The organism is uncultured Subdoligranulum sp., from assembly GCF_937890665.1.
Window position 1 is genome coordinate 1 of record NZ_CALADU010000281.1, and the last position, 44,095, is coordinate 44,095.

Below are 44,095 nucleotides of genomic sequence, written 5' to 3' on the forward strand. Positions count from 1 at the left end.
TTGAAGATCTTGATGCCGTTAAATTCCATGGGGTTGTGGGAGGCCGAGATCATAATACCCGCATCGGCGTGGTATTTGCGCACCAGATAGGCCACACCGGGGGTGGGAATGACGCCCAGCAGGTCCACGTCGGCACCCACACTGCACAGGCCTGCGGCCAGCGTGGATTCCAGCATATCGCCGGACACACGGGTGTCCTTGCCAATGAGGATCTTGGGACGGTGGCCATCCAAACGGGTCAGTACCGCCGCGGTGCCGCGGCCGATCTGCAGTGCCAGTTCGCAGGTCAAGTCCTTGCCCGCCACGCCGCGGACACCGTCGGTTCCAAACAGTTTACCCATAATCATCAGGTCCTTTCGTACTCAGGTTGTTTTTCTATTGTATGCCGCCGGCTTGTCCGGCGGTGCGAAAAAAGGCTTGTTTAAAACATGCTCTGCTGGCCGTCCACCTCGTCAAAACGACGGGGCACCGCCATGTGCAGATGCTCGTAGGCCAGTCGGGTCACACAGCGGCCCCGGGGGGTACGGGTCAGCATGCCCATCTGCATCAGATAGGGCTCACAGAGGTCCTCCAAGGTGACGCTCTCCTCGCCCAAGGCTGCCGCCAAGGTCTCCAGACCGACCGGACCGCCGCCGTACATCTCGATGATGGCCCGCAGCAAACTGCGGTCCAGCTCGTCCAGTCCCATCTCGTCAATGTCCATCCACTTGCGGGCTTGTACCGCCGTTTCTTCGTCGATGGTACCGTCCCCCTGCACGGTGGCAAAATCCCGCACCCGCTTGAGCAGCCGGTTGGCGATACGGGGCGTACCGCGGCTGCACCGGGCCAATTCCAAAGCGCCTTCTTCGGTGATGGGAATGCCCAAAATCCCCGCGCTGCGGGTAATGATCTGTCCCAGTTCCTTGGGACTGTAAGGCTCCAGCTTGAGCAGGATGCCAAAGCGGTCCCGCAAAGGTCCGGTGAGTTGACCCGCCCGGGTAGTCGCTCCGATCAGGGTGAACCGGGGCAGGTTGATGCGGATGCTCTGGGCGCTGGGGCCCTTGCCGATCATAATATCCAGCGCATAATCTTCCAGCGCCGGGTAAAGCACTTCCTCCACCTGCCGGGAAAGGCGGTGGATCTCATCGATAAAGAGGACATCCCCTTCCTGCAGGTTGGTCAGAAGCGCGGCCAAATCGCCGGGCTTTTCGATGGCAGGACCCGAGGTGATGCGGATCTGCACCCCCATCTCCTGCGCCACAATACCGGCCAGTGTAGTCTTGCCCAAACCCGGGGGACCATACAGCAGGATGTGGTCCATGGGTTCCCCCCGCTGCTGGGCTGCCCGCAGGTAAACCCGCAGGTTGCCCTTGGCCTTTTCCTGTCCTACATAGTCGTCCAGCGTTTTGGGGCGCAGGCTGATTTCTTCGGCATCGGCGGGCATCGCGTCGGGGCTGACCAGCCGGCTGGGATCTACGGTGTATTCCTGATTCATGGTGGTCTATCCCCTCCTTACCGGGCACGCGACAAGCTGCGCAGCGCCACTTTAATAATGTCCTGCACGGGCAGCGTTTCATCCACCCGGGCCACGGCAGCCGCCGCGTCAGAGGGTGTATACCCCAGACTGACCAGTGCCGCCACCGCCTGTGCCGGAGCCGAACTGGGCGCCGGGGCGGAAAGATCTTTCCCGCCGAAGCCGGTGCCTTCCGCCAAACCTTTGCCCACCTTGTCTTTCAGTTCCAGCGTGATGCGCTGGGCCAATTTGGGCCCTACGCCCGACGCCTTGGTGAACGCCTTGTGGTCCCCGGAAGAGGCCGCCAATGCGATTTTTTCGGGGCTCATCACCGAAAGGATGGCCAGCCCCGCCTTGGGGCCCACACCGGAGACCGAAGTCAGCATTTTAAAACAGTCCCGCTGTTCCTCGGTGGCAAAGCCATAGAGAGAAACATCGTTTTCGCTGACGTTCAGAACGGTATAGACGGTGCCTTCCTGTCCCGGGGCGGGCAGCGCTTCGCCGGTGGTGGCCGGGATCTGCACGGCATACCCCACCCCGCCGCAGCTGATAACGGCAGAGTCCAACGTTTTTTTCAAAATTTTGCCGGTCAGGCAATAGATCATAGTACGGTTCCTCGCAATCTAAACGGCACTCAGCGGGGCTGGGTGCCCATCAGGCGGCTGCGGCTGCAATGGCAGTGGGCAATGGCCATGCCCAAAGCATCCGCCGTATCATCCGGTTTGGGAATGGTTTCAAGATGCAGCATCATGCGGGTCATCTCCTGGATCTGCTTTTTCACGGCCTTGCCGTACCCGGTAATGGCCTGCTTGACCTGCATGGGCGTATATTCATAAATGGGGACCCCGCACTGGGCCGCGGCCAGCAGGATCACCCCGCGGGCTTCCGCCACCCCGATAACGGTGGTCTGGTTGTGTTGGTAGTACAGCTTTTCGATGGAGAGGGCTTCGGGCTGGTAACGGCGGCAGACATCCACCACGGCATCGTAGATTTCCGCCAAACGATGCTCGAAAGGCGTGTCTTTTTCGGTAAGGATTGCCCCATACCCGACGGGTGCAAACCGGTTGCCGATATATTCCACCACACCCCAGCCTACAATGGCATAGCCGGGGTCAATGCCCAATACCCGCAACTTTCTACACCTCCCCACTTTAACCGATATAGTATACCACAAAATTGCGGTGCCGTCCACCGTGGCCCTCTGCTTTTTATAACGTCAAAAACCGCGCAGCGGCGTGTTTTTCAAAAAAAGTTGATTTTTTTTGAAAAAAGGGCTTGATTTTTTCTGCGGGGTTTGGTATGATTATTGGCGTCGCAAGAAACGCGGCCGCAACACAATATGGACGGTTAGCTCAGCTGGTAGAGCATCTGCTTGACGTGCAGGAGGTCACAGGTTCGAGTCCTGTACCGTCCACCAAGAAGACCGGAAAAGAAGACAACTTCTTTTCCGGTCTTTCTTTTTTCTTCTTGACGAAAAGGAACTTTTGCGCGTATAGGAACTTTTGCGCGTATAGTAAAAAGTAGAATTTTGTTTCTTTGTATCACTAGGAGGAGGAACATATGAAGCGCATTTTGTCTTTAGTCTTAGCCGCTACGATGGCCTGCTCATTGGTCGCCTGCGGTGCCAAACTGACCGGCATTGCCTTGCCGGACACCCCGTTGGAACTGGCCACCGGGGAAACCGCACAGTTGGAACCCAGCTACACGTACGACGGTGCCACACCGGAAAACGCGAAAGTGGACGTTACCTACGCCAGCGCTGACGAATCCATTGCCACGGTCAGCGCCGACGGTACCGTGACCGCTTTGGCAGAAGGCGAAACGGTCGTCACTGCCACCGCCGGGGATTGGACCGCCTTCCAGAACGTGGCGGTTATCATCCCGGTGGAAAGCATCTCCCTGCAGCCCATCTCCCTGCATCTGGACGATGATCCTGCTGCCCCCGATTACACGGTGGTGCCCGAGCAGTTCAGCGGCACGCTGACCTTTACCGTGGCCGACGAGTCGATTGCCCGCTGGCAGGATGACAAGGTCGTGCCGGTTGCGGAAGGTTCCACCACCTTGACCGTCACCGCCCCCAACGGAAAAACCGCCACCGCCCCGGTGGAAGTGTGGTCCGGGCCTCGGTCGCTGACCTTGACCGCCGCCAAGACCGAAGTCACGAAGGGCAGCGGAACTTCCCTTACCGTAACCGACGAAAACGGTGAGAAAGTGGACGCAGCCACCCTGACTTGGACTTCCAGCGACGAGAAAATCGCAGTAGTCGATGAAGGTTGGGTCGATATGGTCGGTACCGGTGAAGTAACCATTACCGCCGCCACAGCCCACGGGGTGACCGCCAACGTTACGCTCACTGCCGCGGCTCCCGCCGCGACCACTCCGGCCGCCGGCAACACCAATGCCGCAGGCAGCGACAATACCGCCGCCCCCAGCACTGACAGCAGTGCCGACAGCAGCACCGGCAGCGATTCCGGCGCTACCGCCCCCACCACCGACGGCGGACACGGATATTTCTACGTCACCACCGACAGCGGTGCCTTCGATTTGCAGAATCAGGTACGCGCTGCCGCCGGCGCCTCGGCACTGGCTTGGGATGACAGCCTTGCCTCGTTGGCATGCTCCCGCTGCGAGCAGATCGCGGTGGATTTCAGCCACAACGGCGCGCAGACCGGTGAAAACATTGCCGTCGGCTATTGGGATGCTTCCTCGGTCATGGCGGCTTGGCAGGCCAGTCCCGGTCACTATGCCAATATGATTTCCACCAGCTACACCCGCGGCGCCATCGCCCATATGTATGACGGCGACGGCTGCCATTACTGGGTAGCTGTGTTCCAGTAAAGAAAAACTGTTTTTTACTCAACCCGGGTGCGACGAATCGTCGCACCCGGGTTTTGCGTAAAAAGCAGTCCACATCCATTTTATTGACAGATCGTTTGAATGTGGTATAATGAGGACGCATTCGTATGCAAATTGAATCTCAAAAATATGGTGTTCTGACTATATTTTAAAGCACTGATAGGATGAGCCCATTTGATCAGCCGGATAGGATTTTCGATCGCACAGATCATCCCTTCTTCGTTGAGTATCATCTGCATCCTTTTAAGAACCCGTAACAATTTGCGTTACGGGTTCTTTGTATAGTAATTGCTTTTTTCGCCCCCACAGAAGGAGGAAAAACTCAAAATGCGTAAAAACAGCCTTTTGGCATTTCGTTGGATTCTGCCGGTCCTTCTTGTTGTCCAAGTGCTTTTCTTATGTATTACCATGTTTGCGGCTGGTGACACGATTTTAGATGGAGATGTTGCTCGTCAGTATACCCATATGATTGCCATGTGGGAATCCGGCACACCGTTTGTACCGGACTGGGTTTACACCACCACGATGGAAGTAGATACCGCTGTCCTGCTGGCCTTGCCCTTCTATGGGCTCTTGGGCGATGCAACGCTCGCTTTTTGTTGCGCCAATATCGTAAATATTGCCATGTGGATTGGATTCATCTTCCTATTTTGCCGCAGAGTGAATCAGCAGTCCCTTTTACGCATCAATCCGTGGTTGGCTTGCATTCTGATACTAATTCCCTATTCGGCCGGCAATCTATATTACTGGAACATGATGTTCCTAAACTGCTCCCCCTACACATTCAAGGTCCTGCTTCCTCTGCTTTTGATCTATCTGCTCCTGACTCCCAGCCCCAAAACACCACAGAAGCACGACTGGATTCTGCTCACCATTTACCTCTTTGTTCTTGGCTTAACCTCTCTTTCCAGCGGCATTTACGTTGCCGCCATGGGAATCGCACCTGTACTCCTTGCCTTTGCAGTATTGTGGCTCTATGAAAAAGTTCCTTTAACATTGTATTACTGGATCTGCACCCTAGGCAGCGTCGCCATCACCTTATTGGGCCGGCTCGTCGGACTTTTGATGGGGGTTGATATTTCCGGCGGGTATATGAACCTCAATTCCATGGACACTTTAGCCGCCAACATCGGGAACAATTTGGTAGGTTTCTTCCGTCTTTTTGGCGCCGTTACTCGCGACAAGACTGCAGTAACTCGCCTTTCTGGTATGGCCCAACTTCTGTGCTGGGGGATTGCGTTGGTCATGCTTTACCGCTGCATGTTGGTTCTGCTGCGTGGCGTGCGCGGTAAGCTTTGTGTGAAAGAATACCCCGCTGTCTACCTTGCAGCTCCTGCCATTTGGAACTTTTTGTTGTTGACCATTTTGGATACCCACTATGGCGACCCTTATTTTGAAGTACGTTACCACTTGATTGGCGGAATCCCGTTGCTTTTGTTGGTAGCTGCGCACTTTCCCAAGGCACATTGGCCCAGTTCTCAACGCTTCCGATATGCCATGCGCACGGTCGGCACATTAGCTCTCTGCGCATTAGTTTTCCTTTGTGATCGCCGTGCGTATCTAGTTTATTGGAAAACAGATGGAACGGTTGGCATCAACGCCAAAGAGCACAAGTTGTGCGAAGAGATCGAAAAAATGGACGTCACCGACGTCTTTGTGTTCCAGTCAAATACAACAACCGAAATTTGTGGTCTTTTGGACCGCAACCATCGTTACAAACTGCTATGGCCGCAAGAAGACGCTTGTTATTTATACACTTTCGACGCTCCCATGTCAGATATTGATGCACACCCCGACATTGGAGAGGCCGCCTTGGTGTTAGCGTCTGGTTCTTCTCTCTCCGAGCTTCCCCCTTACCTTCAAAACGTCACCTATTACAGCCAAACGGAGAATTACACTATTTATCTCTTAGAAAATGGTTCTCTACCGGACGGTCTTGTAGGCCTTCCCTATAATGGAGTTGGTCTAGATTATCCCAACTCCACCGGTTACACGTATCAGGGCAGCATAGATCAAAACCGGTCACTTGACACCGAAGGAAACTTCGGGGTTGTATTGCAGTCACCTTCCCTTTCGCTCTGTACCACCGCAGATATTTCCCTTGCTTATTCCTCTTCAACACTGGGAATGGAAGTTTTGGGACACGTTACGATTCGGCAGGGCGACACCGTCGTTCAGACACAAGATCTCCTTGCCGCAGATTCTGCGCTCTCCTTCTGTGGCATTCCTGCTGGCGACAACTATCAAATCGAGGTAGAATTGCTTTCTGGGGCACGAATCACGCTAGACTCCATCACCTTTACCCCGCAACAATAAGCAACCCGTACTCCCCAAACAAAAACGACCCTCAGGGAAACATCCAATTTCCCTGAGGGTCTCTTTTTATAGGTTATCGATTTTCCTGACCGCGACGGTTGTCACGCTCTTTTTCCCGTTCCCGGTGCTCACGGCGGTCCCGTTCCCCTTTGCGGGGCGTTTCCTCCGGCGGGCGGCGGGTCAAGCGCACTTCCTGTACGCGGCGATGGCTTACCCGGGTCACGGTACCGTCACAGTCGCCCCAAACAAAGTGGTCCCCCACTTTGGGCAGGCGGCCCAGCTTTTCCTGTACCAGACCACTGATGGCAATGGCATCGATTTCTTCCTCGTCCTTGATGGAAAGCTCTTCGGCTACATCGTCGATACCGGCGGCACCGGACACCAGCCAGCTACCATCGCTTTGCTGATGAATCTCTTCCACCACATCGTCGTGCTCGTCCCAGATCTCGCCTACCAGCTCCTCGAGGATGTCCTCCAACGTGATGATACCGGCGGTACCACCGTATTCATCCACTACGACAGCCATATGGTGCTTGCTCTCCCGCAGGGTGAGCAACAGGCTGGAAATCTGGGTGGCGGTCGTGGTGTACAGCGTGGGACTGACCAAACTTTCCAATTTAACTTCCTTGACGTTGCCTTTGCGCAACGCAGCAAAACAGTCCTTCTCGTGTACCACACCGATGATGTTATCGATCGTTTCATGGTAGACCGGCAAGCGGGAATACCCACTCTCGGCGAACATATCCACCACTTCTTCCATGGGGGTATCGTCCTCCACAGCTACCACGTCTACGCGGGGGGTTAGGACATCCTGTACCTCTACGTCGTCAAACTCAATAGCGCTGCGGATCAGTTCGCTTTCCCGGTCGGTGAGCTCGCCGTCCTTCTCAGCCTCGCTGACCATCGTGACCAGCTCACCTTCGGTGATGGTATCTCGCTCGCCTTTATAAAAGCGCTTCGCAAGGAAGTTCTTCCATTGGCCAAAGATCCAGTTCAACGGGGTAAATACCGTGACCAAGACACTCAACGTAGGCGCAAAACTCAACGCCAGCGATTCCGGCATCTCCTTGGCCATGCTCTTGGGCGTGATCTCACCGAAGGTAAGCACCACCAGCGTCAACACGATGGTAGAAACGGTAGGACCGTACGCCCCACCCAATACCTTGGTGAACAGCACCGTGCCGATAGAAGAAGCGCCGATGTTGACAATGTTGTTGCCGATCAGGATGGTACTGAGCAAACTGTCGTACCGTTCCGCCAAGGAAAGAACCTTCGCGGCCTGCCGGTCACCGGCATCTGCACGGCTGCGCAACCGGATCAGGTTCAGGGAAGAATACGCGGTTTCGGCCGAAGAAAAGAAAGCCGACATGCACACCAGAATAACCAGTGCAACGATCATAAATATACTGCCATCGTCCATTGGGGAAACTACCAACTCTACTTTCTGTTTTAAAATTTTATGCGCCAGCCATAAAGTACAGTGAACGCATATTGTAATGTATGATACCATATTCTTTCCCAAAACGCAAGACGAAGGAGCGTTTCTCTGCAATAACAGGCAATTCCGCCAAAAGCAGTTCTTCCGGGTTGTGCAAAGACCGTCGGATTGCGCAACCCCTTGCCACATGGTATAATAAGAAAAATTTTCCTTTTAAATAGATGCAATCAAAACCATAAATGAGGTAGGGATCCCCCATGCACACCTGTATCACTTTTTTGCGCAAAAACCGAATCTTTGCATTTTTGCTGTTGGCCGAACTGGTGGTTCTGTTGGTCCAACTGGCAGGACTATTTGGTGAACCTTACCGGCTGGCCTTAACCCCGGACACCTTTACCAATGAATTTTCTTCCTTTGCCACGCTGACCGAGGATGGCAGTGCCTTACAAATTTATAATAACGAAGGATTTGTCACGGACAAAGGAATCACCTTTTCCTCCACCCCGGCGGCACTGCCTTCCGGCGCTTATGAGGTGACAGTGAAATACTTTTCCTGTCAAACGCCGGATTCCCCCACTTTTAGTGTCCTGCAAAGCGCCGGTTCCCTGACCTTTTCCTCCAAGAAAACGCCTTCTGCCGTACATGCCGACACTCTGACGCTGGATGATGGTCACCGTTCCGTCACCACCCGTCTATGGATCAGTTCCGGCGCTCGCCTTAGTGATTTTTGCGCCACGTTGCAATACGATGAAGGGCAGTTATACCTGTATTCTATTACTTTTACAGAGCAGCCCATTTATCGGGTAACCCGACTGTTCTGTTTTGCAATCTTCTTTGCAGCGATTGATTTCTTATTCTGGCTGCTGTTCGCCACAATAGGTTCCAAGGAGGTCGCACTCCGCAAGTCTTTACGCATCCCATTGCTGTTGGTTGGAATCACGGTGATTGCCTGCCTGCCTTCTTTCAGCAATCAGTTGTACTATGGGCACGATCTGGGGTACCACTTGCAGCGAATTTCCGCCATGGCCGAGGAGATTTCCTACGGACAATTCCCGGTGCGCCTGACTACCACCACCCTCAACGGATACGGCTACGCCAACCCGCTGTGTTACTGCGAATTGTTCCTATTGCTTCCCGCGCTGCTGTATAACCTGTGGCTACCGTTGCGTACCTGCTACCAAGTGTACATCTTTGCCATCACACTGGCAGCCTGTGTCTTCAGCTATCTGTGCTTTGCCAAAATGACAGGAAGCCGCCGGGGCGGTGTATTGGGTGCAGCACTGTATACGCTCTCTCTTTACCGGTTGGTCTGTGTCTATTTCCGGGCCGCGCTGGGCGAATATACCGCCATGAGTTTCCTGCCTCTGGTTTTGCTGGGCGTCTATGAAATGTACCGTTGTGAAAAGCCTCGCTTCTCTCAATGGGCCCCTTTGGCTTTTGGTATGGCAGCTTTGGTACAAAGCCATTTGATTTCTACTGAGCTGACGGCCTTGCTACTACTACTTTTCTGCCTGCTCACCCTAAAGCGGACGCTCCAACCCGCCCGCTTAGCCGCTTGGTGTAAGGCCGCAGTGCTTGCCTTTGGCCTTAGTGCATGGTTTTTGCTTCCTTTTATATCCACCGCACTATCCACCAATTTGCAGGTAAACAACCCTTCTGTGGGCAAACCCCAGCAAGACGGTCTCTACCTGATGCAGTTGGTAAACCCCTTAGGGGTAGGCTTCGGCGGTAGTATGGCCGGTACTTCCAACGATATGAGTCTGACTTTGGGCTTATCCTTGGTGGCTGGTCTTGTTCTTGTGGCTTGGTGCTTGTGGAATCGGGAACGCCAACCGTTGTCCTTTCCTCTGCGCGTCACAACGGGGTTCGGGTTGCTGGCCGCCGTGCTGACTTTACAGATTTTCCCCTGGGATTTTGTGGAAAGCTGGCTGGGTCATACCGTAGGAAAGCTAGCCGGCACATTCCAATATCCATGGCGTTTTCTCTCTCTGGCTACGCTGTTGCTTTGTGCTGCCACACTGCTGGCATTGCGTCACTTACAAGTCTCCCATCGCCCCGAAGCTCGCCGAGCTGCGGTAGTTCTTGTGCTTTGCTTAGCCATCACAACTGGTTACTTCCAAATGCAGATGTTGGACGTCACGGATCTGACCGCCAACACCGTCAGCCGCAACGCCACCCGCGAGGTGGGTGTCGGCGAGTACATGATCGATGGTTGTAGTATCTATGAGACAATTTGGGCACAGCCCAAACCCGGCAGCGATGATTTAACCTTGACCAACTATGAGAAAATAGAAGGCACCGCCTATGTAAGTGTGGAAAACACCGGAGCAGAGACTAACATTTCCGTGCCGATCTTCAACTACGGTCACTATATCGCCACCGATGTTGAAACCGGAGCAGATTTTCCCATTCAAAGCGGAGAGAATGCCCGTATTGTCTTGACAATCCCCGCTGACTACACCGGTACCATTGCCATCTACTGGCAGTCGCCGCTGTGGTGGCGCGGCAGCGAGGTACTCTCGCTCGTTTGCCTGCTTGGCTGTATTATCTACGTTGGTTGTGGCCGTAAACGTCGTTCCAGATGTCTTAGTTCGTAATTCCTTCTATTTTATATGAAAAATTTACAAAAGATGCAATGGTTATCCATTCTACGTCGTTATAGTAAATAGAAGCCATCGATTTTCCATAGCATCGCCAAAGCGTACAAATTCCGCCGTTTCTGACGGATGTTTCTTGTCGTCTTTTCTGCTTGCTTTTCCGATGGTTCCCGGCGTATAATGGTACATCGCCATAATACGTTGATTATTCTGCTTACAAAAGGAGTTTCGTATGCGTAACTGGTGTATGCGTCACCCCATCGGTTTCATGGCGCTGTATCTTTTGTTCTACCTTCTCTGCTTTACGCTGCTGGAAAAATACGTTACCGTCCCCGACCTATGGGTGCATTGCCGTCTGGATGACTTGATCCCATTCTGCAAATATGCCATCATCCCCTACTCGATGTGGTTCCCGTGGATTCCCTTCACCCTGTTCTACATACTCTGGCGCGGTCCCCGCAACGAGTTTTGGCGGCTTTGCTTGCCTCTCTTTACCGGCATGACGCTGTCGCTATTGTTTTATCTTATCGTTCCCAACGGATTGACTCTGCGCCCACACACCATTGCCGGCACAGACTTTTTTGCCAATGCGGTGCGCGCCTTGTACCGCACCGATACCCCCACCAATGTCTGTCCTTCCATCCATGTGTTCAATTCGGTTACCTTGATGTTTGCCTATTATCGGAGTAGCTGCTTCGATAAACCGGGTCGCCGTTGGATGCGTCCGGCTGCCGTGATTCTTTGCACTGCCATCACCTGTTCCACAATGCTGCTCAAACAGCACAGCGTCATCGATGTAGTTTTCGGGATCCTTTTGGCGCTGGCTTTGGATTACGCCGCCACCCTTTTGGAGTACGAAACTTCTCCGTTGCGTCGTCAGCAGAGGCTAAAGCGCAAACAGCGTCTGCCGGAATGGTGGTAAACGAAAAAATAACCCCCCTGCAACCTTTTGGTTGCAGGGGGTTTTTATTGCTTACAAAGCATAGACGACAATACCAATAAGAATCAAGGCTAGCGCCGCAATCTTTTTGGGATTCATTTTTTCGTGAAAGATCGTCACGCCAAAAATCGTGACATACAGATATCCGGTCGCTTCCAGCACCGGCCCCACATTCAGCGGTACGCCCTTGTAAGCCAGCATCGTGAGCAATGTACAGCCCACGAACAGCCCATACCCCAGAATTACCCGCCAGTCCGTATATTCTGCCAGTAATGAACTATGCTCGCGCAAAGCCGCTTTTTTCAGCAACACTTGGGAAACAGATGCCAAAAACGTACTGCACAGGTACAGAAGTACATAGGGAAGTTGTGCTTCGCTCATGCGTCATCCTCCCCTTCATGATCGGCTCGCACAAACAGCACGATGCCCGCAATGATAATAATGGCTCCTACAATCTGCCGCGGGGTAACGCCTTCATCAAAAAGAAGGAAGCCCAGCAAAATTCCCCACACCACGGTGACCGCCTTGTTGGCATATGCGGTGGTCAGCGGTAGGTGTTTGATGACTTGTTGCCACCCAAATGCATAAATGACCAAGGCCAACAACATAGCACCATACAGCAAAATGAAAGCTCCGCTCATAAACGGTTGCCGAGCCGCCAGCTTGCTGCATACACTACTGCTGGCATAGATTCCCAAAATCAAATGCAACAGCAAAAACCACTTTGCTTGTTTCACTGGGCATCCTCCTCATGGTGCAGATACTCCCGGGCCACATACTGCGGCGCCGCATTGCTGCACATATAAATGCGGCCCACATACTCTCCAATCAGACCCAGCACAATAAGGATTGCGCCTCCCAGCAACAAAAGCAGCGCCGTGGTGGAAGCCCACCCCAAAGGAGCCGTGTGCTTGGTAAAATGGTTAATCAGAATATAAATCAAATACAGAAAACCGGCCCCTGCAGAAATTGTGCCGAAATAAGTGGCGATGCGCAGCGGCTTGACCGAAAAAGAGGTAAAGCCATTCATCCATAGCCCCAACAATTTGCCCAACGTATAGCCGGAGCGGCCTTCCTCCCGAGCACGATGATGCACCGACACATTACAAATATTTTTGGTCGTGCGCAGCACCAAACCGATCACGTACGGATAGCAATGCTCGTAGCGCAGCATTTCCTCCACCACAAAACGACGCGCCGCGAAATAACTGTTCACCACCAGTTCCGGCGGTTTTCCCAGCATAACTTCGGTCATTTTGCTGTTGACCCAACTGCCCAAATTACGCCATCCTGCCTGTCGTTTGTTGTCGTAGCGGGCATAGACTACGTCGTAGCCTTCCTCCAACTTATTCAGCAAAAGCCCCACTTCATTCGCCGGAGTCTGTCCATCATCATCCAAACAAACGATGATGTCACCGCTGCACTGGTGAAAGCCAGCCATCAACGCAGCATGCTGCCCAAAGTTGCGGGCCAAATCCACCCCTTGCACATGAGAATCTGCCGCCACCAAACGGCGGATCGTGCCAAGGGTGTCATCCGGAGAACAATCGTTGACCAGCACAATCTCGTATTCGTACTGCGGCAAGGTTTTCATCGTATCGGTAATTTCCTGCACCACATCGGTCAGAGTATGCTCGGAGCGATAACAGGGAATTACATAGGATATTTTTTTCATGGTTGTTGCGTTCTTCTCCTTTTTATTGCACGTCATCTGGACGTTCGTACACGACCAGATCCTCTGTGGAGACCAGCTCCTGCCAACCTTCGGTTAAAAGGCGGTCTTCGGTTTCCGTATCATGGCCTACCATTACATATTTTGAGTAAATTGGATTTTCCGATTTTCTTAAATAACTTCGTTTATCAAACTGAATGCCCATACCTGCCGGCACCGCATACAAATAACCATGGAAAACGTCCTCCCCAAAAGCATAGGCGAGGGTATACTCCCAAGGATCATCGCTATCGTTTGACTCCATCGCTTTCTCCAATGCTGTAGAAACAGTTTGTATCTGTGCATCCATTTGCGCATCATAAGTAGGCAACGGATTCAACTCCAAGCTTTTAGGGAGCAACCCCAAAAAGACAACAGAAAGCAACGCAATCCACCAAACACCACGATATTCATATACACAGGCTGCCAACAGAACAATCCCCAGCATAGTACAATGTCTAGACATGGGGGACACAGAATAAAACGCAAACATTGCCAACAAGCCTGTACACGCACAGAGCAGTGCGTACACTCTTATTTGAACATTCCGTTTACGCCTAATATCGATCACAACACTCAACAGCGTTGTCGCAATCAGGAAAAGCAGCCCCAAAAAGGCAATCGCTTGCTCCGTAGCCCAGCCATTGAGCATAGGGTTAAGATAATCGCCCCACATAGACTTCATTTGCTGTAAAATTCGCTTGATCTCATATACCACAGCTCGTATGCCATGGCCTTCAAACAGCAACTGAAAAGCCGTGTAGTCTACATCGATGCCTTCATAATAAGGTGCATTACACCATGCCGTTACCACAAAGTAGCCTATGATGGAAAAGACCGCTAATGCCGCACTGGCAATCGCCCATTTAGATCGTCTTTTCCATAACACCAAAATAGGAAAAATCCAAAACAAAACGGTGTAAGCCCGTACCACCGTAATCAGGAAACAAGCCACCGCCAAAAGAACATACCATTTTATGCTCCAGTTGCGTTGCAAGGAAACAGAGGCTCCCACGATAACAAGAATCAAAAAGTAGAGCACCGGTTCGGCAGTTCCCGTAAATACTTGTTGAACCGCAGTCCACAGGCAACCTGCTAAAATAGCAAAAAAAACTTGTTGTTTTCCAGTCAGTTTTGCTCCATAAGCAAAAAAGACCCATCCTGCAATGGCAAAGAGGACATTGCACCAAAACATCGCATTAACGCCAGTTCCCACCAAGAGCCCCGGTATTGCATACAAATAAATAAGGACCGGTCCCCATGCACCAAAATGCCCCACCGAAGCATGCGTTTCATTATAGCCAAAATATCCTCGTGGTTGTCCATCAGACAAGATTCCGGCCATCTGCCGGCTGTAAATCACATCATCATTGAGCTGGCGGGTCGGAAGCCAAAAGTTCCATAAATCTTGATCGTGATAAACAGCAGCATAGATTACAAATAGAAAAATCACTGCGCATACCGTCAGCCAAAGAACCTGCCGCCAACTAGATTTTTCTTTCCATCTTTTTATTGACATCCAATTCATTGAGGAAAATCCTCCTGTCGCTCATACACGACCAGATCTTCGGTCGATACCAGCTCCTGCCAGCCGTCGGTCAAAAGGCGTTCTTCGGTTTCCGTATCATGGCCTACCATTGCGTAACGGGCACGAATCGGGTTGGCATCATCTGCCAGATACTCACTTTGATCAAACTGGATTCCCATGCCCGCCGGAACAGAATATAAGTAACCGTGAAAGACACCGTCTCCCCACGCATACGCAAGTGTAAAATCCCACGGATCTTTGCTGGAACGTTCTTCCACACATTGCTGCAAAGCCTCTTCCACTTGTACCATCTGCTGGTCCATTTCAGCAGAATAGGTAGGAAGATTGGCAACTGTTAAATTCATTGGCAAAAACAATACACACAAAGGAATTACCGCCACAAAAGCAACCGCGTCCTCGCCGATCAGGACACACAGCATCCATACACAAAGCATCACAAGATGTCGCTGAATTACACCCGCAGAATACACAAGGAAGATAGCACCTAAGATAAGCACAATGCAGAAAAGTGTTATTCCTTTGAACAAGACGGGTCTTTTGTGCGTCCAATCATACACAAGGCACCCCAGCATCACCAGAAAAAGAATACCAAAGATAAGGATAGCTCGTCCCTGCTCCTGAGGTTGTCCTGACAAGGTCAACACCGTACTTTGATACAGGAAAGAAATTCCCTCTTTCACACGATCGATTTCGTACCAAATCGCCTGTCCGATTTTTCCCTCTAAGAGAAATTGTACTCCTTGTGTATCCGTCCCCATGCCTTCGTAATAGGGTGCATTGCAATACGCCTCACTGAAACCAAAAAGTAACAAAGATATCCCAGCAATTACAATTCCCAAAAGTCTATATTTGTGTCCTTTTTTCCATGTTAATGCCAAGGGAAACAGCCACAAAAGCACTGTATATGCCCGCGTCACTGTAGTCAAAAAGCAAGCAAGTGCAGCAACCCCGAAAAACAAAGGTCGAACGCGCTCCCGCATAGAAAAGCAGGCACCAAACAAAATTAAAATCAACGTATATTGAATGGGTTCGGAAGAGCCCGAGAAAACCTGCTCCAGAGGAAGCCACGCACAAACAAAAGCAAGCCCCAAAACAATTTGTTGCTTACACGATATTTTTGCACAGCAGACAAAAACTCCCCATCCTACCAGAAAGAGAATCACATTGCTCCAAAATACGGTGTTGACACCCGTTCCAATGAAAAGGCTTGGCAGCGCTTGCAAATAAACCAGCAACGGCCCCCATCCTCCGAAGTGCCCAATCTGCGCAGCACTTTCATTATATCCAAAAACACCTTTAGGATGACCATAAGCCAGAACTCCCACAACTTGACGATTGTAAAATACCTCGTCATTGTTCATTCCGGTAGCCAACCAAATATGCTTCCAATCTTTATCATGATAGGCAAGAATGAAAGCCACACCAAGCACCAAAACAGCACAGAATAGGCAAAACGCTTTTTGCTTCCACCTAAATTCACTTTGCTTTATCTCTAGCGTTTTCATGCAAAGACTAGTTCTCCTCTATCTTATTCTGTACGGCTGATTAGCCCTAGGTTCCCTGTTTTCCGCTGTCTCTCCGATTCCAAACATCTTCGACCTAAAACCGATGTTTCTCAGTTATAAATTCCTAAGTAGACTCGCAAGTCTGCCGTTCATAACAGCATGCTGCTTTTCCACACATCAGTTGCAGCACCTCTTACATCCGTTCATACACGACCAAATCTTCGGTTGAAACCAACTCTTGCCAGCCGTCGTTCAACAAGCGTTTTTCGGCATCGGTGCCGTGATTCACCATAGCATACCGCGAGTAAATCGTGTTGTTGGGATCTGCCAGATAGGTGTTCCAGTCAAACTCAATGCCCATACCCGCCGGCACTGCATACAGATACCCATGGAACACATCGTCATCATAGGCATAGGCCAAGGTATAGTCCCACGGGTCATCGCTCTGCCGCGCCTCTACACTGTCGGTCAGCGCTGTTTCCACCGCAGCGATTTGCGTTTCCATCTCGGGAAAGCGGGTCGACAGGCTGCTCCGCTCAGCATTGATAGGCAGCAGCAAAATCGCCAGTACTGGCAAATAGAACTTGAACTGCGATGCATTTTCTACTGTCAGAGCGCCCAACATCAACATGCAAAGCAGCATTAAATGCCGCGGCGCGATGCTATACATAAATACCAACACCAACAAAACCAGTCCCGCGCAAGCCAGTGCAGCGGCTTTAAAGCGATAGGGACGGCCCCGACGTATATCCGTCAGGAAACAAACCAGCGTTACCAGTACCAGAACAAGAAAAATCACACAACCTACGCCAAGATAGCGCGGATCTCCTTGCACCGTAGGTACAATATCGACCCAAACTGTGCGCAACGCTTTTGCCGCATGTTCCAGTTCATACTGTATTGCCCCCACCAAATCACCGCGCAGGAGCATGCGCAAGCCTTCAAAATCCATGCCTCCACCGCTGAAATATGGTGCCGCAAGTTTTGTCATGGAGAAAAGTGCCAGTCCAAAGCTGACCAAGGCCGTTCCCCCGCAAAGAATACGCCACCGCTTTTCACGGTTCCACAACGCCACCAGCGGAAACAGCCAAAACAACAGCGCATAGGGGCGGAAAATCGTTTCCAACGCGCAGGCAACGATCGCCACGATAAGCCATCCATAGGAAAAATTCCGATATACTGCCACGGAGGCCCCCACAATGGTCAATGCCAATGCGTAGTGTAAAGCTTCCGATGCCCCACTGAACACCGAGTTCAAGGGCATCCACAGGCAAACCAGTGTGGCTGCGCAAACCATCTGCTGCCAAACTTTCAGCTTTGTCGCCCACGCAAACAAAGCCATCCCGGCAATGGCAAAGACAATATTGCACCAGAACACCGTGTTAACCCCCGCGCCGAAGAAAAAGGCCGGGATCGCATAGGCCCAAATCAAAAACGGTCCCCAGGTACTGTAACGCCCAATGTCGGCGTGGGTTTCCTGATACCCAAAATAGCCCTGCGGCCCGCCGTGGGTGATAACACTGACGACCTGCCGGTTGTAGATCACTTCATCATTATCGATATTCGGAGCCATCCACACGTCGGTGAGCGGCGTACGGTAAGCCAGCGTATAAAACACCAGCAAAAACACGAGTGCCCCCAAAACGCAGAGCAGCGCGTTGGGGGTCTTTTGTAAAATGTTTCGGATGGTCTTCACGGGCTTATTCCCCCACTCTGTCGCTGTCTGCCGGGTTTGGGGACAATTTAGCCATAAACACAACGTCGCGGTAACGTCCTTCCAGCAATACCATATCGTGGAACGTTCCTTCCAGCACAAAGCCAGCCTTTTCATAACTGCGGCGCGCCGGCAAATTTTCTGCCAGCAGGCGCAAGCTGATCCGGTGCAGCCCCAGTGTTTTGAATCCAAAGTCGGTAAACAGTCGGGCGGTTTCGGTACCCAGTCCCTTTCCGCGGGCGTCCGGTTCCCCGATGAAAATACCATACTCCGCGCTATGGTTTTTGCAGTCCATATCACGGTAGTAGACCGAACCCACCGGTTGTCCCGTAACTTTCTCCTCGATGATATACTGGACTACCTGCCCAGTGGCCACCTTGGCAGCCAGCCAATGACGGTGCATCTCCGGCGTGAATTTCTCACGGAAAATAAAATTTTCCATCACCGAAGGTGTATTCCGCCACGCAACGATATGTTCGGTATCCGCATCGGTAATGGGGCGCAAAACGACCCGTTCCCCCACAAGGCGCGGCAATGACTCCATTCTCGTGTTTCCTTTCTGGTTGTTTGCAGTATGGATGCTGTGGCATCAACTCCACAACAAATTACTGCGCATAGAAGGCCAGCACCGTTTCGATCACACGGTTGCGGTCTTCTTCGGTCAAGCCGTAGTACAGCGGCAGACGGACCAACCGCTCGCTCTCCTTGGTGGTGTAACGGTCTTCCCCGTCAAACCGGCCAAACTTGAGTCCTGCCGGAGCAGAATGCAGCGGAATGTAATGGAACACGGCCAAAACGTCCCGTTCCTTCAGGTAGCTGATCAGCGCCGAACGCTCTTCCAAATCTTTACATTTGAGGTAGAACATGTGGGCATTGTGTACACAGTCCTGCGGAATCACCGGCAATTCCACCTTGCCGGCCTCTGCCAACGGCTGGAAGGCTGCCCGATAGGCATTCCATGTGGCCATACGATCGTTGTTGATCTCGTCGGCATGCAGCAACTGCGCCCACAGATAGGCAGCATTCAGCTCACTGGGCAGATAGCTGTCGCCGAAATCTACCCAGGTATACTTGTCCACCTGACCGCGGAAGAACTTAGCGCGGTTGGTGCCCTTCTCTCGCAGAATCTCGGCACGCTCGTTATAGGCGGGGTTGTTGATGACCAGCGCGCCGCCTTCTCCCATGGAGTAGTTCTTGGTCTCATGGAAAGAATAGCAGCCAAAATCACCGATAGTGCCCAGAGCCTTACCTTTATATTGGCTCATCATGCCCTGCGCCGCATCTTCCACCACCATCAAGCCATGGCGGTGGGCAATGTCCATAATGGTATCCATTTCACAGGCCACACCGGCGTAGTGCATGACCATCAAGACCTTGGTCTTTTCGGTGATGGCAGCCTCGATCTTGGTCTCATCAATGTTCATCGTGTCCGGGCGGATATCCACAAACACCAGTTTGGCACCGGCCAGCACCGCTGCAGTGGCCGTGCTGGAGAAGGTATAGCTGGGCAGGATGACTTCATCCCCGGGCTGCAGCCCGCAGAGCAGCATGGCCATATCCAGCGCAGTGGTGCCGCTGGTAGTCAGCAGCACTTTTTGGGCTGCAAACCGTTCTTCCAACCAAGCATTGCATTTCTTGGTGAAGGCACCGTCACCGCAGATTTTATGCGAATCAATGGCTTGTTTTACATATTCAATCTCGTCCCCCACACAAGGCGGAACATTAAAAGGAATCATAGATAAGCCTTCTTTCCCGAGCCAAACCTCGATAATTATTAATAGTATAGCATATTCAGGGAAATTCTACAACCTTATGCCGTTACCGGATTTCTTTTTGTTCCCGTGCCGTACGGTAAGTACGCAGCATCAACACCGCATACCAGAGCAGCAGCACACTGAACACAATAAAAGCCGCCGAAGATATCACCATCGGCAGGGAGAGTATTCGGGAAACCGTATACACCGCCAAGGGCACGGCCGCCACAACGGGCATCAAGGTTTTGGCCTGACCGCTCTGCCGCAGCATCAACACCGACGCCAGCAGCAGTACCCACAAATCCACCGACCGAAGTGCCGGCATCAGCCACACCCAAACACCGCCATGCTGGCTGCCGCAGAGGATCAATTCCAAAACCACCTGTGCCACACCGCAAACCAGCGGTTTCCATGTACGGCGGCAAACCAACAGGTAGCCCACCAAAGCCAGCACCGTCAAAGAAAGTTCTTGCAGTTCCACTGCCTCCGGCATAGCCAAAAAGGCACGTCCCGCAGCCGAAATGCCGATCAACAGATATGCTGCAGCCAAACGGTTTTCCTTTTCCATCCTAGATCCCTCATTTGTATTTGATTCTCTTCATCATAACACGAACCGACAGGGCTTGCAAGCTGGCAGCGGCGAGCGTATAATAAGGGGTATTCCCACTTTGGAAACGAGGTTTTTGGCATGGAATTTTCCCAACGGTTGGACCTGTTCGGACCTGAGATCTTTGCCGCGCTGAACGACAAAAAAGTAGCTCTGGAAGCCGAAGGCCGCCATCTCTTTAACTTAAGCGTAGGTACCCCGGACTTTGCTCCGGCCCCGCACATCAAGCAAGCTCTAATCGACGCCGCGCAGAACGACGAAAACTGGAAATACAGCCTGCGCGACCTGCCGGAGCTGCTTCAAACCGTCTGCGACTACTATAAACGCCGTTTTGGTGTAGAGGGGCTGCATCCCGAACAGGTGATGAGTTTTTCCGGCAGTCAGGACGGCATCGGCCATTTGGGCCTTGCCCTGTGCAACGACGGGGATGTGGTCCTGCTGCCCGACCCCTGTTATCCGGTATTTATGACAGGCTGCATGCTGGGCGGTGCCAAACCGTGGTACTACCGGTTGACCAAGGAAAATCAGTTCCTGCCGGATGTTTCCTCCATTCCCGAGGAGGTAGCCCGGGCGGCTAAGCTGATGCTGGTCAGCCTGCCTGCCAACCCTGTGGGCAGCATCGGCACCCCGGAATTGTACGCGGAAATCGTCGCTTTTTGCCGCAAATACGACATTCTGTTGGTACATGACAACGCTTACAGCGACATCATCTTTGACGGTGCCCACGGCGGCAGCATCTTCAACACGCCGGGTGCCGCCGACTGTGCGGTGGAGTTTTTCAGCCTGAGCAAGAGCTTCAACGTGACCGGCGCCCGCATCAGCTTTTTGGTAGGCCGCCCCGACGTGGTAGCCGCCTGCAAAAAGCTGCGCACCCAGATTGATTTTGGTATGTTCCTGCCCATCCAAAAGGCAGCGATTGCCGCCATGACCGGTCCCTTGGACGGTGTGCAGCGGCAGTGTGCCGAATATCAGCGCCGCCGTGACGCGCTGTGCGGCGGACTGCGTAGCATTGGTTGGAATGTGCCGGACAGCCACGGCAGCATGTTCGTGTGGGCGCCTATCCCCGCCGGCTACGAAACCAGCATGGCGTTCTGCATGGAATTGATTGAAAAGGCCAGCGTCATCTGCACGCCGGGGTCCAGCTTTGGTCCCAGCGGAGAAGGCTATGTTCGCTTTGCCTTGACCCTGCCTGTGGAAAAGATTCAGGAGGCTGTGGCCGCCATCGCCGCCAGCGGCATGATCCGCTAAACCTTTGTTCGTCTATCCAATCATTGTCCATTTTCGCGTACCACGGCACGAAGCTCTTTCTGCAAAGCCGGGGTCATTTCCACCTTTTTCAGCATGGCCGCCAGCAGTTCGGGGAACTGCTCCATCGGAAGCTGTTGGGCAACTACCTCTGCCAGATATTCGGCATGAGACATCGCCGGTTCAAAGGTTCGCGCGTACGTCTTGCCGCTACGCACAAATCCCACTTCACGCAGGACGCCTTTTTCCATCAGGCTGTTGAGCATAGAGAAGATCGAACGCTCTTTCCATTTTCGATCCACACAGGTAGTAACCACTTCTGTTTGTGCCATAGGGTGGTCTGCCTGCCAGAAAATTTCCATAATCTGCTGTTCACTTTTTGTCAGATGCACGACAGTCTACTCTCCCTCGCTATATGATACTTAGATAGTATCTGCTTTTGGTCGAAATGTCAATGGATTTTGAACAAATTTCGTTACCCATTTTTGTTATTTAATAATTTTTTCACATTCTTCATATCTTTACCACAACTTTGTCTCATTTTTATATTTTTTCGTTATATCGATTTTTTCATCGCTTTATGTCTGGTGTTTTTCAGCCAAGCACAAAATCATTTTTTCTCGTGTTTTTGTAGGGTTCTTTCACTTTTTGGCTGTATTTTGCGCAGAAAATGTATGGATTTTCAACTCATCCCTTTTTCAGAACAAGTCTACGTCTTCCAGTGCTGCTGCAGCCGCTGTAAAGCACGCTTTTCCATTCTGGATACATAGCTGCGGCTGATCCCCAAATGCGCTGCCACCTCCTGCTGGGTTTTGGGCGGTTTGCCGTCCAAACCGTACCGCATCGTCAATAAATCCTGTTCCCGCTGTGGCAGCGTTTGCAACAGCCGCCGCAGCCGAGCTGCATCGGCGCGACGCTCACAATCATCCTCCATTACCGCCGGATCCGGCAGCGTGTCCGCCAAGGTCAGTTGGCCGCTGCTACCTTCCAGCGGTTCCTGCAAAGAAATCTGTGTACCCTCCCGTCGCGTCCGGCGCAGCTCCATCCGCAGTTCGTTCTCGATGCAGCGACTGGCGTAACTGGAAAACTTGCTGGCCCGTGCCGGATCAAAGGTATCTACCGCCTTGATAAGACCGATGGTGCCAATAGAAATCAAGTCATCCTGTGCCGAAGTTGCCGCGTAGTATTTTTTGGTCACATGCGCCACCAATCGCAGGTTATGGCGAATCAGCCGGTCCCGCGCTTCCACCGCCTGCGGCCCTCCGGCGTGCAGCTCGGCAAAGGCTTCCCGTTCCTTGGCCGGAGAGAGCGGCCGCGGGAAGGAACCGCTTTCCAAGTGTAAGGCCAGATACAGTACATGCCCCGCCGCCGCCTGCAAAAACAGGCCCAAAATTTCCAGCATGCCCCCACCTCCCTGCCCCAACCTATGCGAAATCGCTTGCCTTTATCCCCTATACAAACGCGGGCAGACGGAAGTTTTTGCCAAAACCAACCACTTTGCAAAGCTGTCAGCCTTGCACACCGCCGCACGATAAGAAAAACACCTACACATAACCGGTCTATACCAGATCGTGTAGGTGCTTGAAGGGGTGAATTCCTCAGTCCAGATCCACCACATCCACAGCGGTACCGTGCTCCCGCAGCAGCGCCGTCAATTCCTCTGCCTGCAGCCAAACCGTGGCCGTATTGTCGTTGGGATGCACGCCGATCAGGCCGGACCCTTGCCAAAAATCCCGATCGATATAAAAATGGACCTTGCACTCGGTATCGTTGAGCAACCCAAATGGCGTCACCGCGCCGGGAATCAATCCCAGAAGCTGCTGCAATTCTTCCGGCGAGGCAAAAGTCAGGGGTTTGGTCCCTTGCTTGCGCCGAAACTCTTTCAGATTGACCCGTTTGTCCCCTTGAACGGTGATGAGATAGTAGTTGCGCCGCTTATCATCCCGTACAAAAAGGTTTTTGGCGTCCCGGTCCGGATAAGGCAGTTCTACCTGTTCCAATTCCTGCATGTTGTACACCGCCGGGTGCTCGGTGACTTCGTACCGAATTTGTTTTTCCTCTAAAAAACGATAAACTTCCTGTTTGTTCATTGTGTCCTCCATCAGGCTTCCGCGCGCTGCCACAGCAGCCGGTTGTCTGCAAACTGTGCCGTCAATTTGCCGGTGTCCTTCAGCCACGATAAATAGGAGCGCACCGTACTGCCCACCAGCACATATTGTTCAAAATTCATCGTCAGACCGTACGCTTTAAAAAGATTTTGCAGGATCGTTTCAAAGCCGACGGGTTGTTCGCAAAGGCGCAGAATCTTGCCGGCGATCTCCCACACTTTATCTATATTGTATTGTGCCAGCGGGGCGATCTGCTCGGTAACCGCAGCATGGGCCGGCACAAACGCCTTGGCCCGTAAGGTTTTGACCCGTTCTAGTGTATCCAGATAGGCGGCCACATCATAGATAAAACCAATCTGGTACTTGTCCAGCGTTTCCCGGCTGGAAAGGCAGTCCGCCAGATAGACCACGTCATCCGGTGTGCGAAACCCGACCATCGAAAAGAAGTGTCCCGGCAATTCCAGCAGTTCAAATCCTTCGGGCAGCGTTGCTTGGGTCAGCGGCAGCGCGTCGCTTTCCTGCGCCATCAGGAATTTGTGACGCAGTTCCTTGCAGGGGTACCCACCATAGAGAAAGGCAGGCTCCAGCACCGGATGCCGGGTAAAATCGCACTCCATGCCGGGGGCATAGATTTTACAGCCCGTCTGGGTTTGCAGATATTTGTTGCCGCCGATGTGGTCGGCGTTGGAATGGGTGTTGTAGATGGCCGCCAAACGCCAGCCGTTGGCGGCCAGCAACTGGCGGACTTTGCGCCCGGCATCCTTATCGTTGCCGCTGTCGATCAGGCAGACATCGGTATCATTGAGTCGGTACAATCCGATTTTGGCCGGGCTCTGGATAAAATAGCTGTTCTGCCCCACCTGCATTACTTCATACATGAAAATTTCTCCTACCCAAAAAGCGAATAATAAATACGGGAACCGTTTTTTCCCTTACGCGAATCTCCGCCGCGTTGGTCGCCCCCCCTGTATCCGCGCAAACCGTTCTGCTTCTCTCGGTCATCCCGCCGGGACTTCTTATGGCATAGTATCCCTGCGATTATGCATTGGCCCGCAGCAGGCAGGTCGTGTCCCACCGCTTTAAAAGTTCCACCTGAGAAAATCCCGCCTCTTGCAAGGCTTGTATCTCATGGGCTACGGTCAAAGGCGTATCATAATGGTAGAATTCTTCGTCACGGATGCCCTGTGCCTGCCGCAAACGCAGCAGCTCTGCCCTAAAATGGGTTTCCTTCTCTTCGGAGGCGGCAAAATAGTCGGTGATGATGAAGTACCCCTCTGGTTTCAACGCCCGAAGCACCTTTCTATAAAGGGGAACTTTTTCCGCTTTTGTAAAGTGATGCAGCGATTCCACCGATACCGCCGCATCATAGCATCGCTCCCCAAAAGGGATGGTAAAGTAGGATCCTTGCAGCAGCGTCAACGCTCGATCGGGAAATTTCATCCGAAAAGCCTTTAGCATCTCCTCTGCCAAATCGATACCGGTCACCTCTGCCGTGGGATGGGACGCCAAATACGGCTCCAGTTCAAGGCCTGTTCCGCATCCCAAATCCAATAGGCGTGCGTTCTCCTTTTGCGGCAGACAAGCGGCGGTCAGGGGATAAAATTCCCGCGCGCCCTGAATCACCCCTAATTGATGTTCTTCATATCCATCCAAACGATGGTTAAAAAAGTCCCGCATCGTTTCCAGCATCTATGTGTCCACCTTTTTCAAACCGAAGCGACTACTCCCTTGCTTTTATCCCTATATGCCCGCTGAAAAACCATTTTTAGCTTTTATCTATTTCCTTGTGCAAAAGTAGCGCAATCTACTGCACATTTCTTTACTGCAACTTATTTCAATACATCCTCATTATTTTAGTGGATCATGTTGCAATCTCTAAGAAAAATAGCTATTCTTGACTTCCATGTTGGCTTAGTTAAATGCAACATCTTATGTACTTGTTTTAAGCGCGGAATCTTCCCTTTGCTAATAAATTTATTGTACAAATTAATCATTCCTCGTTCTTTTTCTGATGGAACATGAAGAACAATCACAGCATTGAATTTATAGCAAGTAGAAACCAAGAAAAACGCCCTTGTCCAAAAGCGGTAAATGTACGCTCCTGCATTTCTGATCAATGTCTTTTGCCCATCAGCGACAAGAGATATAATGAACTCATCTCCCAAGGTCGTCACAAATTTTTCTTGTTGCATCCTTTTATAAACTTCCTCACAATCTTCAACAAAACATTTTGCATTTTCCTTTGAAGCTGCAAAGAACTCTCCGCCATATTGAGTGATAATTTTTTCCCGTTTCGTGAATTTTTGCGTTTCTTCCAAAAAACGTCTAAAATCTTGTACTTGCAAGCCATGGTTAATATCGTATAGCAATATATAGTCCATGCATTCTCGCCAAATGCACTCAAAAGAGCCTTGTACATAAACGTCAGAATCCAAATAGCAATAATAGCTATAGTTTCTTTTTTCTAAAATCCGCTTTAATGCACAAAGTTTATAAAAAGCCAATGACCATGCATATTCGTCCGGCATACAGAAAGCATCAAACGGTTGGTTTACAATTTCCACTTGCTGTTGACGCAATATATCGATATACGGTTGCGGCACCTCTATATTTGTTACAAAAAGTACGTCGCAATCTGGATTCCAGTATTTTGCAGAAGTAGCCGCAACGCAACAATTTTTCAAGTAAATTTGCACGCTTTCAGATTGGTTAGTTATATTAACACTAGTACTCGCATTTTCCTTTTGTGCAAAAGGAATGATAATTACCTTTTGTGCACTCATTATAGTTTGCGCCCCCTCGCAATTTAATCAATTATCCAATGCAGATATTCCCGTAAAAGCTTTTAAAATATATTCTTTCCGAGAATAATCTCCATTTTTCTATAAAGTCCACTATTTAATTTAGTATATCCTTTTGCCAACCACAGTGTCAACTTACAAAACACCTGCCCCCCTGCCCAAACTACTTCCCATGTGGTACACTAACGGTATACTACCGCAGCCGCCACAAAGCGGCTGTCCAAGGAGGTTTTCCCATGAAACGTGTTTTGGTAACCGGTGCCGGTGGGTTTGTGGGGTCCCGCATTCTGCAGCAGCTCGCGGGACGGTGGGAGCTTTCTCCCTATCCCCACGGCACCTTAGCCACCGCCACGCAGGCAGAGGTCTTACATACCATATTGCAGTTCCGCCCCGAAGTTATCCTTCACACCGCGGCGCTTTCCGACACAGGTTACTGTGCGGCTCATCCCGAAGAATCTTTTCATGCCAACGTAGAACTTCCCTGTTGGATCGCACAAGCAGCCCGGCAATGCGGTGCCAAATTGGTGGCATTCAGCTCGGATCAGGTCTATGCCGGATTGGAGGGTCTGGGCCCCTTTTCCGAACAGACCCCGCTGCGCCCCGCCAACGTCTATGGCCGCCACAAACGGGAAGCCGAGCTGCGTGTGCTGGACCTACTGCCAGATGCCGTACTGCTGCGGGCCACATGGCTGTACGATCTGCCGGGCTATGGCTTACCCATTCGGGGCAACCTGCCGTTGAACCTATGGCAGGCCGCATTGCAGGGCAAGGCGGTTCGTTTTTCCTGCAAAGATTTTCGCGGCGTGACCTATGTGCGGCAAGCTATCGAAAATCTACTGCCGGCGGTAGAACTGCCCGGCGGCGTGTACAACTTTGGCAGCGATAACGATGCGGATATGCTTACTACGGCCCGCCATTTCTGCAATGCCTTGGGCATTTCCCCAACGTTAGAATCTGCCGACTGGTCCCGCAGCCTGCGGATGGACACCGCCAAAGCCCAGTCCGGCGGCCTAGTGTTTGACACCACTTTTGCAGGGATCAATCGTTGTTTGCAGGACTACAATTTGGCCGCCTTGCTGTGACCTTCGCCCCGCGGCAACCTTGTACAGTTGTCGATACTTCGTCATTTTTAACAAAATCGGGAAATTATTTTTGTAAACTTTTACTTGACATCTTGCCTCATTCTGTCTTATTCTTAACAATGATGTTCATTGTGGGAAAGGATGAGTAGAGTGAACGTTTTCAAGAAAGTGTATTGCCGTGTTTTTCAAACCGGTATGCGCATTGCGCTGCCGTTTTTGCCCTATCGTGAGCCTGAATTGATCCAAGGCGTGGGTGGTGTGCCGGAAGTTCTGCGTGCCCACCATATCGATTGCGTGATGCTGGTCACCGACGCCGGCGTACACAGTCTGGGCCTGACCGCTCATCTGGAAGAATTGCTGAAGGCCGCCCAGATCCGCTGTGTCGTCTACGACAAGACCGTTGCCAACCCCACGGTTGCCAACGTGGAAGAAGCCCGCACGCTCTATCTGGAAAACGGCTGTCAGGGTTTGATCGCCTTTGGCGGCGGTTCTTCGATGGACTGTGCCAAGGCTGTCGGGGCGCGGATCGTGCGGCCCAAAAAGTCGCTGGACCGCATGGAGGGCTTGCTGCATGTATTGCATCGCCTGCCTTTGCTGATCGCCGTACCTACCACCGCCGGCACCGGCAGCGAGACCACGCTGGCTGCCTTCATCACCGATGAAAAAATTCACCACAAGTACCCTATCAACGACTTTTCGTTGATTCCCCACTATGCGGTATTGGAACCCGACGTGACCTTGAACCTGCCCCGCCAGTTGACGGCCACCACCGGTATGGATGCCTTGACCCATGCGGTGGAGGCTTACATCGGCCGTTCCACCACCCAAGGCACCCGGGCCGCCGCCGTGGAAGCCGTGCAGTTGATTTTCGCCAATCTGCCTGAGGCCTACTACAATGGCCACAACCGGGAAGCCCGCGCCAACATGCTGCGGGCAGCCTATCTGGCCGGCACCGCGTTCACCAAGAGCTATGTGGGCTATGTACATGCCGTGGCACACAGTCTGGGGGGACGGTATGGCATCGCCCATGGTCTGGCCAACAGCGTACTGCTGCCGGTAGTGTTGAAGGCCTATGGCAGCGCTGCTTGGAAAAAACTGGCCGAGTTGGCACGGGCTTCCGGTGTCAGCGATTCCACCAGCGACGAAGTGGCAGCCAAAGAGTTCATCGCCTACATCGACGCTATGAACGCAGCTATGGATATTCCCGAGACGCTGTCCGGTATCCGCACCGAGGATATTCCCCAGTTGGCTCGCTACGCGGACCACGAGGCCAACCCGCTGTATCCGGTTCCGGTACTGTGGGGACCCGAACAGTTGGAAGAAATGTACAAACAAGTTCAGGAGGTTACCGTTCATGACGGAGCTGGAGATTCAAACCATTCTCAAACGGCAGCGTGAGTATTTTGCCGCCGGTCATACCCTGTCCGCCGAGGCACGTCTTGCGGCGCTGAAAAAATTGAAAGCCGCCCTGCAAAGCCACGAGGCTGATCTTGCCCGGGCCTTGCAGCAGGATTTGGGCAAATCGGCGTATGAGAGCTATATGTGCGAAACCGGCTTAACCTTGTCCGAAGCCACTTGGATGATTCGCCATCTGCGGAGCTTGATGAAGGAGCGCACGGTGCCCACCCCGCTGTCCCAGTTTGCAGCGCGGAGTTTTCGCGCCCCGTCGCCCTACGGCAACGTGTTGATCATGAGTCCGTGGAACTATCCCGTTTTGTTGACCTTGGACCCGCTCATTGATGCGCTGGCCGCCGGCAATACTGCCATCGTAAAGCCCAGCGCCTATTCTCCGGCCACGGCGGCCGTGCTGACCCAGATTCTGGAAGAGTGCTTTCCGCCCGAATATGTCTGCGTAGTGACCGGTGGCCGCGCCGAAAATCAGGCTCTGCTGCGACAGAAATTTGATATGATTTTCTTCACCGGCAGCAAGGCGGTGGGCAAAGAAGTGCTGCGCTGCGCCGCCGAATACTTGACCCCGGCCGTGCTGGAATTGGGCGGCAAAAGCCCCTGCATTGTGGAGCGGTCCGCCAAAATTCGTCTGGCTGCCAAGCGCATTGTCTTCGGCAAATATCTGAATTGCGGCCAGACCTGCGTAGCCCCGGACTACATCCTGTGCGATGCCTCGGTTCGCGACGAATTGATTGCCGCCCTGCAAGAGGAGATCAAGGTCCAGTTCGGTGCTGATCCGCTGCAAAATCCTGCTTACGGCAAGATCATCAACGAAAAGCATTATCATCGTCTGATGGGGCTGATCGACCCGGCCAAGGTCGTCTGCGGCGGCACCGGCGACGAGGCCGCCCAACGCATTGCCCCCACCATTATGAAGGACGTGACTTGGGACGACGCCGTAATGGGCGAGGAGATTTTTGGCCCCATTCTGCCGATCTTGACCTATACCGATTTGGACGAGGCCGTGGCCGAGATTGAAGCGCGGCCCCATCCGCTGGCCCTCTATCTGTTCAGCGAGGACAAGGCCGTACAGCGTAAGGTGCTGGATCGCTGCCACTTCGGCGGTGGTTGCCTAAATGATACCATTATCCATCTGGCGACCAGCGCCATGCCTTTCGGCGGCGTAGGCGAGAGCGGCATGGGTGGTTACCATGGCAAGACTGGGTTTGAAGCCTTCAGCCACCTGCGCAGCATCGTGGATAAGAAAACTTGGTTGGATATGCCGGTGCGCTACCAGCCCTATGGAAAAGCAAAAGAGAAAATGCTGCGCTTCTTCTTGAAATGATACCAAGCCCCCGCAAGGTTCCCTGTGTAAGCAGGATTTCCTTGCGGGGGCTTTTGTCTGAACCTTCCCATAGCAAAACGGGTGGACAACCGAAGTTGTCCACCCGTTTTATCTTTTGCTTAGCGAATCAGGAAAGATCAGCAATCTTCCTTCTTCTTTTTGTAAACCATCAGACCGCCGAAGGCGCTGCCGGAGATGACCAGCAGAACCACCCACAGAAGCGGGTTGCTGGCATCGCTGGTCTGCGGAATCGCAGCGGTAGCGGTGGCGTTGGTGGTGGTAGAAGCAGAAGCGGAGGCAGAAGCCGTCGCATTGTTGCTGGCTGCAGCCGTCTGGGTAGCAGACTTGCGGTAGCCGCACTCAGCACACTGCTGATAGCCTACACCGTTCTCGTCCTGTTTCCACTGGAAGTTGTGGGTGTCCTCATTGATCACGGAACCGCAATCAGAGCAGAGCTGCCAATGCTTGTCAGCATTGTACTGCCACTGGTAGTTGTGGTGAGAACCGCTGGAGGAGGCCTGCTTGATAAAGCCGTCCTGTCCATCAGAAACCAGACCAACGTTTTCCGTACCTTCAGCGCTGGCTTCCACATCGTCGATAAATTTCAGATATACGAAACCGGGCTTGCTGTTATTGGTCACAGCAACAGATGCACCTTTGTTGAAGGTGACGACCATCTTATCCTTGTCGTTGACGTTTTCTTTATCTTCCACGTAGATGCCATAGTTGCTCGGATTTTCGCCATCGAAAGTAATGGCACCATTCACATCCAAAGTGGACGCCTTAGGATTGCCATTGCGGTCTTTCGTGCTATCGACGTTGATGGAGCCCCAAGAATTTTTACCAGTGGTGATAACAATCTTGCCGTTCAGGTCCACATCGGAACCACCGATAACGATGGGCGCGCCGCCCAAACCAGCCTTAGAGCCATCCACCGTCATGCTTTCTACATTGACGTTGTCAGCATCCCAAATATTCAAGGTATGGTTGTTCTTGTCACCAGCAACCAATGTACCGCCCTTGATGGTCACATTGTCTGCGGTGATGTCCACCAAGTGAGCGCTATTGCCCGTACCGGCAAAGCTATCCGAAGCGCTGATGGTATGGCCATTCAGATCCAACGTCAGATTTTCCTGGTTGATGGTCAGCATGGAATCCAGCTGAACATCTTTCAGCAGTTTAACAGTCTTGTCCTTGGCATTCTGTGCCGCGGTCATGGCATCACCCAGAGTCTTATAACCGACACCATCTACCGTAGCCACGGCAAAGGTTTCAGGTTCCTTACCTTCGGTGATACCGGTAACAACAAAGTCATGTTTGTCCGTACGCGCGCCAGTGGTTGCACCGTCATCGACACTGTAGCTGTAGGCGACGTTCGTAAAGGTGCCGCCATTGATGGTGATGGAATTCTTTGCTGCACTGGCGTCATTCACGTTGTTGCAGTATACAGCTTCATGCAGGTTCGTGTAATTGCAGTTGTTCAGCGCAACCGTCACGCCGCCCTGACCGCCAACGATCACGGCGTGGCCGTTCTGAACTTCTTCCTTGCCCTGGAAGTTGACGTTATTAACCACCAGCGTGGTTCCTGCCTTCAAGCCTTCCATAGAAGTGCTCTCATTGAAAGCTGCAATACCCGGTTTTAGCTTGTTGTTAAGCGTAATGGTGTGGTTGTTGCCTTCCACCGTCAGGTTCATACCTGCGGGTACCTCTACCGGCGTGGTGCCCAAATTGACATCGTTCACCAAACGGACGGTGCCCGTATTCCCATTAGTCTTGACGGTATCTACAGCTTCCTGCAGAGTGGTGTAATACACACCATCTTTGCCATCAACGGTAGCCGCAGCGCCAACGATGGGAGTATCTTTCAGGTTGGTATTTTCCAGACCGGTAACTGTAACACTGCTAACCGTAGGCTCAATGAACAGCTTTGTTGCACTGCTGCCATTAACCGCGACATTTTCACCGAAATTCACAGTCACGTCTTCCGAGTTCGCCATAACGCCTATCTGCGTACCATTCAGCTGAACCACAGAATCTTTCTGGACATTCAACGTAACAGGCTGACCATTATTCTTGTCCAAATCCACCGCATAATAGCCATTACCGGTGAGTGTCACATTACCATCCAACGTTACAGAGGCTTCGCCATTGCCACCGTTTACAACCACCGGCGTTGCACTGGCTGCGGCCGCCGAAACATCCACGGAAACTTTCTTGAGTGTCACAGAGCCGCCGTACACGTTCACACCATGTTTGCTATTAGCCGTGCCAACCAGTGCACCACTTTCAATACTAACATTCTGTCCCGTGACGTTAATCAAATGGTTGTTATTCTTCGTTGTGTCAAAATCTTCTGCTGCGGTAATGGTATAACCATTCAAATCCAACTTCAGGTCACTGGTGGCGATGACCAACATCTTATCCAGATAGACGTCATCGGTCAAGGTAACGATCTTATCCTCGCCGGCAGCAATGGCCTCCGCCAAATCTCCGTAGTAGGCACCATCCACAACAGCCACTGCAGGCCAGTTGTCATTAACCGTCGGAACCTTAACACTACCATCCAGCCCGTTCCCGTCGGGAGTATCATATTGTCCGTCTGCGGCATCGGCTTCGAAGCTTTCCACCGTGGTGTAGTAAGCGTTATAGTCATAGCCAGAAGCACCATCAGTATACGCACCGAAAGCCTGTACCGCATAAGCAAGATTACGGCTCTCGGTAACATCAAACTGCCAAACTTCGTTGTTGTAGCCGCTTCCCGTACTTACACCAGCGCCACACCAAACGTTGTCCAACTGGATATTGGATGCCTGCAATTTGCAGCTTGCAGCACCACTATTCACACCAACACCAAACAGGTAGCCAGCCAGCTTACAACTGTCAACTTCCACCTTGATGTTTTCGCATCCGCTACTCACATTGATTGCCTGATTGCTCGAACCGTCAGACTGAAGCGTAAGATTCTTTACTTTAATGTTGCTCGTAACATTTTTAAAAATCAGGCTACCATTAATCGTAGTCTTATCCACGCCCTGTCCGTAGATCTGTACACCTGCGTTGATCGTCAGGTTACCCACATCGTAGGTGCCTTCTTCCAACGTGATGACATCACCATCACTGGCATTTTGCAAAGCGGTTTTCAAGCCATCCGCATCAGAAACCGTCGTGCTATTGTAAGTTTCCTGTCCTTCCGCCATCAGCGCAATTTCAGGCAGACCAGCGTCCTCGTTTCCGTTTGCATCGGAAACGACCGCATCGTCCTCCTCACCCTCGGCAGACTCAGAATCTTCCTCCGTCTTATCCTCGGTAGACTCGGTATCGCCCTCCGTCTCGCCTTCAGCAGACTCGGTGCCTTCCTCCGTCTTGCCCTCGGTAGACTCGGCACCTTCCTTTACCTCGTCTTCCGTAGGCTCCGTCTTTTCCTCGGCAGAGGTAGATTCCGTCCCTTCTCCTTCTTTCGGCGTGCTGGTAACGACCTCAGTACCTGTGGTGGTGTCGACTTCTTCTGCAAACGCAGTTGTCGGCATCATCGCAGCCACCATGGAGACCGCTACCAGAAGGGAAAGCCACTTCTTACGTAACATACACTTCCTCCTTCATCGTGTACAACAGGTACCGGATGGTCCCTCGTTTTTGAACCAACCAAAAAGCAACATACGCTGTCTTATGTACCAAATTCGTGTAATTTATATATTGCCACTATTTACCAGAAAAGTCAACACTAAACATCATTTTTCCATAAATTCTTTCCTCTTTTTTTTGCCTCGTTTTTTACCGTTTTCCTGGGATTTACTTTTTCGTTTCTACGTTTATTTTTTCTTTTTCAGCAAAAGGGGCATGATTGACATTGCCTGTTAGCCGTGCTAAACTTTTTTTGCATACCCGTAGGGTATTTTGCGGCCTGCTAGGCAGGCAGGAGGTTTGGAAAGTTTATGACATTGGCAGAACTAAAAATCGGGCAAGATGCTTTGATCGAAGCCATTGGCGGCACCGGAGAACTGCGCCACCATTTGCTGGATATGGGGCTGACGCCCGGCACCGAAGTAACGCTGCGCAAAGTCGCTCCCATGGGGGATCCTATCGAAGTGGAACTGCGCGGTTATGAGCTGACGCTGCGCTTAGATGACGCAGCCAAAATCACCGTAGAAAACGTACATACCACCGACCGGGCAGCACGCAGCGAAGTGCGGCACGCGGCGGTACCGCACCCCGGTGTGGGCGAGCTGGGCAAAACCGCCAGCTACCACACACGCAAAGCCGGCCCACCCATCGCCAAAGGCGCCCCGCTGACCTTTGCTCTGGCCGGTAACCAAAACTGCGGCAAGACCACCCTCTTCAACCAACTGACCGGTTCCAACCAGCACGTGGGTAACTTTCCCGGCGTGACGGTGGACCGCAAGGACGGTACCATCCGCGGCCACAGCGAAGCCACCGTCACCGATTTGCCGGGTATCTATTCCCTGTCGCCTTACTCCAATGAGGAGATCGTGACCCGGGATTTCATCTTACAGCAAAAGCCCAACGGCATCATCAATATCGTGGATGCCTCCAACATTGAACGCAACCTCTATCTGACCATGCAGCTGATGGAGTTGCAGATTCCCATGGTGTTGGCCCTCAACATGATGGACGAGGTCCGCGCCAACGGTGGTACTATTCTGGTCAACCAGCTAGAAAACGACTTGGGCATCCCGGTGGTACCGATTTCGGCAGCCAAAAACGAGGGCATCGATGAGCTGATCGAACACGCCCTGCATGTAGCCCGATACCGGGAGCTGCCGGGGCGCATCGACTTCTGCACCGCCGGAGCGGACGCCAACGACCCCAAGGGTGCCGTGCACCGCTGCATCCACGCCGTCGCCCACTTAATTGAGGACCACGCCGCCGCTGCAGGTTTACCGCTGCGGTTTGCTTCCACGAAGTTGGTGGAGGGCGACGGTCCCATTTTGGAAGCGTTGCAGCTAGACCAAAACGAAAAAGAACTGCTGGACCACACCATCACCGAACTGGAAAGCGAGACCGGACTGGACCGGGAAGCCGCTCTGGCCGATATGCGCTTTACCTTTATTGAAAAACTCTGTGCCGAAACGGTAGTCAAGCCCGGCGAAAGTCGGGAGCACAAACGCAGTGTCGCCATCGACGAGATTCTTACCGGCAAGTTTACAGCTCTGCCCTGTTTTATCGGCATTATGGCGCTGGTGTTCTGGCTGACCTTCGGCGTTATCGGCGCGGTGCTCTCCGACTGGATGACCTTGGGGATTGATGCTCTTACCGGCCTTGTGGACAGTGCCTTGACTGCCTATGGCATCAACCCGGTGGTCCATTCGCTGGTCATTGACGGCATCTTCGCCGGTGTGGGCAGTGTGCTGAGCTTCCTGCCCACCATCGTCACCTTGTTCTTCTTCCTTTCCATTCTGGAAGATACCGGCTACATGGCCCGTGTTGCCTTTGTCATGGATAACCTGCTGCGCCGCATCGGCCTTTCGGGCCGCAGCTTCGTCCCGATGCTTATCGGTTTCGGTTGTTCGGTACCGGCCATCATGGCGACCCGCACCCTCTCCAGTGACCGCGACCGCCGGATGACCATTTTGCTAACCCCCTTTATGAGCTGCTCGGCTAAGCTGCCCATCTATGCACTGTTCACCGCCACCTTCTTCGCCCCCATCTACCGGGCGCCGGTGATGATTTTTTTGTATCTCTTCGGCATCCTGTGCGGCGTGCTCTATGCACTCATCCTCAAGCACACCCGCTTCCACGGTGAGCCGGTCCCCTTTGTCATGGAATTGCCCAACTATCGCCTGCCCAGCGCCCGCAGTGTGGGGCAGTTGATTTGGGAAAAGGCGCGGGACTTTGTTCAGCGTGCTTTTACCATCATCTTTGTGGCTACCGTCATTATCTGGTTCCTGCAAACCTTTGACGCACGTCTTAATGTGGCCGCCTCCGCCGACAGCAGCCTGCTGGCCTTGATCGGTTCTTGGATTGCACCGATCTTCGCCCCGCTGGGCTTTGCGGATTGGCGGATCTCCACCGCTTTGATCACCGGCTTTACCGCCAAGGAAAGCGTTGTCTCTACCTTGACTGTTCTGCTGGGCGGCGATGCCACGGCACTACCCACGCTATTCCCGCCCTTTACCGCCATGGTCTTCCTCGTTTTCACGCTGCTGTACACTCCCTGCGTGGCTGCCATCGCCGCCGTTCGCCGAGAGATGGGCAGCACCAAGGCTGCCGTGGGGGTAGTCATTGCCCAATGTGTCATCGCTTGGGTCGTGGCCTTCTTGGTCCATTGCATCGGTCTGGTATTTGGGCTGGTCTAAACCGCCTACACGTATAGCTATAAAAAAATCCGACGGAAATATTCCGTCGGATTTTTTTATAGCAGCCTTTTCTTGTGGCAGGTATACAGATAATAGGGGATTTCGTACAGCAGCATCACGCACCAGCCGAAGGCACACGCCCATGCAATGCCCGTCAACCCCATGCGGGGCGCCAAAACCGCCGCCCCCAACGCGCGCAGACCCGCTTGCAGGCAAGTTCCCAAAAGTGTGGTCGTCATCTTGCCCATACCACGGTAGAAGCCCTGAAATCCATTGGTCAAAGCCGGCAATCCGTAGAACAGCGCCATCAAGGCCAGATATTCGCTGCCCAGTGACACCACCTGCGCTGCTCCTTCGCCTTTCACAAAAAGTGCTACCAGCGGTTCCCGCAACCACCAAGTCAGCGTTCCCACCAAGGCCCAGTAGCCCAGCTCTAGCCGCAGACCCGCTGCAAACCCCGGTCGGATGCGCTGTGGTTGGCCTGCCCCACGGTTCTGGGCGATGTAGGTGGTGATCGCACTGGCAATGCTCTGTTCCGGCGTAAAAGCGAAATCATCCACCCGGGTGACTGCATTGAAGGCCGCAATAGCCTCCACCCCCAACGCATTGACCTGCCCTTGGATCAGCACCTTGCAGATGGGCTGCACCGCTTGCTGCAACGCCGTGATCGCGCCATATTGCAAAATACGTCCCAAGAGTTGGGGTTGGATCTTCCATTGGTTGTGCCCCGGGCAGAGCAGCGGAACCCGGCGTACTAGGTACATTGCCGCCAACAAGGCGCTGGCCGCTTCAGCCACCACGGTGGTTACAGCACTGCATACAATGCCGAAACCCATTCCGCCGATCAGTACCAGATCCAGCACCGCGTTCAGCACGGCAGAAAAAGCCAGAAAACGCAGCGGCGTTTTGGAATCCCCCACGCTTTTGAGCCCCGCCGCCAATGCATTATAAAAGAAGGTAAAGGGTGCTCCCAAAAAGGTGATTCGCAGATACACCGCTGTAATACTCAAAATGGAATCCGGCACCGCCAGTGCCTGCAAAATCCATGGTGTACACAAGATGCCTACCAGAGCCACCCCGCAGCACAGTGCCGCACCAAACAGCAGCGTGGTTGCGAGCGTTTCTCGCAGTGTATCAGTCTTATCGGCGCCAAAGGCTTCGCTCATCAGAACGCCCGCCCCAATGCAGACCCCGGTGATCGCAAGGATCACCAGATTCATAATGGGACCGGCCACCCCTTCGGCGGCCAAGGCATCCTGCCCGATGAAACGCCCCACTATGATGGAATCCACTGCGTTGTAGGCCAACTGTAACCAGTTGCCCAGCACCAGCGGCACCGCATAGACAAAGAGGTGCCCCAGAGGGGCACCTTGTGTCATGGTACGCACGGGAAGCACTTCCCTTCCGTTATTGGATCGGTGCGACTTTTACCACCACCACACCGTCGATGGTTTGAATCGATCCTTCTTGTGGATAGACCGGCATGTTCTGGAAATCTTCGGTGGCGCAAATCTTGCGAGTTTCCTCATCACTGCACCAATTTAATTGCAGCCCCAGTTCCTCCCAATACAAGCTATGCCAGCCGCGGCTATTGTAGGTAGGATCAAAGGAGAGCAGCCCAAACTGTACCAAATCGCTGGCTTTTTCCTGCAACGGGGAAAGGTCGTCGTACGTTCCATTTTGGGGTTGTCCCAAAATGCACACCTGCGCACCAGCTTGATAATCCGCGTTATTCTCCAACTGCACACAGATTCGATCGGCCAAATGAACGATGGTATTTTTCTGTGCCAGCATCACCATCGCATCATTGTTGATCTGCACGATATAGCCGCGCAGCAATACCAACGCGCAGAGCACTCCCAGCACTTTTGTCCAAGGCAGACGAGCAACCGATTGTCCCGCCAAAGGTTCCAGCAACGCAAGAACAAAGGGCACAACCAAGACCAGCGAACCGGCCATCCGCAGTTCAATATGGCTGTTGGCGTTGACAATGTCTGTGCTGTTCACGGCCGCGGGCAACAGAGCCAGCAGCAAACAGGTCAGCAGGATTTCTCGTTTCCGTTTTATCCGGCGGAAGTGACCGCAAACCCCTACCAGTGCCACCAACGCCAGCGCCAGATAGGCAAGCCGCTGGCCGTAATAGTTCTGCGCAATGCTGTCCTGTACCGCAAAGTACGTTACAAAATCCCGGTATGCATGAATCAGCCCCTGCGGGATTCCCCGCAGCATCTCCAGTGGGCCGCCGGCATACGGGCTATAAAGCGACACTTGGTCATACCACAAAAAGAATTTCAGCAGTAAATAGTAGATTCCGCAGCCCAAAAGGCCCATGCCCAGCATACGCCGAAACTGACAGCCCAGTTTACTGCCATCGTAAGCACCCCGCAGCAAATTCAGCACAAGGGTCATCAAGCACAAAGCCGCTGTCACCCCGATGCTTGCCTGATACATCCCCAGAGAAATGGCCAGACAGAGTGCCCCTGCCGTCCAGCCTTGCCAGCCGGAAAGCCGCACTACCCATAAAACAGCAGCAACCGCCAAAAAGAAGGAAAAACCATAGGCAGCGCTGCAATAGTGGAAGGTCTCCACTTCTGCCACATAGGGGGCACAGGCCACCAAAATCGGCACAAGAAAACGGACCGCACGCCCGCGCAGTGCAAAGAGCTCCACCAAAAGCAGACCTGCCAACACATAAAAGAAAAGCATCAGCAGGGCGGACAGAACCGGCAGGTTGATCCCGCCGCGCAGCACGTCCATCCAACGCAGTCCCCAGCGTCCCTGTGCCGTCTCCCATCCGGGAGAGAAGTCCCACAGGTCGGCCACATACAAGCTGCCTACATGCAAAGAATCCATATTGCGCAGTTGGTGCGCGTAAATGGGATAGTGGACCGCCGCCGCCAACAACATGGTGACCGTGAACGGCCAGCGGTTGCGGTAGCACCAGCCAAATAGGGTATCCCATTGTTTACGGATTACACTTTCAATCGCCGACATGAAAAAGAGCACCTCTTACACACAGTTCTTGCGAGACTGCCTTTCTATCAGGCGATTCTCACTACCAGAACATTGTCAATCACGGCTATCGCTCCTTCTTGGGGGAAAGGCGGCATCTCCCAAAACGTTTCATTCCCCCAAAGAGCAAACACCTGTTCGGAACTGCACCACGAGATTTGTGCCCCCAATTCTTGGTCCATCAAACGAATCCAAGCATCTCTGTTATTCTCGGCATCACTCCAGAAGATGCCACTTTGAATAAGGGGGTTTGCCCTATCCCGATACGTACTGGGCGCCACCGATGGTGTACCGATAATGGCCACCGGCATTCCCTGCTGGTATTCTTCCCGTTCAACCAACTGGATCAAAATTTCCTGCCCAAGTGTTAGGGCCTGCGTCTTATCCGCCACCATCACTTGAATGTCGTTGTTGCTTTGCAGCATATAGCCACGCAGCAGAACAAGTGACAACAGCAAAACACCAGTTTTTTGCAGCACACCGTTCCGAATCCAAACGCCCTGCGCAAGCAATGCAACACAGAATAATGGCACCAACGCCATGCCGCCGGCCATACGCAATGCAATTTCCGTTGTAGGGTTGATAATATCGGTCACATTGGCTGCCGCTGGCATCAGCAAGATACAAAGCACACTGACGATACAAACCGCTGGCTTTTTGCGACAGCGGAACAGGTTGTACACGAATACTGCACTGCCCCCAAGCAGCAATATGGCATGTATCGGCCGGATAGAATAAAAGTTTTGGGCAATCTCTCTGCCAAAGAAATACTGACCAAAATCTCGATATGCCTGCAAAATACCATTTGGCAGCTGCGCCAGCAAGCCTATACCCACTTGGTTGATACCGTTAATATCAGCCAATGATGCATCATAGACTTTTAGCAATATCTGTAGTACAACTAGGTACAAGACGCCCCCAATGCCTCCCATGAGCAAAAGACGCACGAAAAGGCGTCTGAATTCCACATCGAAGGTTCCACGCTGAAACAATGTCTTAATCAGCAAAAATAGACATACAACCGCCGCTACGCCCAAACTGGATTGATAGAGTCCCAGCGAAACGGTCAAACAGAGTGCACCGAGCAGAACACTGCCCAACGAGGTTCTACTTGCCCAAAATACAGCCCAAACGGCCAAGAAAAAAGACAATGCGTAAGCTGTACTGCAATAGCGGTAAGTCTGGATATTCATGACATACTGGCTGCACAGCAGCAAAGACGCTGCGCCAAAACGAAGCCACCCACCACGCACATCCATCAAATCGCATAGTACCAACGCAGCCAGTAGGAAGAAGGCTGTTGTCAAAAGGACCGTAAGGAAATAGGGGTGCATTCCATCCGCTAAGGCATCGGTCAAACGAAGTGCCCAGCGCCCTTGTACACTCTCCCAATAAGGGATTCGTTCCCACAGATCCGCCCAATAGGGTTCTGCTGTGCAAAAAGAATCCAAATTTTCCAGCCCTTGTTGGAAAATGGGATAATATAACCCCATCGCCAACAGCAACACGCCGCCCAACACCCACTTATTGCGGTTCAGCCATGCCTGCAGCGTGCGGTTTCCTTGCTGGATTCCGCCTTCCAAGGATTCTAGAATGGCACCTGCGTTCATCGGCCTTCCTCCGTCTCCGCCACAATATAGATCGGACGATGTTTCACTTCCAGATAGGTTTTGGCCAGATATTCACCCACAATGCCGATGCAGAAAAGCTGTACGCCGCTGCACAACAGCATGATACAGACCATGCTGGGCCAGCCCGAGGTGGGATCGCCGAAGGCAAGCGCCCGGATGACCACGAATAGGATTCCAATGAACGCCAAAATACAGAACAGCACGCCCGCTCCCGCTGCCACCAGCAGCGGAGTGGTGGAAAAGCCTACAATGCCCTCGATGGAATACTTAAACAAGCCCCAGAAGTTCCATTTGGTGGTGCCGGCCACCCGCTCGATGTTCTCGTAGTCAAACCACTTGGTCTTAAAGCCCACCCAGCTGAAGATTCCCTTGCTGAAACGGTTGTATTCCGCCATGCTGAGCACTGCGTTGACCATCTTGCGGCTCATCAGCCGGAAATCCCGGGCACCGTCCACGATTTCGGTGTCCGACATTTTATTGATGATTTGATAGAATTTTCTGGCAAACCAGCTGCGCAGCGGCGGTTCTCCCTTACGGGTGGTGCGGCGGGTGGCGGCGCAGTCGTACTCCCCATCCAGCAGCGTATCCAGCATGGCGGGCAGCAGCGCCGGAGGATCCTGCAAGTCCGCGTCCATGGTGGCTACATAGTCACCCTTGGCGGCCTGCAAACCGGCATAGATGCCTGCCTCTTTTCCGAAATTGCGGCTAAAAGACACATACCGCACCCGGGCGTCCTGTGCGTGGAGTTCCCGCGCTACCCGCAGCGTGCCGTCCCGGGAACCGTCGTCGATAAAGATAAATTCAAACTCCGCGCCGTGGCTCTTCCCCATCTCGGCCGCCACCCGGCTGGCCTCCTGATAGAAAAGCGGCATGGATTCTTCTTCGTTATAACAAGGAACGATCAGACTAATCAGCATGGTATCATCCTGCTTTCCTGCCAAAAAGGCAAATATATGTTTTATTATACCTTTTTCGGGGGGTATTGTAAATAGACAGAATAAATATCCCCCGGCAAAGCCGGGGGTTTTTCACAGACGGGCGAAGCCCTGGAATACTAGCGCACGCGTCACGTCGCGTTGGTACGGTCTGCCAGCCGCGAGAGTTTGTTACTTACCGCCCGTAAACGGGCTCATTAGAAGTTTCCCATTGTCAGTTGTTCTCCTGCCTGATCCTCTTCAAGCTGGCGTCGGATGTATTCTTCGATTTTCTTTGCATTTTTACCCGCTGTATCTACGTAATACCCTCTGCACCAAAACTCTCTGTTCCGATACTTGTATTTCAACTCAGGGTATTTTTCGTAAATCATCAGGCTACTTTTCCCTTTTAAGTATCCCATGAAACTCGATACCGCGTACTTCGGCGGAATCTCTACCAGCATATGGATATGATCCGGGCATACTTCTGCTTCGATGATATTCACCTTTTTCCAGTTACACAGCGTTCTTAGGATTTCTCCTATCTCCCGCCGTTTCTGCCCGTAAAATACTTTTCTTCGGTATTTCGGAGCAAACACAATATGATATTTGCAATTCCAGCTTGTATGCGATAAACTATTTACGTCGTTCATTTTGAATGACCTCCCTTTGCTTGGTTGTGCAGTTGGCAGACCGCACTTCTATTTTAGCAAAGGGAGTTTTTTGTCTCCATAATCGGCACAAGCCTTCTTTTGAACCACTCGCCTAGCGAGTGGTTTTCGGCATACAAAAAGGGCGCCGCCCCTATGGACGACGCCCTAAACAATACGAAAATCAGCCTTTGACGGCAATATTGACCAGCTTGCCTTTGACGTAGATTTCCTTGGCGATGGTCTTGCCTTCGATAGCGGCAGCCACAGCCGGCTCTGCTTTGGCCTGCGCGATGGCATCGGCGCTCTCGATAGCGGCCGGCACCTGAATGCGAGCCTTGACCTTGCCGTTGACCTGTACGGCAATTTCGATGGTCTGCTCCACGCACTTGGCCTCGTCGTAGCTGGGCCAAGGATGATAGGCCAACTGCTCGGTATGACCCAGTTGCTGCCACAGCTCTTCGGTCATATGGGGGGCAAAGGGGTTGAGCAGCTGCAACAGCACCTCGTACTCGGCACGGTTGGCACCGCCGTGGTCGCTGAGCGCATTGACATAGATCATCAGCTGGGCAATGGCGGTGTTGGCCTTGAGGGAGTCGATGTCCTCGCCCACCTTCTTGATGGTGCGGTTCGCTACCGCCTCCAGCTCGGGACGGATGGCATCCCCGTCCAGCAGCTTCTCGCTCATGCCCCAGATCTTATCGAGGAACCGCTTGCAGCCCTTGATGGAAGAAGTGTTCCAGGGCGCAGCTTTCTCGAAGTCGCCAATGAACATCTCGTAGAGGCGCAGGGTATCGGCACCGTACTCGTCCACCACATCGTCGGGGTTCACTACGTTGCCCAAGCTCTTGGACATCTTGACGATGGGGTGCTCGGCCATCTCGCCGTACTTCTCGATCAGCGCCGCACGGGCCGCCTTCTCGCTGCCGTACTCCGCCACCAGACGCTTGCGCTCCGCGTCGGTCTGGTTCTCAAAAGCATGGGGGTTCAGGCCCAGAATCATGCCGTGGCTGGTGCGCTTCTGGTAGGGTTCCTTGGTGGGCACCACGCCGATGTCATACAGGAACTTATGCCAGAACCGGCTGTACAGCAGGTGCAGGGTGGTGTGCTCCATGCCGCCGTTGT

At 52.7% G+C, this 44,095-nt stretch carries 34 protein-coding genes, 1 tRNA gene and 2 pseudogenes; 10 read left to right on the forward strand and 27 right to left on the reverse strand.

The features are described 5' to 3' along the window. The 4 genes and pseudogenes from Q0526_RS15910 to ruvC form a co-directional block, all read right to left on the reverse strand. Positions 1 to 341, reverse strand: a pseudogene (locus Q0526_RS15910) (phosphoglucosamine mutase); the annotation flags it as partial. 80 nt (positions 342 to 421) lie between these two features. Beyond that, the gene (gene ruvB / locus Q0526_RS15915; protein ID WP_298735743.1) at positions 422 to 1,474 is read right to left on the reverse strand and encodes a Holliday junction branch migration DNA helicase RuvB; all 1,053 of its coding nucleotides are present in this window, start codon (positions 1,472 to 1,474) and stop codon (positions 422 to 424) included. A 17-nt stretch (positions 1,475 to 1,491) separates the two neighbouring features. Continuing rightward, entirely contained in the window at positions 1,492 to 2,097 is a 606-nt protein-coding gene (gene ruvA, locus Q0526_RS15920) for a Holliday junction branch migration protein RuvA (protein ID WP_298735745.1), read from the reverse strand. Positions 2,098 to 2,126: 29 nt separating this feature from the next. Beyond that, on the reverse strand, positions 2,127 to 2,624 hold the full coding sequence (ruvC, locus tag Q0526_RS15925) for a crossover junction endodeoxyribonuclease RuvC (RefSeq protein WP_298735747.1): 498 nt from the start codon (positions 2,622 to 2,624) through the stop codon (positions 2,127 to 2,129). A gap of 209 nt (positions 2,625 to 2,833) precedes the next feature. On the opposite strand from ruvC, the gene Q0526_RS15930 reads away from it, so the two are divergent. The 3 genes from Q0526_RS15930 (at position 2,834) to Q0526_RS15940 (ending at position 6,664) form a co-directional block, all read left to right on the forward strand. After that, positions 2,834 to 2,909, forward strand: a tRNA-Val gene (locus Q0526_RS15930). A 143-nt stretch (positions 2,910 to 3,052) separates the two neighbouring features. Then, a complete protein-coding gene (locus Q0526_RS15935; RefSeq protein WP_298735750.1) occupies positions 3,053 to 4,330 on the forward strand; it encodes an Ig-like domain-containing protein in 1,278 nt (425 codons plus the stop codon). Positions 4,331 to 4,675: 345 nt separating this feature from the next. Beyond that, positions 4,676 to 6,664 carry a hypothetical protein gene (locus Q0526_RS15940; RefSeq protein WP_298735755.1) on the forward strand — a complete coding sequence of 663 codons (1,989 nt, stop codon included), beginning with the start codon at positions 4,676 to 4,678 and terminating at the stop codon, positions 6,662 to 6,664. Positions 6,665 to 6,737: 73 nt separating this feature from the next. On the opposite strand, the gene Q0526_RS15945 is transcribed toward Q0526_RS15940, so the two are convergent. Beyond that, positions 6,738 to 8,084, reverse strand: a complete 1,347-nt coding sequence (locus tag Q0526_RS15945; protein WP_298735758.1) for a hemolysin family protein — start codon at positions 8,082 to 8,084, stop codon at positions 6,738 to 6,740. Positions 8,085 to 8,359: 275 nt separating this feature from the next. Here Q0526_RS15945 and Q0526_RS15950 point away from each other — a divergent pair, with 275 nt between their 5' ends. Both Q0526_RS15950 and Q0526_RS15955 read left to right on the forward strand, forming a co-directional pair. Next, positions 8,360 to 10,699, forward strand: a complete 2,340-nt coding sequence (locus Q0526_RS15950; RefSeq protein ID WP_298735760.1) for a hypothetical protein — start codon at positions 8,360 to 8,362, stop codon at positions 10,697 to 10,699. Between the two features lie 232 nt (positions 10,700 to 10,931). Next, positions 10,932 to 11,621, forward strand: coding sequence for a phosphatase PAP2 family protein (locus tag Q0526_RS15955; RefSeq protein ID WP_298735762.1), 690 nt, complete (start codon positions 10,932 to 10,934; stop codon positions 11,619 to 11,621). Between the two features lie 51 nt (positions 11,622 to 11,672). On the opposite strand, the gene Q0526_RS15960 is transcribed toward Q0526_RS15955, so the two are convergent. The 9 genes from Q0526_RS15960 to Q0526_RS16000 all read right to left on the reverse strand — a co-directional run bounded on the left by Q0526_RS15960 (position 11,673) and on the right by Q0526_RS16000 (position 20,440). Next, the gene (locus tag Q0526_RS15960; RefSeq protein ID WP_298735763.1) at positions 11,673 to 12,020 is read right to left on the reverse strand and encodes an EamA family transporter; all 348 of its coding nucleotides are present in this window, start codon (positions 12,018 to 12,020) and stop codon (positions 11,673 to 11,675) included. Then, a complete protein-coding gene (locus Q0526_RS15965; RefSeq protein ID WP_298735765.1) occupies positions 12,017 to 12,376 on the reverse strand; it encodes an EamA family transporter in 360 nt (119 codons plus the stop codon). The genes Q0526_RS15960 and Q0526_RS15965 overlap by 4 nt, the downstream gene beginning before the upstream one ends. Then, positions 12,373 to 13,314: a glycosyltransferase family 2 protein gene (locus tag Q0526_RS15970; protein ID WP_298735769.1), complete on the reverse strand. Its 942-nt coding sequence runs from the start codon at positions 13,312 to 13,314 to the stop codon at positions 12,373 to 12,375. Before Q0526_RS15970 ends, Q0526_RS15965 begins: the two co-directional genes overlap by 4 nt. A 22-nt stretch (positions 13,315 to 13,336) precedes the next feature. Next, positions 13,337 to 14,878: a hypothetical protein gene (locus Q0526_RS15975; RefSeq protein WP_298735771.1), complete on the reverse strand. Its 1,542-nt coding sequence runs from the start codon at positions 14,876 to 14,878 to the stop codon at positions 13,337 to 13,339. Further along, on the reverse strand, positions 14,875 to 16,404 hold the full coding sequence (locus Q0526_RS15980) for a hypothetical protein (RefSeq protein ID WP_298735774.1): 1,530 nt from the start codon (positions 16,402 to 16,404) through the stop codon (positions 14,875 to 14,877). Before Q0526_RS15980 ends, Q0526_RS15975 begins: the two co-directional genes overlap by 4 nt. 193 nt (positions 16,405 to 16,597) lie before the next feature. Further along, a complete protein-coding gene (locus tag Q0526_RS15985) occupies positions 16,598 to 18,100 on the reverse strand; it encodes a hypothetical protein (RefSeq protein ID WP_298735777.1) in 1,503 nt (500 codons plus the stop codon). Positions 18,101 to 18,104: 4 nt separating this feature from the next. After that, positions 18,105 to 18,662: a GNAT family protein gene (locus Q0526_RS15990; protein ID WP_298735779.1), complete on the reverse strand. Its 558-nt coding sequence runs from the start codon at positions 18,660 to 18,662 to the stop codon at positions 18,105 to 18,107. Positions 18,663 to 18,723: 61 nt separating this feature from the next. Next, the gene (gene rffA / locus Q0526_RS15995) at positions 18,724 to 19,854 is read right to left on the reverse strand and encodes a dTDP-4-amino-4,6-dideoxygalactose transaminase (RefSeq protein WP_298735781.1); all 1,131 of its coding nucleotides are present in this window, start codon (positions 19,852 to 19,854) and stop codon (positions 18,724 to 18,726) included. Between the two features lie 82 nt (positions 19,855 to 19,936). Further along, positions 19,937 to 20,440 (reverse strand): hypothetical protein, encoded by a 504-nt coding sequence (locus Q0526_RS16000; RefSeq protein WP_298735783.1) that lies wholly within the window; start codon positions 20,438 to 20,440, stop codon positions 19,937 to 19,939. A 120-nt stretch (positions 20,441 to 20,560) separates the two neighbouring features. On the opposite strand from Q0526_RS16000, the gene Q0526_RS16005 reads away from it, so the two are divergent. Further along, entirely contained in the window at positions 20,561 to 21,727 is a 1,167-nt protein-coding gene (locus Q0526_RS16005) for an aminotransferase class I/II-fold pyridoxal phosphate-dependent enzyme (RefSeq protein ID WP_298735785.1), read from the forward strand. Between the two features lie 20 nt (positions 21,728 to 21,747). Here Q0526_RS16005 and Q0526_RS16010 read toward each other — a convergent pair whose 3' ends face one another. The 6 genes from Q0526_RS16010 to Q0526_RS16035 all read right to left on the reverse strand — a co-directional run bounded on the left by Q0526_RS16010 (position 21,748) and on the right by Q0526_RS16035 (position 26,615). After that, positions 21,748 to 22,116, reverse strand: coding sequence for a BlaI/MecI/CopY family transcriptional regulator (locus Q0526_RS16010; RefSeq protein WP_298735788.1), 369 nt, complete (start codon positions 22,114 to 22,116; stop codon positions 21,748 to 21,750). Between the two features lie 317 nt (positions 22,117 to 22,433). Next, the gene (locus tag Q0526_RS16015) at positions 22,434 to 23,126 is read right to left on the reverse strand and encodes a sigma-70 family RNA polymerase sigma factor (RefSeq protein WP_298735790.1); all 693 of its coding nucleotides are present in this window, start codon (positions 23,124 to 23,126) and stop codon (positions 22,434 to 22,436) included. Between the two features lie 196 nt (positions 23,127 to 23,322). Then, positions 23,323 to 23,814 carry a prolyl-tRNA synthetase associated domain-containing protein gene (locus Q0526_RS16020; protein WP_298735794.1) on the reverse strand — a complete coding sequence of 164 codons (492 nt, stop codon included), beginning with the start codon at positions 23,812 to 23,814 and terminating at the stop codon, positions 23,323 to 23,325. 11 nt (positions 23,815 to 23,825) lie between these two features. Beyond that, positions 23,826 to 24,710, reverse strand: coding sequence for an MBL fold metallo-hydrolase (locus Q0526_RS16025; RefSeq protein ID WP_298735796.1), 885 nt, complete (start codon positions 24,708 to 24,710; stop codon positions 23,826 to 23,828). 160 nt (positions 24,711 to 24,870) lie between these two features. After that, the gene (locus Q0526_RS16030; RefSeq protein WP_298735798.1) at positions 24,871 to 25,521 is read right to left on the reverse strand and encodes a class I SAM-dependent methyltransferase; all 651 of its coding nucleotides are present in this window, start codon (positions 25,519 to 25,521) and stop codon (positions 24,871 to 24,873) included. Between the two features lie 164 nt (positions 25,522 to 25,685). Next, positions 25,686 to 26,615: a hypothetical protein gene (locus Q0526_RS16035; RefSeq protein WP_298735801.1), complete on the reverse strand. Its 930-nt coding sequence runs from the start codon at positions 26,613 to 26,615 to the stop codon at positions 25,686 to 25,688. A gap of 254 nt (positions 26,616 to 26,869) precedes the next feature. Between Q0526_RS16035 and Q0526_RS16040 the strand changes: the two genes are divergently transcribed. The 3 genes from Q0526_RS16040 to Q0526_RS16050 all read left to right on the forward strand — a co-directional run bounded on the left by Q0526_RS16040 (position 26,870) and on the right by Q0526_RS16050 (position 30,449). Continuing rightward, entirely contained in the window at positions 26,870 to 27,715 is an 846-nt protein-coding gene (locus Q0526_RS16040) for a sugar nucleotide-binding protein (RefSeq protein ID WP_298735803.1), read from the forward strand. Between the two features lie 141 nt (positions 27,716 to 27,856). Further along, positions 27,857 to 29,113, forward strand: a complete 1,257-nt coding sequence (locus tag Q0526_RS16045; protein WP_298735805.1) for an iron-containing alcohol dehydrogenase — start codon at positions 27,857 to 27,859, stop codon at positions 29,111 to 29,113. Continuing rightward, complete coding sequence (locus Q0526_RS16050; RefSeq protein ID WP_298735808.1) at positions 29,070 to 30,449, forward strand: aldehyde dehydrogenase; 1,380 nt, start codon at positions 29,070 to 29,072, stop codon at positions 30,447 to 30,449. Before Q0526_RS16045 ends, Q0526_RS16050 begins: the two co-directional genes overlap by 44 nt. Positions 30,450 to 30,586: 137 nt before the next feature. Here Q0526_RS16050 and Q0526_RS16055 read toward each other — a convergent pair whose 3' ends face one another. Next, a complete protein-coding gene (locus Q0526_RS16055) occupies positions 30,587 to 34,033 on the reverse strand; it encodes a hypothetical protein (protein ID WP_298735810.1) in 3,447 nt (1,148 codons plus the stop codon). 348 nt (positions 34,034 to 34,381) lie between these two features. On the opposite strand from Q0526_RS16055, the gene feoB reads away from it, so the two are divergent. Then, positions 34,382 to 36,763 carry a ferrous iron transport protein B gene (feoB, locus tag Q0526_RS16060; protein WP_298735813.1) on the forward strand — a complete coding sequence of 794 codons (2,382 nt, stop codon included), beginning with the start codon at positions 34,382 to 34,384 and terminating at the stop codon, positions 36,761 to 36,763. Between the two features lie 56 nt (positions 36,764 to 36,819). Here the strand turns inward: feoB and Q0526_RS16065 are convergent, their stop codons facing one another. The 6 genes and pseudogenes from Q0526_RS16065 to Q0526_RS16090 form a co-directional block, all read right to left on the reverse strand. Continuing rightward, positions 36,820 to 38,142: an MATE family efflux transporter gene (locus tag Q0526_RS16065; RefSeq protein WP_298735828.1), complete on the reverse strand. Its 1,323-nt coding sequence runs from the start codon at positions 38,140 to 38,142 to the stop codon at positions 36,820 to 36,822. 28 nt (positions 38,143 to 38,170) lie between these two features. After that, positions 38,171 to 39,757 carry a glucosyltransferase domain-containing protein gene (locus Q0526_RS16070; RefSeq protein WP_298735816.1) on the reverse strand — a complete coding sequence of 529 codons (1,587 nt, stop codon included), beginning with the start codon at positions 39,755 to 39,757 and terminating at the stop codon, positions 38,171 to 38,173. A gap of 47 nt (positions 39,758 to 39,804) precedes the next feature. Continuing rightward, the gene (locus tag Q0526_RS16075; RefSeq protein ID WP_298735820.1) at positions 39,805 to 41,385 is read right to left on the reverse strand and encodes a glucosyltransferase domain-containing protein; all 1,581 of its coding nucleotides are present in this window, start codon (positions 41,383 to 41,385) and stop codon (positions 39,805 to 39,807) included. Then, positions 41,382 to 42,323 carry a glycosyltransferase family 2 protein gene (locus tag Q0526_RS16080; RefSeq protein WP_298735823.1) on the reverse strand — a complete coding sequence of 314 codons (942 nt, stop codon included), beginning with the start codon at positions 42,321 to 42,323 and terminating at the stop codon, positions 41,382 to 41,384. Before Q0526_RS16080 ends, Q0526_RS16075 begins: the two co-directional genes overlap by 4 nt. Positions 42,324 to 42,512: 189 nt before the next feature. Continuing rightward, a pseudogene (gene tnpA / locus Q0526_RS16085) lies at positions 42,513 to 42,973 on the reverse strand (IS200/IS605 family transposase). Positions 42,974 to 43,154: 181 nt separating this feature from the next. Then, a partial coding sequence (locus Q0526_RS16090) for a class I tRNA ligase family protein (protein WP_298735826.1) occupies positions 43,155 to 44,095 on the reverse strand: 941 nt, incomplete at its 5' end.

Coding starts and splice junctions, on each gene's coding strand:
- Q0526_RS15945 (WP_298735758.1), bottom strand. CDS start 8,084: ATGGACGATGGCAGTATATTTATGATCGTTGCACTGGTTATTCTGGTG.
- Q0526_RS15955 (WP_298735762.1), top strand. CDS start 10,932: ATGCGTAACTGGTGTATGCGTCACCCCATCGGTTTCATGGCGCTGTAT.
- Q0526_RS15975 (WP_298735771.1), bottom strand. CDS start 14,878: ATGAATTGGATGTCAATAAAAAGATGGAAAGAAAAATCTAGTTGGCGG.
- Q0526_RS16045 (WP_298735805.1), top strand. CDS start 27,857: ATGAGTAGAGTGAACGTTTTCAAGAAAGTGTATTGCCGTGTTTTTCAA.
- Q0526_RS16025 (WP_298735796.1), bottom strand. CDS start 24,710: ATGTATGAAGTAATGCAGGTGGGGCAGAACAGCTATTTTATCCAGAGC.
- Q0526_RS16070 (WP_298735816.1), bottom strand. CDS start 39,757: ATGTCGGCGATTGAAAGTGTAATCCGTAAACAATGGGATACCCTATTT.
- Q0526_RS15990 (WP_298735779.1), bottom strand. CDS start 18,662: ATGGAGTCATTGCCGCGCCTTGTGGGGGAACGGGTCGTTTTGCGCCCC.
- Q0526_RS15935 (WP_298735750.1), top strand. CDS start 3,053: ATGAAGCGCATTTTGTCTTTAGTCTTAGCCGCTACGATGGCCTGCTCA.
- Q0526_RS16065 (WP_298735828.1), bottom strand. CDS start 38,142: ATGACACAAGGTGCCCCTCTGGGGCACCTCTTTGTCTATGCGGTGCCG.
- Q0526_RS16050 (WP_298735808.1), top strand. CDS start 29,070: ATGACGGAGCTGGAGATTCAAACCATTCTCAAACGGCAGCGTGAGTAT.
- Q0526_RS16015 (WP_298735790.1), bottom strand. CDS start 23,126: ATGCTGGAAATTTTGGGCCTGTTTTTGCAGGCGGCGGCGGGGCATGTA.
- Q0526_RS15950 (WP_298735760.1), top strand. CDS start 8,360: ATGCACACCTGTATCACTTTTTTGCGCAAAAACCGAATCTTTGCATTT.
- ruvA (WP_298735745.1), bottom strand. CDS start 2,097: ATGATCTATTGCCTGACCGGCAAAATTTTGAAAAAAACGTTGGACTCT.
- Q0526_RS16075 (WP_298735820.1), bottom strand. CDS start 41,385: ATGAACGCAGGTGCCATTCTAGAATCCTTGGAAGGCGGAATCCAGCAA.
- Q0526_RS16080 (WP_298735823.1), bottom strand. CDS start 42,323: ATGCTGATTAGTCTGATCGTTCCTTGTTATAACGAAGAAGAATCCATG.
- Q0526_RS16055 (WP_298735810.1), bottom strand. CDS start 34,033: ATGTTACGTAAGAAGTGGCTTTCCCTTCTGGTAGCGGTCTCCATGGTG.
- feoB (WP_298735813.1), top strand. CDS start 34,382: ATGACATTGGCAGAACTAAAAATCGGGCAAGATGCTTTGATCGAAGCC.
- Q0526_RS16005 (WP_298735785.1), top strand. CDS start 20,561: ATGGAATTTTCCCAACGGTTGGACCTGTTCGGACCTGAGATCTTTGCC.
- Q0526_RS15960 (WP_298735763.1), bottom strand. CDS start 12,020: ATGAGCGAAGCACAACTTCCCTATGTACTTCTGTACCTGTGCAGTACG.
- Q0526_RS15940 (WP_298735755.1), top strand. CDS start 4,676: ATGCGTAAAAACAGCCTTTTGGCATTTCGTTGGATTCTGCCGGTCCTT.
- Q0526_RS16030 (WP_298735798.1), bottom strand. CDS start 25,521: ATGCTGGAAACGATGCGGGACTTTTTTAACCATCGTTTGGATGGATAT.
- Q0526_RS16000 (WP_298735783.1), bottom strand. CDS start 20,440: ATGGAAAAGGAAAACCGTTTGGCTGCAGCATATCTGTTGATCGGCATT.
- rffA (WP_298735781.1), bottom strand. CDS start 19,854: ATGATTCCTTTTAATGTTCCGCCTTGTGTGGGGGACGAGATTGAATAT.
- Q0526_RS16035 (WP_298735801.1), bottom strand. CDS start 26,615: ATGAGTGCACAAAAGGTAATTATCATTCCTTTTGCACAAAAGGAAAAT.
- Q0526_RS15970 (WP_298735769.1), bottom strand. CDS start 13,314: ATGAAAAAAATATCCTATGTAATTCCCTGTTATCGCTCCGAGCATACT.
- ruvB (WP_298735743.1), bottom strand. CDS start 1,474: ATGAATCAGGAATACACCGTAGATCCCAGCCGGCTGGTCAGCCCCGAC.
- Q0526_RS16040 (WP_298735803.1), top strand. CDS start 26,870: ATGAAACGTGTTTTGGTAACCGGTGCCGGTGGGTTTGTGGGGTCCCGC.
- Q0526_RS16020 (WP_298735794.1), bottom strand. CDS start 23,814: ATGAACAAACAGGAAGTTTATCGTTTTTTAGAGGAAAAACAAATTCGG.
- Q0526_RS15980 (WP_298735774.1), bottom strand. CDS start 16,404: ATGAAAACGCTAGAGATAAAGCAAAGTGAATTTAGGTGGAAGCAAAAA.